Annotated in this window: 51 protein-coding genes (2 of these 51 running past the window's edge); 14 read left to right on the top strand and 37 right to left on the bottom strand. The window is 64.1% G+C overall.

The window, feature by feature from the left end:
- Both lptG and lptF read right to left on the bottom strand, forming a co-directional pair.
- Nucleotides 1–645: the 5' portion of an LPS export ABC transporter permease LptG gene (gene lptG / locus O3299_RS27590; protein WP_289900075.1), read on the bottom strand. 525 nt of this gene lie to the left of the window's left edge; 645 of the gene's 1,170 nt are visible here — the first part of the coding sequence; the start codon lies at nucleotides 643–645; the stop codon falls past the left edge of the window.
- On the bottom strand, nucleotides 642–1,787 hold the full coding sequence (gene lptF, locus O3299_RS27585; protein ID WP_077401100.1) for an LPS export ABC transporter permease LptF: 1,146 nt from the start codon (nucleotides 1,785–1,787) through the stop codon (nucleotides 642–644). The genes lptG and lptF overlap by 4 nt, the downstream gene beginning before the upstream one ends.
- A 67-nt stretch (nucleotides 1,788–1,854) precedes the next feature.
- On the opposite strand from lptF, the gene O3299_RS27580 reads away from it, so the two are divergent.
- Nucleotides 1,855–3,348 (top strand): leucyl aminopeptidase, encoded by a 1,494-nt coding sequence (locus O3299_RS27580; protein ID WP_289906114.1) that lies wholly within the window; start codon nucleotides 1,855–1,857, stop codon nucleotides 3,346–3,348.
- Nucleotides 3,349–3,534: 186 nt separating this feature from the next.
- Here O3299_RS27580 and O3299_RS27575 read toward each other — a convergent pair whose 3' ends face one another.
- The 4 genes from O3299_RS27575 to O3299_RS27560 are packed head-to-tail and all read right to left on the bottom strand — an operon-like array spanning nucleotide 3,535 to nucleotide 5,147.
- Entirely contained in the window at nucleotides 3,535–4,062 is a 528-nt protein-coding gene (locus O3299_RS27575) for a hypothetical protein (RefSeq protein WP_289906115.1), read from the bottom strand.
- A gap of 10 nt (nucleotides 4,063–4,072) precedes the next feature.
- Nucleotides 4,073–4,543: a CreA family protein gene (locus O3299_RS27570; protein ID WP_289900072.1), complete on the bottom strand. Its 471-nt coding sequence runs from the start codon at nucleotides 4,541–4,543 to the stop codon at nucleotides 4,073–4,075.
- Between the two features lie 33 nt (nucleotides 4,544–4,576).
- Nucleotides 4,577–4,765, bottom strand: a complete 189-nt coding sequence (locus O3299_RS27565; protein WP_034782199.1) for a DUF1653 domain-containing protein — start codon at nucleotides 4,763–4,765, stop codon at nucleotides 4,577–4,579.
- Between the two features lie 10 nt (nucleotides 4,766–4,775).
- A complete protein-coding gene (locus O3299_RS27560; RefSeq protein ID WP_034751548.1) occupies nucleotides 4,776–5,147 on the bottom strand; it encodes a hypothetical protein in 372 nt (123 codons plus the stop codon).
- A gap of 569 nt (nucleotides 5,148–5,716) precedes the next feature.
- Here O3299_RS27560 and xth point away from each other — a divergent pair.
- A complete protein-coding gene (xth, locus tag O3299_RS27555; protein WP_251350048.1) occupies nucleotides 5,717–6,481 on the top strand; it encodes an exodeoxyribonuclease III in 765 nt (254 codons plus the stop codon).
- Here xth and O3299_RS27550 read toward each other — a convergent pair.
- Nucleotides 6,478–10,140, bottom strand: a complete 3,663-nt coding sequence (locus O3299_RS27550; protein ID WP_305063648.1) for an EAL domain-containing protein — start codon at nucleotides 10,138–10,140, stop codon at nucleotides 6,478–6,480. The genes xth and O3299_RS27550 overlap by 4 nt on opposite strands.
- A 212-nt stretch (nucleotides 10,141–10,352) precedes the next feature.
- On the opposite strand from O3299_RS27550, the gene prpR reads away from it, so the two are divergent.
- The 5 genes from prpR (at nucleotide 10,353) to O3299_RS27525 (ending at nucleotide 15,677) form a co-directional block, all read left to right on the top strand.
- Complete coding sequence (gene prpR, locus O3299_RS27545; protein WP_289906119.1) at nucleotides 10,353–11,978, top strand: propionate catabolism operon regulatory protein PrpR; 1,626 nt, start codon at nucleotides 10,353–10,355, stop codon at nucleotides 11,976–11,978.
- 25 nt (nucleotides 11,979–12,003) lie between these two features.
- The gene (locus O3299_RS27540; protein ID WP_305063647.1) at nucleotides 12,004–12,930 is read left to right on the top strand and encodes a phytanoyl-CoA dioxygenase family protein; all 927 of its coding nucleotides are present in this window, start codon (nucleotides 12,004–12,006) and stop codon (nucleotides 12,928–12,930) included.
- A gap of 90 nt (nucleotides 12,931–13,020) precedes the next feature.
- Nucleotides 13,021–13,893 carry an alpha/beta fold hydrolase gene (locus O3299_RS27535; RefSeq protein WP_305063646.1) on the top strand — a complete coding sequence of 291 codons (873 nt, stop codon included), beginning with the start codon at nucleotides 13,021–13,023 and terminating at the stop codon, nucleotides 13,891–13,893.
- 3 nt (nucleotides 13,894–13,896) lie between these two features.
- A complete protein-coding gene (locus O3299_RS27530) occupies nucleotides 13,897–14,961 on the top strand; it encodes a sensor histidine kinase (RefSeq protein WP_305063645.1) in 1,065 nt (354 codons plus the stop codon).
- The gene (locus tag O3299_RS27525) at nucleotides 14,958–15,677 is read left to right on the top strand and encodes a LytTR family DNA-binding domain-containing protein (RefSeq protein WP_305054502.1); all 720 of its coding nucleotides are present in this window, start codon (nucleotides 14,958–14,960) and stop codon (nucleotides 15,675–15,677) included. The genes O3299_RS27530 and O3299_RS27525 overlap by 4 nt, the downstream gene beginning before the upstream one ends.
- A gap of 5 nt (nucleotides 15,678–15,682) precedes the next feature.
- On the opposite strand, the gene O3299_RS27520 is transcribed toward O3299_RS27525, so the two are convergent.
- The 3 genes from O3299_RS27520 to clpS all read right to left on the bottom strand — a co-directional run bounded on the left by O3299_RS27520 (nucleotide 15,683) and on the right by clpS (nucleotide 21,843).
- The gene (locus tag O3299_RS27520) at nucleotides 15,683–19,036 is read right to left on the bottom strand and encodes a S41 family peptidase (RefSeq protein WP_305063644.1); all 3,354 of its coding nucleotides are present in this window, start codon (nucleotides 19,034–19,036) and stop codon (nucleotides 15,683–15,685) included.
- A gap of 207 nt (nucleotides 19,037–19,243) precedes the next feature.
- On the bottom strand, nucleotides 19,244–21,544 hold the full coding sequence (gene clpA / locus O3299_RS27515) for an ATP-dependent Clp protease ATP-binding subunit ClpA (protein ID WP_035825884.1): 2,301 nt from the start codon (nucleotides 21,542–21,544) through the stop codon (nucleotides 19,244–19,246).
- Nucleotides 21,541–21,843 carry an ATP-dependent Clp protease adapter ClpS gene (gene clpS / locus O3299_RS27510; RefSeq protein ID WP_034751577.1) on the bottom strand — a complete coding sequence of 101 codons (303 nt, stop codon included), beginning with the start codon at nucleotides 21,841–21,843 and terminating at the stop codon, nucleotides 21,541–21,543. Before clpS ends, clpA begins: the two co-directional genes overlap by 4 nt.
- A gap of 321 nt (nucleotides 21,844–22,164) precedes the next feature.
- Between clpS and O3299_RS27505 the strand changes: the two genes are divergently transcribed.
- Nucleotides 22,165–22,368 carry a cold-shock protein gene (locus tag O3299_RS27505; RefSeq protein ID WP_010395943.1) on the top strand — a complete coding sequence of 68 codons (204 nt, stop codon included), beginning with the start codon at nucleotides 22,165–22,167 and terminating at the stop codon, nucleotides 22,366–22,368.
- 92 nt (nucleotides 22,369–22,460) lie between these two features.
- On the opposite strand, the gene icd is transcribed toward O3299_RS27505, so the two are convergent.
- Nucleotides 22,461–23,714, bottom strand: coding sequence for an NADP-dependent isocitrate dehydrogenase (gene icd, locus O3299_RS27500; RefSeq protein WP_099665050.1), 1,254 nt, complete (start codon nucleotides 23,712–23,714; stop codon nucleotides 22,461–22,463).
- Nucleotides 23,715–24,006: 292 nt separating this feature from the next.
- On the opposite strand from icd, the gene O3299_RS27495 reads away from it, so the two are divergent.
- From O3299_RS27495 to O3299_RS27485, 3 genes are all read left to right on the top strand, one after another.
- Nucleotides 24,007–24,570: a pseudouridine synthase gene (locus O3299_RS27495; protein ID WP_305063643.1), complete on the top strand. Its 564-nt coding sequence runs from the start codon at nucleotides 24,007–24,009 to the stop codon at nucleotides 24,568–24,570.
- Between the two features lie 110 nt (nucleotides 24,571–24,680).
- Complete coding sequence (locus O3299_RS27490; protein ID WP_099665052.1) at nucleotides 24,681–25,004, top strand: hypothetical protein; 324 nt, start codon at nucleotides 24,681–24,683, stop codon at nucleotides 25,002–25,004.
- A gap of 169 nt (nucleotides 25,005–25,173) precedes the next feature.
- Nucleotides 25,174–25,617, top strand: coding sequence for a DUF192 domain-containing protein (locus O3299_RS27485; protein WP_289900062.1), 444 nt, complete (start codon nucleotides 25,174–25,176; stop codon nucleotides 25,615–25,617).
- Between the two features lie 162 nt (nucleotides 25,618–25,779).
- Here O3299_RS27485 and rpsT read toward each other — a convergent pair whose 3' ends face one another.
- Entirely contained in the window at nucleotides 25,780–26,046 is a 267-nt protein-coding gene (gene rpsT / locus O3299_RS27480) for a 30S ribosomal protein S20 (RefSeq protein WP_010395935.1), read from the bottom strand.
- Between the two features lie 308 nt (nucleotides 26,047–26,354).
- Here rpsT and murJ point away from each other — a divergent pair, with 308 nt between their 5' ends.
- Nucleotides 26,355–27,902: a murein biosynthesis integral membrane protein MurJ gene (gene murJ / locus O3299_RS27475; protein ID WP_099665054.1), complete on the top strand. Its 1,548-nt coding sequence runs from the start codon at nucleotides 26,355–26,357 to the stop codon at nucleotides 27,900–27,902.
- A gap of 160 nt (nucleotides 27,903–28,062) precedes the next feature.
- Here murJ and O3299_RS27470 read toward each other — a convergent pair whose 3' ends face one another.
- From O3299_RS27470 to gspG, 12 genes are all read right to left on the bottom strand, one after another.
- The gene (locus O3299_RS27470) at nucleotides 28,063–28,560 is read right to left on the bottom strand and encodes an FxDxF family PEP-CTERM protein (RefSeq protein ID WP_077401053.1); all 498 of its coding nucleotides are present in this window, start codon (nucleotides 28,558–28,560) and stop codon (nucleotides 28,063–28,065) included.
- Between the two features lie 222 nt (nucleotides 28,561–28,782).
- A complete protein-coding gene (locus O3299_RS27465) occupies nucleotides 28,783–29,424 on the bottom strand; it encodes a type II secretion system protein (RefSeq protein ID WP_305063642.1) in 642 nt (213 codons plus the stop codon).
- Between the two features lie 5 nt (nucleotides 29,425–29,429).
- Nucleotides 29,430–29,813 (bottom strand): type II secretion system protein, encoded by a 384-nt coding sequence (locus O3299_RS27460; RefSeq protein WP_099665056.1) that lies wholly within the window; start codon nucleotides 29,811–29,813, stop codon nucleotides 29,430–29,432.
- 3 nt (nucleotides 29,814–29,816) lie between these two features.
- Entirely contained in the window at nucleotides 29,817–30,308 is a 492-nt protein-coding gene (locus O3299_RS27455) for a type II secretion system protein (RefSeq protein WP_305063641.1), read from the bottom strand.
- Nucleotides 30,305–32,320, bottom strand: coding sequence for a secretin N-terminal domain-containing protein (locus tag O3299_RS27450; RefSeq protein WP_305063654.1), 2,016 nt, complete (start codon nucleotides 32,318–32,320; stop codon nucleotides 30,305–30,307). Before O3299_RS27450 ends, O3299_RS27455 begins: the two co-directional genes overlap by 4 nt.
- Nucleotides 32,320–32,841, bottom strand: a complete 522-nt coding sequence (locus O3299_RS27445; protein ID WP_305054495.1) for a hypothetical protein — start codon at nucleotides 32,839–32,841, stop codon at nucleotides 32,320–32,322. Before O3299_RS27445 ends, O3299_RS27450 begins: the two co-directional genes overlap by 1 nt.
- Nucleotides 32,838–33,422, bottom strand: coding sequence for a hypothetical protein (locus O3299_RS27440; protein WP_289900058.1), 585 nt, complete (start codon nucleotides 33,420–33,422; stop codon nucleotides 32,838–32,840). Before O3299_RS27440 ends, O3299_RS27445 begins: the two co-directional genes overlap by 4 nt.
- Nucleotides 33,419–33,967, bottom strand: coding sequence for a hypothetical protein (locus tag O3299_RS27435; protein WP_305054494.1), 549 nt, complete (start codon nucleotides 33,965–33,967; stop codon nucleotides 33,419–33,421). Before O3299_RS27435 ends, O3299_RS27440 begins: the two co-directional genes overlap by 4 nt.
- A complete protein-coding gene (locus O3299_RS27430; protein WP_305054493.1) occupies nucleotides 33,964–34,782 on the bottom strand; it encodes a hypothetical protein in 819 nt (272 codons plus the stop codon). Before O3299_RS27430 ends, O3299_RS27435 begins: the two co-directional genes overlap by 4 nt.
- Nucleotides 34,775–36,481 carry a GspE/PulE family protein gene (locus tag O3299_RS27425; RefSeq protein WP_305063640.1) on the bottom strand — a complete coding sequence of 569 codons (1,707 nt, stop codon included), beginning with the start codon at nucleotides 36,479–36,481 and terminating at the stop codon, nucleotides 34,775–34,777. Before O3299_RS27425 ends, O3299_RS27430 begins: the two co-directional genes overlap by 8 nt.
- Entirely contained in the window at nucleotides 36,478–37,683 is a 1,206-nt protein-coding gene (locus O3299_RS27420; RefSeq protein ID WP_305054491.1) for a type II secretion system F family protein, read from the bottom strand. The genes O3299_RS27425 and O3299_RS27420 overlap by 4 nt, the downstream gene beginning before the upstream one ends.
- 36 nt (nucleotides 37,684–37,719) lie before the next feature.
- Nucleotides 37,720–38,163: a type II secretion system major pseudopilin GspG gene (gspG, locus tag O3299_RS27415; protein WP_034751618.1), complete on the bottom strand. Its 444-nt coding sequence runs from the start codon at nucleotides 38,161–38,163 to the stop codon at nucleotides 37,720–37,722.
- A 262-nt stretch (nucleotides 38,164–38,425) separates the two neighbouring features.
- Between gspG and O3299_RS27410 the strand changes: the two genes are divergently transcribed.
- Nucleotides 38,426–38,791, top strand: coding sequence for a protease inhibitor I9 family protein (locus O3299_RS27410; protein WP_305054490.1), 366 nt, complete (start codon nucleotides 38,426–38,428; stop codon nucleotides 38,789–38,791).
- A 6-nt stretch (nucleotides 38,792–38,797) separates the two neighbouring features.
- On the opposite strand, the gene O3299_RS27405 is transcribed toward O3299_RS27410, so the two are convergent.
- From O3299_RS27405 to O3299_RS27390, 4 genes are all read right to left on the bottom strand, one after another.
- Nucleotides 38,798–39,481: a LuxR C-terminal-related transcriptional regulator gene (locus O3299_RS27405; RefSeq protein WP_305054521.1), complete on the bottom strand. Its 684-nt coding sequence runs from the start codon at nucleotides 39,479–39,481 to the stop codon at nucleotides 38,798–38,800.
- Entirely contained in the window at nucleotides 39,481–40,191 is a 711-nt protein-coding gene (locus O3299_RS27400; RefSeq protein WP_251350029.1) for a winged helix-turn-helix domain-containing protein, read from the bottom strand. Before O3299_RS27400 ends, O3299_RS27405 begins: the two co-directional genes overlap by 1 nt.
- A 193-nt stretch (nucleotides 40,192–40,384) precedes the next feature.
- Nucleotides 40,385–41,023 carry an NF038129 family PEP-CTERM protein gene (locus O3299_RS27395; RefSeq protein WP_251350027.1) on the bottom strand — a complete coding sequence of 213 codons (639 nt, stop codon included), beginning with the start codon at nucleotides 41,021–41,023 and terminating at the stop codon, nucleotides 40,385–40,387.
- 10 nt (nucleotides 41,024–41,033) lie between these two features.
- A complete protein-coding gene (locus O3299_RS27390; RefSeq protein WP_305063639.1) occupies nucleotides 41,034–44,048 on the bottom strand; it encodes an ExeM/NucH family extracellular endonuclease in 3,015 nt (1,004 codons plus the stop codon).
- Between the two features lie 449 nt (nucleotides 44,049–44,497).
- Here O3299_RS27390 and O3299_RS27385 point away from each other — a divergent pair, with 449 nt between their 5' ends.
- The gene (locus O3299_RS27385) at nucleotides 44,498–45,220 is read left to right on the top strand and encodes a PEP-CTERM sorting domain-containing protein (RefSeq protein WP_305063638.1); all 723 of its coding nucleotides are present in this window, start codon (nucleotides 44,498–44,500) and stop codon (nucleotides 45,218–45,220) included.
- Between the two features lie 65 nt (nucleotides 45,221–45,285).
- Here the strand turns inward: O3299_RS27385 and O3299_RS27380 are convergent, their stop codons facing one another.
- The 9 genes from O3299_RS27380 to O3299_RS27340 form a co-directional block, all read right to left on the bottom strand.
- Complete coding sequence (locus O3299_RS27380) at nucleotides 45,286–46,326, bottom strand: TIGR03790 family protein (protein WP_289906139.1); 1,041 nt, start codon at nucleotides 46,324–46,326, stop codon at nucleotides 45,286–45,288.
- Between the two features lie 74 nt (nucleotides 46,327–46,400).
- Nucleotides 46,401–47,855: a mannose-1-phosphate guanylyltransferase/mannose-6-phosphate isomerase gene (locus O3299_RS27375; RefSeq protein ID WP_305054485.1), complete on the bottom strand. Its 1,455-nt coding sequence runs from the start codon at nucleotides 47,853–47,855 to the stop codon at nucleotides 46,401–46,403.
- Between the two features lie 20 nt (nucleotides 47,856–47,875).
- Nucleotides 47,876–49,030: an NDP-sugar synthase gene (locus O3299_RS27370; protein WP_289918400.1), complete on the bottom strand. Its 1,155-nt coding sequence runs from the start codon at nucleotides 49,028–49,030 to the stop codon at nucleotides 47,876–47,878.
- Between the two features lie 49 nt (nucleotides 49,031–49,079).
- Nucleotides 49,080–50,342, bottom strand: coding sequence for a glycosyltransferase family 4 protein (locus O3299_RS27365; RefSeq protein ID WP_305063637.1), 1,263 nt, complete (start codon nucleotides 50,340–50,342; stop codon nucleotides 49,080–49,082).
- Nucleotides 50,323–51,633, bottom strand: coding sequence for a nucleotide sugar dehydrogenase (locus O3299_RS27360; protein WP_077400992.1), 1,311 nt, complete (start codon nucleotides 51,631–51,633; stop codon nucleotides 50,323–50,325). The genes O3299_RS27365 and O3299_RS27360 overlap by 20 nt, the downstream gene beginning before the upstream one ends.
- A complete protein-coding gene (locus tag O3299_RS27355; RefSeq protein ID WP_305063635.1) occupies nucleotides 51,630–53,645 on the bottom strand; it encodes an alginate lyase family protein in 2,016 nt (671 codons plus the stop codon). The genes O3299_RS27360 and O3299_RS27355 overlap by 4 nt, the downstream gene beginning before the upstream one ends.
- Before the next feature lie 7 nt (nucleotides 53,646–53,652).
- Nucleotides 53,653–55,521: an asparagine synthase (glutamine-hydrolyzing) gene (asnB, locus tag O3299_RS27350; RefSeq protein WP_251350020.1), complete on the bottom strand. Its 1,869-nt coding sequence runs from the start codon at nucleotides 55,519–55,521 to the stop codon at nucleotides 53,653–53,655.
- Nucleotides 55,522–55,547: 26 nt separating this feature from the next.
- Nucleotides 55,548–56,582, bottom strand: coding sequence for a glycosyltransferase family 4 protein (locus O3299_RS27345; protein ID WP_305063634.1), 1,035 nt, complete (start codon nucleotides 56,580–56,582; stop codon nucleotides 55,548–55,550).
- 231 nt (nucleotides 56,583–56,813) lie between these two features.
- Nucleotides 56,814–56,848, bottom strand: partial view of a glycosyltransferase gene (locus O3299_RS27340; protein ID WP_305063633.1) — the final stretch only. The gene runs 1,177 nt beyond the window's last position; only the last 35 of its 1,212 coding nucleotides appear in the window; its start codon lies off the right edge, out of view; it ends in the stop codon at nucleotides 56,814–56,816.

The following is a 56,848-nucleotide window of genomic DNA, read 5'->3' as shown; positions in this document are numbered from 1 at the left end:
GGTCAGGCGCCAGATATTATTGCCCTGATACGTAGCTCCCTTGGCCACGGTCAAGGTGCGCAAACGCATATCGGTGTCAAATTCATACAGCTTGACGTTTTTCAGCTGGCCGTCCGGACGCGCTTCGCCGACATTGAAAAAGCGCGAACCGGTGACGGTGCCCGTCAAGCCCTCGCTCTTGACCATGTCCTTGGTCCACAGGCCGGAGCGAAACTCGCTCGACACGGCCGCGCCGCGCGAGGTCAGCTTGAGGCGTTCGGCCAGCGGTTCCGTGCGCGGCGTGATCAACTCGCCGAAGATGAAGGTGATGACGACGAAGACGATACCGATGCGGAACAGGAAACCGGCCGCCATCGCCGTCGACATGCTCGATGCGCGCATGATGGTAAATTCGGAGCTGGCGGCAAACTGCGCCATCGTGTAGATGGTGCCGATCAGCGCCGCGATCGGCATCACCTCGTACACGTGTCCCGGCACCAGCACCAGCACGTACAGGAAGGCATACTGGATGGTGTAACCGTTGCGCCCCACCTTGGGCAGTTCGCCCGTCAGGTCGATGAAGGCTTGCAGTGCCAGGAAGGCCAGCAGCACGAACAGCACCGCCTGGAATATCGAGACCGCAAAATAGCGCTGTAAAATCTTCATTTCGATGCCGCTTTACTTGTGTTGCCGGCGCGGCGCGCGCGCTTGAAAGCCGCCAGCAGGACCAGCGGATGATAGCGGTGGTTCACATTCAGGCGCCACGCGAACAGCCCCACCACGGCCAGCGCCGCCAGCAGGTGCAGCGGCCACCAGGCCAGGCCGAAGGTCAGGCGGCCCTGCTTCACGCTCGCTTCGATGACCTTGATCAGGTTGCTGTACGTAAAGAAAATCAGCAGGGCGATGATCAAATTGGTCGAACTGCCGGCACGCGGATTGACAAAGCCCAGCGGAATGGCCAGCAGGATCAGCATCAGGCCGATCAGGGGCGCACTCACCCGCCACAGCAATTCGGCCATGGTGTAGGGATTCGGCTCGGCGATGAGCGCCATGGTGCTCATGGCGCGCACGCCCAGTTCCGCGCCCAGTTCCTGCTGCTTGCTCTCGATGCGCATGATGTACTGTTCGAATTCCATGGTCTGGAAGTCCGCCTGCGTCGGCACGCCCTGGTAGCGGCGGCCGCTCTTGAGGACCAGGAAGCGTTCGCCCTTGGCGTCGGTGTTGATCACGCCTTCCTTGGCGACGACGACGACGGCGCTGCCTTTTTCATCGACGGTATTGACGAAGACGTTCTGCACCACGGTCTTCTCGCCGCTGACGCCCTCGACGAAGAAGATGCGGTTGCTGCCGGCCGATTCGCGGAACTGGCCAGGCGTGACTTTCTGCAGGTCTTCGCGCTTCTCGAAGCGCGCCACGTATTCATCGCTCTTCTTTTGCGCCCACGGCGTGGCGTACAGGCTCAGGATGCCGGTGGCCAGCACCAGCGGCAAGCCGAAGCTGAGCACGGGCCAGATCCAGCGCGACAGGCTCAGGCCGGACGCGAACCACACCACCATCTCCGACTCCTTGTAGCTGCGGGTGACGACCATCAGCACCGAGATGAAACCGGTGAGGATGAGGATGGTGGGCAGCTGCATCAGGGCGGAAAAAACCATCAGCGACATGACGTCGGACGACGCGATCTTGCCGCCCGCCGCCTTGCCGAGAATACCGATCAGCATCCAGGTGAGCAGGATGCTGAACAAAACTGTGAAGGTGGCCCCGGCGGCACTAGCCAATTCACGTCGAAGGGCGCGTTGAAAGATCATTCGGAGTTTATAATTCGGGTCAGTTAGTTGAGTAACACGTTACTAGTAAATGAAAACGGAGAACCAAATGGACTTTAGCATAAAAGCATTCGATACCAAGAGCACCCTCGGCACGGCCAAAAGCGGATGCATCGCGGTTGCGGTATTCGAAAACAAAAAACTGTCGCCAGCGGCAAAATCGCTGGACAGCAAGGGTGCGATTTCGGCTGCGCTGAAGTCCGGCGACATCAGCGGCAAGCCTGGCAGCACTTTGCTGCTGCGCGCAGTCGATGGCGTCGCCGCCGAACGTGTTCTGCTGGTAGGCATGGGCAGCGATGACGCTGTCAGCGAAAAAAGCTTCACGACCGGCGTACAAGCCGCACTGAAGGCCTTCGGCTCGCTGGGCGCTGCGGACGCCATTATCGCACTACCGCTGACTGAAGTGAAAGAGCGCGACGTAAATTGGGCAATCCGTTGCGTGGTGCAAGCCGCACATGACAGCGAATACCGCTGCGACTCGCAAAAAAGCAAAAAAGATCCGGCACCGGCAGGCGTGCGCAAGATCGTCCTGGCGGCGCCTGCAACGGCAGCCACGCGCGGCGCGCTGGCGCAAGCCATCGCCATCGCCAACGGTTCCGACCTGACGCGCAACCTGGGCGACCTGCCGGCGAACATCGCCAATCCGACCTACCTGGCCAACACGGCCAAACAGCTGGCCAAGGATTACAAGTTCGAAGTCGAAGTGCTGGACCGCAAACAGCTCGAAGCGCTGAAAATGGGCAGCTTCCTGTCCGTCACCAACGGCAGCGAGCAACCGCCGAAGTTCATCGTCCTGAAACACATGGGCGGCAAGGCCAAGGATGCGCCAGTGGTCCTGGTCGGCAAGGGCATCACCTTCGACACGGGCGGCATTTCGATCAAGGCCGGTCCTGGCATGGATGAAATGAAGTACGACATGTGCGGCGCCGCCTCGGTCCTGGGCACCTTCCGCGCCATCGGCGAAATGAACCTGAAGCTGAACGTCATCGGCGTCATCGCCGCGTGCGAAAACATGCCGTCGGGCCGCGCCACCAAGCCGGGCGACATCGTCACCTCCATGAACGGCCTGACCATCGAAGTGCTGAACACGGACGCCGAAGGCCGTCTGGTGCTGTGCGATGCGCTGACCTACGCCGAACGCTTCAAGCCGGCAGCCGTGGTCGACATCGCCACCCTGACGGGCGCTTGCGTCGTCGCCCTGGGCCACCACAACAGCGGCCTGTTTACGCGCAGCGATGCGGCGCATGACCAGCTGGCCAATGAATTGCTGGCAGCGGGCAAGCAGTCGAGCGACACGGCATGGCGCATGCCGATCGAAGAGGCGTACAACGAGCAGCTGAAGTCGAACTTCGCCGACCTGGCCAACATCGGCACGCCAGGCGGCGGTTCGGTGACGGCAGCGGCCTTCCTGGAAAACTTCACCAAGAAGTACACCTGGGCGCATCTGGACATCGCCGGCACGGCGTGGAAGTCGGGCGGCTCGAAGGGCGCGACCGGTCGTCCCGTCCCCCTGCTGACGACGTTCCTGATCAACCGCGTGTAAGAGAACGCCAGACCAAACCTACTGCGCGGGGCTATTGGCGGCCGGCGATGCTCGCTGTACATAAAGTACAGCTGCGCTTCTCGGCCACCACTAGCTCCCGCTCGCTACGGTTTTGTCAGGCGTCGTTACGCAAGAAGACAGCCGCCATGGTCACTGACCCTGGCGGCTTTTTTATGTGCAGTTGAATCAGTAGACGACGGGATTAGGCAGAGGCGATGGCGCCACTTTGGGCTGCACCACCGCTTCCGGCACGGCGGCCGCGGGCGGCGGCGCTGAAATCGGCGCGGGCGGCGGCGCCAGGCGCGCGGGGTCCTGCATGACGATGGTCAAAATGGACGGGTAGTCGAAGCCGGCGCCCGTGTTGCGGTCGACGAAATAGCCGACGCCCAGGGTCAGGATGACATTGCCCCAGACGCTGCCATTGAGCTTGGGATCGATGTGGTCGTCCGTCGCGATGGCGGGCGAACCGTGCTTGCGGCAATCGACCTTCAGCGGTTCCTGGCTCTTGCGGATAGTGATGCGCCCGGGCGTGGTAACGAACCATTTGCCCACGTCGTTGCTGAGGATGCAGCCGGCGCCCGTCAGCTCGCGGTTGTCCTGGATGGTTTGCACCAGCACCATCTGCTCGGTGTTGCCCGTCAGCGTGGCGCAGCCGCCCAGACCCAACAGCAGCAGCGTCCTGGCGGCAAAGGGAGCAGACAGCGGCACGCGCATGGGAGCTCGCTTAACGGACGGGAATCGGCTGGTCGCCAGGCACGGCGACGGCGGTGACGCTGTTTTTCGGACTGCCTTCGATCAGGCGGTCGGAATACACGAGGTAGACCAGCGCATTGCGCTTGCTGTCGACCATGCGCACGACGCGCACGTGCTTGAAGAAGATCGAGGCACGCTCGGTAAACACTTCTTCCTGGCGCGGCAGCTTGCCCTTGAATTGCAGCGGCCCCACCTGGCGGCAGGCGACGGCCGCATCGGCCTTGTCTTCGGCCAGGCCGACGGCGCCCTTGATGCCGCCCGTCTTGGCGCGCGACAGATAGCAGCTGACGCCGGCGACGCGCGGATCGTCATACGCTTCGACGACGATCTTGTGGTCAGGGCCGATCAGTTTGAACACCGTGTCGACCGAACCGATGGTTTCGGCATGCGCCGTGGCGCAGGCAAGGCCCAGCACCAGAGCGGCAGGCAGCAATTTACGCATGAAGAGTATCCCGGGCACGCACGCAGGCGGCCATCAGTTGATGGGAGCGAAACGCTGGACCATGACGCCTTCGACTTCGATCAGTTGAAAGAACACGTCTTTCGGCCGGGTCCAGATGGAACCGTCGGCGGCGCGATACACGATCATCGGCGTCAGATCAGCTTCCAGCGTGGCTTCGCACACCAGTTCATAAATGCCGCCCTTGTAGTGCCGATAACGCATCGCCGTCCCCTCAAGCCGTGGAATCTTCGCTCTTGTCGTCGGCCAGTGCCTTCTGCTTCTGCTTCAGGCCCTGGATCACTTTCAGTATGCCTTCCATGCCGGCCGCGCCATCGGCGCCGCTGAAGGCGTCGAGCACCTCATTGAGCACCTTGTTGCGCACGGTCGCTTCATCGGAAGACATTTCCAGCGCGCGCTGGGCTTTCGCCGCCTTTTCGGCCGCGCTCACGCGCGGCTTGGCAGCCGTCTTACCATGCGTCAGAGCAGCCTGCCAGATAACCCAGCGGCGCTGGGTCTCGAAAATCAGGTACTCATCCGGTTTGTCTTCTCTTCGCCGCACAATGTGGCCGTCACGCTGCGCCCACGCTTCAAATGCAGTTCGCATTTTCTTCCTTTGCAAATGCTACGCGCAAGTCTCACTATTAAAACTGCAACATTTCAAAATAGTACCATCTATTGATGTCGCAAAACAGTCTCATAGATATAGTACTGCAATTTATATAACAAGTCTGGCGGCGCCAAGGACGGAATTGACACTCCGTCCCCGGCACAGTGGTCATGTAATCGGAATAGCAATTACAACTAATTACAACTGCTTCCTGTTCGGTTCTTAACTTGGCTGTAACAAAGCCGTATGACACAGTTGTTACACGGTGCCATTTTAGTAGTTTTTATCGCGTTTTAGCGAGAAACTTTACACCTTTGTCGCGTTAAACGGCCAGACGCATCCTGCCGCGCCAGCCACTTATGCCAAATCAAACATAGGGGTTGATCAATGATACACAAAAACATAATATTCATGCGCCACGATTGGTTAAGTATAAATATTTTATTTGCACTCTTATTCCCGGCAAGTAAATAAAGCCCGCACCGGCCAGGCAGCGCAGGACGCCGGCGACACGCATGCGGTAAGATTCGCGCCTATCGATACCTATTCAAGCAAGGATTTTTCCCATGAAACTCGCCACCTGGAACGTCAATTCGCTCAAAGTGCGCCTGCCGCAAGTGCTGCAATGGCTGACGGACAACCCGGTCGACATACTCTGCCTGCAAGAAACCAAGCTCACGGACGACAAGTTCCCCGTCGCCGAAATCGAGGCGGCCGGCTACCAGGTGGTCTTCAGCGGCCAGAAAACCTACAACGGCGTGGCCATCCTGTCGAAGCTGCCGATCACCGACGTGGTGAAGAACAACCCGCGCTATGAAGATGCGCAGCAGCGCATCCTGGCCGCCACCGTCAAAGGCGTGCGCGTCGTCTGCGCCTACGTGCCGAACGGCCAGAGCATCGATTCGGACAAGTACGAGTACAAGCTGGGCTGGCTGGCCGCCCTGCACGACTGGCTGGCCGAAGAAGCGCAGCAGCACCCGCAACTGGCCGTCGTCGGCGACTACAACATCGCGCCCGACGACCGCGACGTGCACGACCCAGTCGCCTGGGCCGGCCAGGTACTGGTGTCGGACAAGGAACGCGCCGCCCTGCAGCGCCTGTTCGACATCGGCCTGACGGACGCCTTCCGCCTGTTCGAGCAGGCGGACAAATCGTTCAGCTGGTGGGATTACCGCCAACTGGGCTTCCGCCTGAACAAGGGCCTGCGTATCGACCACATCCTGCTCTCGCCCGCCCTCGCCGCCCGCTGCACGGCCTGCGTGATCGACCGCGTGCCCCGCAAATGGGAACAGCCGTCCGACCATGCACCCGTCGTGGCAACGATTGATTAACTAAGGGCTATCCGCTCCAGCAAGGCCTGTGCATTCGCGGCAGGCACGGGAGCGGAAAACAGATAGCCCTGCGCATAGCGGCAGCCGTTCGCCTGCAGCAGGGCGAACTGCTCTTCCGTCTCCACGCCCTCGGCCACGGCCGACAATTGCAGGCTGTCGGCCAGCGCGATGATGGCCGCCACGATGGCGCGGTCCTCTCCGCTGTGTTCGAGGTCCTTGATGAAGGCGCGGTCGATCTTGACCTTCTTCACGGGGAAGCGCTTCAGGTAGGCCAGGCTGGAATAGCCGGTGCCGAAATCGTCGATCGACAGGCGCAAGCCCATGCCATTGATCTGCCGCAAAATCTCCAGCGTATGCTCGCCGTGCTGCATCAGCGCCGTCTCGGTGATCTCGAATTCCAGCAGCGCCGGATCGATGCCCGTTTCCCGCACCACGGTCCCGATGGCCGCCACCAGGCCCTTGTGCATGAACTGGCGCGGCGACAGATTCACCGCCAAGGGCACGGGCTGCAAGCCCTGGCGCTGCCAGGCCATGCTTTGCTCGCACGCCTGGCGCATCACCCACTCGCCCACCGGCACGATCAAGCCGTTTTCCTCCATGATGGGGATGAAGCGGTCCGGCAGCACCAGGCCGTGGCCTGGACGGCGCCAGCGCAGCAGCACTTCCATGCCGTGCAGCCGGCGCGTGGCGATATCGATGACCGGCTGGTAAAACAGCTCGAACTGCTGCAGCGCCAGCGCCGTGCGCAAGCTGCTTTCCAGGTCGAAGTGCAGGGCCGCCGCCTGGTTCATCGTCTGCGTGAAGAACTGGTAGTTGTTGCGGCCATTGCCCTTCGCGTGGTACATGGCCGCATCCGCATGGCGCATCAGCGCGTCGACATCGCCGCCATCGTCCGGATACAGGCAGATGCCGATCGACGGCGTCACGTGCAGCACGTGGCCGTCGAGCGGAAAGGCGGGCGTCAGCGCCTCGATGACCTTCTCGGCCACGTGCGCCGCTTCGTCGCTGCCGCGGATGCCCGGCACCAGAACGACGAATTCATCGCCGCCCAGGCGCGCCACCGTGTCGCTGGCGCGCACGGCGCCGCACAGCCGGGCGGCCACCTCCTTGAGCAGCAGGTCGCCCGTCATGTGGCCCAGCGAATCGTTGATGGTCTTGAAGCGGTCCAGGTCGATGAACATCACGGCCAGCTTGCGCCCGGAACGCTGCGCGGCCAGCATGGCCCGCTCCAGCCGGTCCGACAGCAGCGCGCGGTTCGGCAAGCCCGTCAGGTTGTCGTGGTACGCCATGTGATGCACCCGCGCCTCGGCCTGGCGCCGCTCGACGATTTCGCCCTGCAGCAGCAGGTTGGCGCCGGCCAGTTCGGCCGTGCGCTCCTGCACGCGCAATTCCAGCTCGTCGCGCGCGCGGCGCACCGCCTCGGCCGCCTCGCGGCGCGCCGTCACGTCGTCAACCAGCCACACGGAACGGCCATGCGCATGCGCCAGGTCGAACGGCCGGCCGGACAGGCGCGCCCAGAAGCGGCTGCCATCCTTGCGCACCAGCTGGTATTCGGACATGTGCACCCTGCCCGCGTCGAAATCGCGCGCCGTCTCGCCGCGCGCCGCCTTCCACGCGGCCACGTCGGGATACAGGGCCTGCACCGACAGGCCGTTGATCTCGCCGGGTCCATAGCCGAACAGCTCTTCCATCTTGCTGTTGGCGCGCAAATTGTGGCCGCCCTCCACCACTGAAATGCCCAGCACGGCGCTGTCGAGGATGGCCTGGTTTTCCAGCAGCGCGTTGCGCAGGGATTCTTCGGCGCGCTTGGCTTCCGTGCGGTCCTCGATGATCCAGATGGTGCCGGCGGCGGGATCGTCGGGATTGACGACATAGGCGATCAGCTGCGCCCACAAGGTCGTGCCGTCGCGGCGCATCATTTCCACTTCCGTCTGGAAGGGCTTGGCCAAGGACAGGAAGGGAAAGGCCGCCGCGCCCAGCAATTCGTAGGATTGCTGCGACACGTACAGCGCGCGCCCGGGCAAGCCCAGCGCCTCGTCGCCGCTGTAGCCGAACATGGCGGCAAAGCCCAGGTTATAGCGCGTGATCTGGCGGTTCTTGGTATACAAAATGCTCACCGAGGCATTCGTCATGATGGCCGCCACTTCCATCTGCGTCTGGCGGCTGGCCGTGACGTCTTCCAGGATCCAGATGGCGCCCTGCTCGCTGTGCGCCTGGTCGACGGCCTTGGCGCGGATGCGGCACCAGAACAGGCTGCCGTCGCGGCGGCGGAACAGCGATTCATCCTGCTCGTACGGCAAGCCCTGCCCCAGCAGCGGCGTGGCTTGCACGCCAAACGCCTCGTAGGCGGCGGGGGAAGGAAACAGCTCGGCGGCGGGCAAGCCCGTCATCTCCTCCTGCGCGTAGCCGAACATTTCGGCGAAGCGGGGATTGCAGCGCAGGACCAGGCGCGAACGGGAAAACAGGATGCCGACGGAGGCGTTGTCGAGGATAGCCTGCTGCTCCAGCATCAGCTGGCGCGTCGCCTCCTCGGCCGCCTTCTGCGCGCTGCGGTCGTCGAACAGCCAGATCGTGTCGCGCAAGCCGCGGTCCGTCTGGCTCTCCGGGTTCAGGACATAACCATACGCCAGCGCCCAGAAAGTGGAACCGTCGCGGCGGCGCATCTCCATCTCGCCCTGGAACGGCTGGCCGCGCCGCAGCAGGGGCGACGCCTGCCTGACGACATTTTCATACGCCGCGCGCGACGGATACAGGTCGGCGACGGCCATGCCCACGCCGCTGTCGCCATCGAAGCCGAAGCATTCGGCGAAGCGCCGGTTATAGCGCAGCACGCCCTTGTCGCGCTGAAAACCGATGGCCAGCGGCGCGTTGTCCATCACGGCCTGCATTTCCAGCATGGCGCGGCGCAGCTGGTCTTCATCGCGCCGGTGGTCGCTGATATCCTCGATGATCCAGACCGTGCCGTCATGGGTATTGAGGGGGTCGACGGCGCGCCCGTGCAGGCGGCTCCAGAACAAGCTGCCATCCTGGCGCCGCAATTCCAGTTCGGTGCGGTACGGCTTGCCCTTCGACAGCAGCGGCGCCGCTTCCAGTCCCAGGGCGCGGCAATGCTCGGCGGAGCGGTACAGCACCGCGCCCGGCATGCCCGTCAACTGGTGGCGCGCGTAGCCGAGCATCTCGGCGGCGCGGATATTGCACTCCTCGATGAAGCCGCCCTTGGAAAAGACGATGCCAACGGCCGCGCTTTCCAGGATGGCCTGCTGCTCGAGCAAGGTCTTGCGCAAGGCGTGCTGGTCGCGCTGCTGCACGCGGATGTCGGCAAACACGAGGGTCGCGCCGGGCAAGCCATCGTCCACCAGCAGGGGCCGGGACCAGACCTGCACGGCGATGGCGCCCGCCGCCCCTTCCAGGCTGCTGTCCCAGTGCCGCTCGCGCCCGGCCGCGCCGAGCGCGCCGCGCAGCATGCTGGTGCTCGACGCGCGGTAGGCGTCCGTAAAGCAGTCGGCCAGCAGCCGGCCCGCGATATCCCGGCCCAGCAAGGCCTGCAAGGCGCCATTCGCCGCCACCACCATGCCGCAGGCATCGCAGGCGCAGGCCGGCAAGGCGATCAGTTGCAAGGCATCGGCGATGAAATCGGGACTGGTCGGTACGCGGTTCATGGACACCATGGGACGGTTAAGGACAAGATAAACATGCGCCTGGGAAAAAGATTCTTACAAGCATCATGGTGCTGCTAGATCATAAACCAGTTTCCCACGGTTTTTTCATATTCCTTATTGGCAATATCTGAAACACCACAGACCACCTGCAACACGCCCGTTGCAAGGCCGTTGCATGGCTGGAAAATGAAACAAATCGTTTAGAATAAAGCATGCGCCGCCCTCCCCAACCTCCGCTCGACCACCGCGACAAACCCGTCATCTGGACCGTCTCCGTCTCGCGGCTGTTCGACCTGTTCCGCGACATCACGCTCGAATATGACGACCTGGCGACGATCGAACCGATCAACCTGGGTTTCGACGACGCCGTGCGCCACATCCGCGAGCGCATGGCCACCGAGCGCTGCGACGCCGTCATCGCGGCCGGCTCGAACGGCGCCTACCTGAAGGGACGGCTGTCGGTACCGGTCATCATCGCCAAGGCCAGCGGCTACGACGTGATGCAGGCGCTGGCGCGCGCGCGGCGCATCTCGCCGCACATCGGCGTCGTCACCTACCAGGACCCGATGCCGGAACTGGCCGAATTTGCCGCCACCTTCGGCTTCCAGATCGCGCAGCGCACCTACGCCACAGAGGAAGACGCGCGCGCACAGATCAATGAACTGAAGGCAGCCGGCGTCAAGGCCGTCGTCGGCGCGGGGCTCGTCACCGACCTGGCCGAGGAAGCGGGACTGGCCGCCGTCTTCGTGTATTCGGCCACGGCCATCCGGCGCGCCTTCGACGACGCGCTGGAACTGGCGCGCCTGACCCAGATCGAATCGAACCGCGGACGGCGCGCGGTGGTGGCCGACACCCTGCGCGCGCGCCACGGCCTGCACGATTTGCGCGGCGAATCGGAAGCGATGGAAGCGCTGCGCCAGTCGGTAGTGCTGTATGCCCGCTCGCCGGCGACGGTGCTGATCCAGGGCGAGACGGGCAGCGGCAAGGAACTGGTGGCGCAGGCGATCCACCGCGAAAGCCCGCGCAGCCTGGGCGCGAACAGGCCCTTCATCGCCATCAATTGCGGCGCCATCGCCGAATCCCTGCTGGAATCGGAACTGTTCGGCCACGAAGATGGCGCCTTCACGGGTGCGCGCCGGGGCGGCCATGCTGGCCTGTTCGAGGCGGCCAACCACGGCACCCTGTTCCTCGACGAAATCGGCGAAATGCCGCTGGCCCTGCAAACGCGATTGCTGCGCGTGCTGGAAGAGCGCGAAGTGGTGCGCGTGGGCGGCACGCGGCCCATCGCTATCAACGTTCGCATCATCAGCGCCACCCATTGCGACCTGGAACAGCGCATCCGCGAAGGACGCTTCCGCGCCGACCTGTTCTACCGCCTGGCCGTGCTGCGCCTGCATTTGCCCGCCTTGCGCGAACGCGCCAGCGACGTTCCCGGCCTGGCCGAATGGTCGCTGAAAAACGCGCTGGCGGCGCTGGGCGCCCGTCCGCATCCCAACCTGCACGCGGAAATCCAGGCTTGCGCGCCGCTGCTGCGCCGCTACGACTGGCCCGGCAACGTGCGCGAACTGCGCAATCTGGCCGAACGCCTGGCGCTGTTCCTGGCCGCCGAACCGCTGCAGGCGCTGACGCCCGCCTTCGTGCTGGGCGTGGCGCCGGAACTGGCCAACGCTGCCGGTACGGCGGCGCTGCCGCCGGCGCCGGCCACCGCCGTCGCGCCGCGCCTGGAAGACGAAAGCGCCAGCGCCGTGCTGGCGCGCTTCGGCGGGCGCCGCGACGCCGCCGCCCAGTACCTCGGCATCAGCCGTACCACCTTGTGGCGCCGCCTGCGCGCCGGCTGATTTTTCCAACCAGACAAAAAACACCATGGACGACTGGGCTCACTTGCACGATTTATGGCAGCGCTGCACGGGACAAGGCGCCGCGAGCGGCAACCTGGGACTGGCGCGCGACCACAGCGACATCAAGGCGCTGTACGCACGCGGCATTTCGATGGAAGACGCGCTGCACTTCCTGTATCAGCAACGGCCGACCCTGCAAGCCTACACGGACTGGATCGCCGCGCGCACGCGCCCACGCCCGGCCCATGCCGCCAGCGCGCACGAGGACGTGCTGTCCGCCGCCGAGCTGCGCCATTTCGAGGAACGCGGCTATCTGGTGCTGCGCGGCGCCGTGCCGCGCACGCAGTGCGCCGCTGCCCGGGCGGCCATCTGGGACTATCTGGGCGCCTCCCCGGACGAACCGTCATCGTGGTACCAGCCGCACCCGGGCAAGCGGGGCCTGATGCTGCAGTTTTCCGACCACCCGGCCCTCGAGGAAAACCGCCACGTTGCGCACATCCGCCACGCCTACCAGCAGCTGTACGGCACTGGCGCCGGCATCTACGCCAGCATCGACAAGGTGAGCTTCAATGCTCCGGAAACGCCGCAGCACCGCTTCCTCGGCAGCGCCCTGCACTGGGACGTCAGCCTGCAGCAGCCGATTCCGTTCAAGCTGCAAGGCATGCTGTACCTGAGCGACTGTCCGGCGCAGCACGGCGCCTTCCACTGCGTGCCCGGCTTCCAGCACCGCATGGCCGGCTGGCTGCGGCAAGTGCCGCCAGGACGCCAGCCGCGCGAATGGGCCGTCGACGACTTGCGGCCCGTGCCCGTCGAAGGCATGGCCGGCGATTTCATCATCTGGCACCAGGCCCTGCCCCATTGCGCCACGCCCAACCGCGGCCCGGCGCCGCGCATGGTGCAATACCTGACCTACCATCCGGACCATTGCCAGGACCACGATGGATGGATCTGAACCGCTCATCCCGTCCTGGCGCCGCTCATCCCGCGGCGCTGGCCGCGCGTTCCCGGCGCCGCTAGCATGGTCGTCAAGGAGGAGTACCCCATGAAACGAACACTGCAAACATTGATCTTGCTCAGTACGGCGCTGCTGGCGGGCGCCAGCCAGGCCGCCGCGCCCCAGGCCTTCACGGTCGAGGTCACCGGACAAGGCCGTCCCCTGATCCTGATTCCCGGCCTCGCATCCTCGGGCGAAGTGTGGCAAGCCACGGTGGCGCGCCTGTGCGGCCCGCAAGCCGCGCGCCAATGCCACGTGCTGACATTGGCCGGCTTTGCCGGCGTGGCGCCCATCGAAGGCGACTTGCTGGCGCAGGCGGAACAGCAGCTGGCCGACTACATCGGCACCCACAAACTGGGCCAGCCAACCATCATCGGGCATAGCCTGGGAGGCTTCCTGGCCCTGAAAATGGCCATCGACCATCCGGCGCAAACGGGCAAGCTGGTGATCGTCGATTCGCTGCCGGCGCTGGGCGCGACCCAGCTGCCCTCCATCACGCCGGAGCAGCTGCAAGCCATGTCGCAGCAGATGCAGGCGGCCATGCGGGCCCAGGATGCGGCTGCCGCCAGCGCCAGTCAGCGCCGCACCGTCGCGGCCATGGCCAGCGCGCCGGCCGACGTGGAACGCATCATCGGCTGGGGCCAGCGCTCGGACCGCGAAACGGTGATCAAGGCCATGGGCACCCTGATGGCCAGCGATTTGCGCCAGGACGTGGCGAAAGTGCAGTCGCCCACGCTGGTGCTGGGCACCTGGATCGCCTACAAGGACTACGCGCCGCGCGCCGCCATCGAAGCCACCTTCCAGCAACAGTATGCACAGCTGCCCGGCGTGCAGATCGCGCTGGCCGACACGGCGCGCCACTTCATCATGTACGACCAGCCGGACTGGATGTTCGGCCAGATCGAGCAATTCCTGCATTGAGCCATGACGCCACCCCACCACCCCCCGCTGCTGGCCCGGATCGACTGGTACTGGACCTTCCAGCTGGCCGGCTGGGGCGCGCTGGCCTTGTTCAACAGCGTGTACGGCGGCTCCTCGCAACTGCGCATCGTCGCGACCATCGCCTGCTGGGGATCGCTGGGCGGCTTGCTGCTGTCGCACCTGTGGCATGGCGTGCTGCGCCAGCACGGCTGGGCGGCAAACGGCTTGCGCTGGAAACGCATCGTGCCGTCGCTGATCCTGCTGGCCGCCATCCAGACGGCCAGTGTGACGGCCGCCTTCCACGCCATGTATCCGCCCGACCTCCTGCACGGCATCGCCTGGCTGCCTGGCGCGCTGCTGTTCTGGTTCGGGGTCTTCCTGACCTGGACGGTGTTTTACTTCACCGCGCTGTCGCTGCGCCGCGCCGCTCGCCTGGAAGCGGAAACCCTGCGCCTGCAGCTGCACGGACGGGAGGCCGAACTGCGCGCCCTGCAGGCGCAAGTCAATCCGCATTTTTTCTTCAACAGCCTCAATAGCGTGCGCGCCCTGATCTTCGAAGACCGCGAAGCGGCCGCGCACATGATCGACCAGCTGGCAGGCCTGATGCGCCACGCGCTGCAATCGGGCCAGCACGCCACGGTGCCGCTGGCGGCCGAACTGGACGCCGTGCGCGCCTACCTGGCCATCGAACAGATACGCTTCGAGGAACGCCTGCGCGTCAGCTTCGCGATCGAAATCAGCGCGCCCGACGTGGAACACGTGCGCGTGCCGCCCATGGCCCTGCAGACGCTGGTGGAAAACGCCGTCAAATACGGCGTCGAAGCAAGCGCCGAGGGCGCCGACATCCGCATCGCGGTGCGGCGCGCCAGCCCCGCCGACGGCGCGGCCATGCTGCAGATCGACGTGGCCAACACGGGTGCCTTGCGCGAACCGGGCAACTCTACCTGCGTCGGCCTGCGCAATGCGCGCCAGCGCCTGCAACTGGCTTGCGGCGAGCGCGCCAGCCTGGAATTGCGCGAACAGGCGGGCTGGGTACATGCCACCATCCACCTGCCGGAGCAGGCATGAACGGCCATCCGCTCAAGGTACTGCTGGTCGATGACGAGCGCCTGGCGCGCGCCGAGCTGCGGCGCCTGCTGGCGCCCCACGTGCAGTGCGGCGCCGTCGAAATCGCGGGCGAGGCGGCCAGCGCGGCCGACGCCGTCGCGCAGATCGGCAAGCTGCGGCCCGACCTGCTGCTGCTCGACGTGCAGATGCCGGGCGGCTCCGGCTTCGACCTGCTGGCCGCGCTCGATAATGCGCCCGACGTCATCTTTTGCACGGCCTTCGACCAGTACGCGCTGCAGGCGTTCGAGGTCAGCGCCCTCGACTACCTGCAAAAACCCGTGCAGGCGGCACGCCTGGCCACGGCGCTGGCACGCGCCGGCGCGCGGGCGCAAGCCGTGCCGCCGCCCGCGCCGCGCAAAGTCTTCATCAAGGATGGGGAACGCTGCTGGTTCGTGGCGTTTGACGATATCCGCCTGCTGGAATCGGAAGGCAACTACACGCGCGTGCATTTCGGCGCGCAGCGTCCGCTGATGCTGCGCACCCTGAACCAGCTGGAAGAAAGGCTCGATCCCGCCCTGTTCCTGCGCGCCAACCGGCGCCAGATCGTCAACCTGGCGCAGGTGACGCAAGTGGCGCCGAATGCGGCCGATGGCCTCGACCTGCGCCTGCTGGACGGCAGCGTGGTCGAGGTGTCGCGCCGCCGCGCGCAGCAGTTCAAGGCCGCCTGCGGCCTGTAGCGGGACTACTTCAGCGCGGGGATAGGCTGCGCCTGGAAAGCGGGGCGCGGCTGTTCCCTGAGCTTTTTCGCCAGCATGTCGAGCGCCACTTCCAGCTGGCGGTCGGCGCCATTGAAGGTGGCGTGCGGCGGATTTTCCACCTCCACGTCCGGCACCACGCCCACGCCTTCGATCAGCCACTGGCCGTCGATGCCGAACTGGCCGTTTTCCGCCACGCGCGCCATGCCATTGTCGGCCAGGCGCGTATTGTCGCTGAGCCAGACGCCGGCGCCTGCCGTGCGCTTGCCCACCAGCGGCGCCAGGCCCAGGGCCTTGATGCCGGCGGCGAAGGTCTCGCCATCCGAATACGTCAGTTCGTCGACCAGCACGACCAGGTGGCCGCGGAAGGTATTCTGCATGTTCGACGACGGCTGCACGCCCGGCGGCGCCCAGTAGGCCCAGGCCTTGCGCAGCAGTTTTTCGATGATCCAGCTGTCGATATTGCCGCCGTTATTGCGCCGCACGTCGATGACCAAGCCTTCGCGGTTGACGTTGGCGTAAAAATCGCGCGCGAACGAGGCGATGTCGTTCGGGCCCATGGCGCGCAAATGCAGGTAGCCGATGCGCCCCTGCGAGGCGGCCGCCACCTGCTCGGCGCGGCTCAATTCCCAGTCGCCATAGCGCAGCGCCGTCTGTTTCGCCATGTTGACGGGCGTGACGATGACGGCGCGCGGCGCGCCTTTTCCCCGCCTGACCTGCAGCAGCACCTGCTTGTCGGCCTGGTTCAGCAGCAGGTCGCTGATGTCGCGCGCGCCCAAGACGTCCTTGCCGTTGACGGCCGTGATCACGTCGCCCGCCTGCACCTCCACGTCGGGCCGCGACAGCGGGGCGCGCGCCGAGGGCAGCTCCGCTTCGCTGCGGTAGACATGCTCGACCCGGTAGCCGTCGCTGGTGCGCGCCAGCACGGCGCCCAGGCCCGCCGGCGTACCCTCCTGCTCCGTGCGGCGCAATTCGCCGGGACGTATCTGCGAATGCAGGGCGCCCACTTCGGCCACCATCATGCCGAGCAAGTCATTGAGTTCGGCGCGGTCCGTGACCCGTTCGACCAGCGGCGCATATTTGTCGCGCGCCGCCTTCCAGTCCACGCCGCGCATCTTCGCGTCGTAGAGAAAATCGCGGTGCAAACGCCAGGCGTCGTTGAACATCTGCTTCCATTCCAGGCGCGGATTCGACACGAAAGTCCAGTCGTCGACCTTGACCTTGGCCTTCGACAGGTCGGCCGGCAGCTTGGCGCCCGCCTCGATCACCAGCATCTCGCCCGGCCCCGTGGCCGCCGCCGTGCGGTAGTACAAATGCTTCTTGTCCTGCGCCAGGTCGAATTCGCGCACATTGGCCACCAGCAATTCCGGCTTGGAGCCGGTGTTGCCAATTGCCAAGGTCTTCAGGCTGGACTTGTTTTCGCCGCTGTCCCGCTCGAGGAAATACAGGCGCTTGTCATCGGCGGCCAGCGCGCTGTAATTGCCCGCCGCCAGCGGCACTTCATACAAGCGTTCGGCCAGGCCCTGGCTGACGATGGCCGGCAATGCGGCCGGCGCCTTTTTCACGGTCGTCTTTCCGCCAGCCTTTTCCAGCGCTTTTTCCGCCGCCGATTCGGCGGCCTTTTCATCGTCCGTCTCGGGCGGTTTCACTCCCGGACGGCTCAGTTCATCGTCGGGCTGGAACGGAAAACGGTTGCCCGGCTGCAGCGCCAGCGCATACACGCCGGTGCGCTTGTCAAACACGGGCCCCATGTTGCGGTCGCCCCATGGCGAACCGTTGGCCAGCTGGAAATTGCGCGCCGACAAGAAATACAGCCACTTGCCGTCCGGCGAAAACACGGGCGAACCAGACGTGTAGCGGTCGCTGGTGACGAATTGCAGCTGCTTCGACACGAGGTTGTACAAGCCTATCTGCTCGCGCTGCTCGTTGCTGGCCACGCGCACGATGGCCAGGTTGCGGCTGTCGGGCGACCATTGCACTTCGTCATGCTTGTCCACGCCCGCCTTGCCCGCGTCGTCGATCAGCGCGTTGCCCCTGGTCGCCAGGTCCAGCAGCCAGAAACGGCCCTTTTTATCCGTGTGGGCCAGCCAGCGCCCGTCCGGCGACGGATACAATTTCCAGCGGTGATTATCGCCCTGCGTCGTCAGCTGCTCGCCCTTGCCCGATCCATCGGCGGCGTACTTCCAGATTTCATTCTCGCCGCTCGTGTCGACGATGGCGAAGACGGATTTCTCGTCGCTGGAAAAGACGGCGTCGCGCGCCCGCGCCCCTTCCGGAATGGCGATGTCGACGCGGCGCAGGCTACCCGTGCCGGCGACGCTGACACGGCCCCTTGCAGTAAGAATGATGCGCTCATCCTTGCCCGACACCTGGACATTGCTCAAGGTATCGAGCGGTGAGCGGACCTGGCGCGCGCGCTGCTGGTCGAAATCGGACACGAGGCTGATGGCCAGCGGCTGCGAGGCGCCCGTTGCCGGGACGTTCAGGTCGAGCACGTGCAAATCGGCGCCCAGCTGGTAGACGATCTTGCCGTCGCCCAGGGAAGCATTGCGCACGTCCCACTGCGTGTGGCTCGTCAAGGCGCGGCGGTCGGAGCCGTCGGGCAGCATACTCCACAGATTGTCGCTGCCGCCCGCGTCGCTGATATAGTAGACACGGCCCTGCCACCACATGGGGCGCTTGTTGTTGCCAGCCAACACAGCGGGTTCCGCGTGCATGCGCACGGCCTCGCCCTTGCCATCAAGGTCATAGCGCCACAGGACGGCATGCGCGCCGCCCCGGTAGTTGCGCACATTGTCGTTGGTCATGGCCAGGCCGAAACGCGTAAAGAACAGCGTCTTGCCGGCGTCGTCGAGCACGGCATCGTTGGCGTCGGCCACGGGAAACACGCGGCGCGTCTGTTTCACGGGATCGATGGCGGCAACGATGCGGCGCGACGCGGGACCGTCCGTATTTTGCGTGCTGACCAGCACTTCGCCCTGCGCCGTCCAGCCCAGCACCAGCACGCCGCCATTGTCGTACGAAATACGCCGCGGCAAGCCGCCGGCCAGCGGCATCACATACGCTTCCTGCGCCCCTTCATAGGCGGCCGAAAAGGCGATCCACTGGCCGTCGCGCGAAATCGCCGCATTCGTTTCATAGCCCGGATGCGTGGTCAAACGCTGCGCCGCACCACCGCGCAGATTGCTTTTCCACAAGTCACCTTCGGCCGTGAAGACGACGGTATCGCCGCGCACGGCGGGAAAGCGGAAGTAGCTGCCGGCAGGCGCGGCAGCGGCGGCAGCGCTCCCCAGCAAGCCGGCGGACAACAGGAGGAAGGCGAGAGTACGGGAAATTTTCATGTAGGCAGTCTTTCAACGAGCAGTCAGCGGTCATGGAAACGATGCGGGGCAAGGCCGACACCGGGATCACGATTCTTGCATAGCTGATGCAAAAGCAATACCTTTTTTTAAACAAGGCAATTTGCATAATAGTTTCCATTACTCACTTACGGGCGTAAAAAAACCCGCGCCACTTGCGTGGGCGGGTTTTTGTTGACGGCAGGAAGCTTATTCCACTTCCACCGTTTCCGGCGCAGCCGTCGGCGCCGCATCTGGCGGTTCCGGGAATTCCAGCAAGACCTGGTCCTTGTCGTCGAGGTCGACCGTGACCCGTCCGCCCGTCACCAGGCGACCGAACAGCAGTTCGTCGGCCAGGGCCTTGCGGATCATGTCCTGGATCAGGCGCGCCATCGGCCGCGCGCCCATCAGCGGATCGAAGCCTTTCTTGCCGAGGAAAGCGCGCAGCTTCTCGGTAAACACGGCTTCGACCTTTTTCTCGTGCAACTGCTCTTCCAGCTGCATCAGGAACTTGTCGACCACGCGCAGGATGATTTCCTGGTCCAGCGAACGGAAGCTGATGGTCGCGTCGATGCGGTTGCGGAACTCCGGCGTAAACATGCGCTTGATGTCGGCCATCTCGTCGCCAGCCTGCTTCGAGTTGGTGAAGCCGATCGACGTCTTTTGCAAGCTTTCCGCGCCCGCATTCGTCGTCATGATGATGATTACGTTGCGGAAATCGGCTTTGCGGCCATTGTTGTCCGTCAAGGTGCCGTGATCCATCACTTGCAGCAGGATATTGAAAATGTCCGGATGGGCTTTTTCAATTTCATCGAGCAGCAAGACCGCATGCGGTTTCTTGGTGATCGCTTCCGTCAGCAAGCCGCCCTGGTCGAAACCGACATAGCCCGGTGGCGCGCCGATCAGACGGCTGACGGCGTGGCGTTCCATGTATTCCGACATGTCGAAACGGATCAGCTCGATACCGAGGATGAAGGCCAGCTGTTTCGCCACCTCGGTCTTGCCGACACCCGTCGGACCGGAGAACAGGAAGGAGCCGATCGGCTTGTCCGTCTTGCCCAGGCCGGCACGGGCCATCTTGATGGCCGACGCCAGCGCATCGATGGCGGGATCTTGCCCGAACACAACATTGCGCAAGTCGCGGTCGATCGTCTGCAGCTTGCTGCGGTCGTCCTGGTTGACCGTTTGCGGCGGAATGCGCGCGATCTTGGCGATGATGTCCTCGATCTCGGCCTTGCCGATGGTTTTCTTTTGCTTCGACTTCGGCAAGATGCGCTGCGCCGCGCCCGCTTCATCGATGACGTCGATCGCCTTGTCGGGCAAATGGCGGTCGTTGATGAAGCGCGCCGCCAGTTCGGCCGCCGTCGACAGGGCCGAGGCCGAGTATTTCACGCCATGGTGCTCTTCGAAGCGCGATTTGAGGCCACGCAAGATTTGCACGGTTTGCTCGACGGTTGGCTCGTTGACGTCCACTTTCTGGAAGCGGCGGCTCAAGGCATGATCTTTCTCAAACACGCCGCGGAATTCCGTGTACGTGGTCGCGCCGATGCACTTCAATTGACCGTTGGCCAGTGCCGGTTTCAGCAGGTTCGACGCATCCAGGGTGCCGCCCGACGCCGAGCCCGCACCGATGATGGTGTGGATCTCGTCGATGAACAGGATGCCGTTCGGATTGTCCTTCAGCTGTTTCAGCACGGCTTTCAGGCGCTGTTCGAAGTCGCCGCGGTATTTGGTACCGGCCAGCAAGGCGCCCATGTCCAGCGAATACACGACGGCATTCTGCAGGATTTCCGGCACGTCGCTTTGCGTGATGCGGTAGGCGAGGCCTTCGGCGATGGCCGTCTTGCCCACGCCCGCCTCGCCGACCAGCAGCGGATTGTTCTTGCGGCGGCGGCACAGGATCTGGATCACGCGGTCGACCTCTTCCTCGCGGCCGATCAGCGGGTCGATCTTGCCTTCGGCAGCGGCCTTGTTCAGGTTTTGCGTGAACTGGTCGAGCGGGCTTTCCTTCGGCTGGCCATCGACGGGCGCCTCTTCCACGCCTTCGGAGGCTTTCGCGCTTTCCGTCGACTGGTCCTTGCGCACGCCGTGCGAAATGAAATTGACCACGTCCAGGCGCGTCACGCCCTGCTGGTGCAGGTAGTAGACAGCATGCGAATCCTTTTCGCCGAAGATGGCCACCAGCACATTGGCGCCCGTGACTTCCTTCTTGCCATTCGAGGCGGACTGGACGTGCATGATGGCGCGCTGGATCACGCGCTGGAAACCAAGCGTCGGCTGGGTGTCGACTTCGCCCGTGCCAGGCACGGTCGGCGTGTTATCGCCGATGAAATTGGTGAGGGTCTTGCGCAGGTCTTCAATATTGACCGCGCAGGCACGCAACACCTCGGCAGCGGAGGGATTGTCCAGCAGTGCCAGCAGTAAATGCTCAACCGTGATGAATTCGTGCCGTGCCTGCCGAGCTTCGACAAACGCCATGTGCAAACTTACTTCTAATTCCTGCGCAATCATACTTCCTCCATCACGCACTGCAGGGGGTGCCCCGCCTTGCGCGCATGCGTTAAAACGAACTCCACTTTGGTACACGCTATATCTTTAGAGAACACGCCGCACACTCCTTTGCCGTAGCGATGAACACTGAGCATGATTTGCGTCGCCGTTTCACGGTCCTTGTTGAAATACTCCTGAATGATGGCCACCACAAATTCCATGGGGGTGTAGTCGTCATTGAGCAAGGCTACCTGGTAGAGCGGTGGCGGCTTCAGCACTTGCCGCTCCAGCAGGGTTTCTGTGTCGTGCTTGGTTGCCATACGCTTATTCTAATGCTTTCACAGTGGTTGTCATGCGCAATATCTACGCCTTTCCAATTGTTTTCAATCTTACGCGTTTTCTTAATAGTGCGCAGATGGCGACCTTGCCGTCAAAATCAAGAGTTGCTTTTTTGGTTGCCGTGAAGAATTTGGCAATATCGATGGAAAAGCGCTTGACTTCATTATTTATTCCGCCAACAATGCTGTATCGACTGTTGCAGTAATGTACAGCTTGATAAGAAGTGAGACGTCGAGGAGGGGGCAAGAAGCTTCTTGCTTTTATGGCTCGTGTGATTTGTTTTAATTTTGAAAGTTCTTTTTATGGCAACAGGTACAGTTAAGTGGTTCAATGATTCCAAAGGTTTTGGCTTCATCACTCCAGATGATGGCGGCGAAGATTTGTTTGCTCATTTCTCCGCAATCAACATGAACGGTTTCAAGACCCTCAAAGAAGGTCAAAAAGTTCAATTCGAAGTCACGCAAGGCCCTAAAGGCAAGCAAGCTTCCAACATCCAAGCAGCCTAAGCATCGCCGGCCCTCAGATGTGAAAAACCCCGTTTCCTTGAAGCGGGGTTTTTTTTCGTCCGCAGGGCGCGCAGCACCCTGCCCCGTTTCCTTTACATGTGCTCGACCATCACCTGGCCGAAACCAGAACACGACACTTGCGTGGCGCCTTCCATCAGGCGGGCGAAATCATAGGTGACGCGCTTCGAGGCGATCGACTTTTGCATCGAGGAAATCACCAGGTCGGCCGCTTCCAGCCAGCCCATGTGGCGCAGCATCATTTCCGCGGACAAAATCAGCGAACCGGGGTTCACGTAATCCTTGCCCGCGTACTTAGGCGCCGTGCCGTGCGTCGCTTCGAACATGGCGACGGAGTCGGACAGGTTGGCGCCCGGCGCGATGCCGATGCCGCCCACTTGCGCCGCCAGCGCGTCGGAAATGTAATCGCCGTTCAAATTCAGGGTGGCGATGACGCTGTATTCGGCCGGACGCAGCAAAATCTGTTGCAGGAACGCGTCAGCGATGGAATCCTTGACGATGATGTCGCGGCCCGTCCGTGGGTTCTTGAACTTGCACCACGGGCCGCCATCGATCAGCTCGGCGCCGAATTCCTTTTGCGCCAGCGCATATGCCCAGTCGCGGAAGCCACCTTCCGTGTATTTCATGATGTTGCCTTTGTGCACGATCGTCACGGATGGCTTGTCATTGTCGATCGCATACTGGATGGCCTTGCGCACCAGGCGCTGCGTGCCTTCGATGGAGACGGGCTTGATGCCCAGGCCCGACGTGGCCGGGAAGCGGATCTTGGTCACGCCCATTTCATTGACGAGGAAATCCATCAATTTCTTGGCTTCGGGCGAGCCTTGCTGGTATTCGATGCCGGCGTAGATATCTTCCGAGTTTTCGCGGAAAATCACCATGTCCGTCTTTTCCGGCTCTTTCACGGGCGATGGCACGCCCGTGAAGTAGCGCACGGGACGCAGGCAGACATACAGATCGAGCTGCTGGCGCAGGGCCACGTTCAGCGAGCGGATGCCGCCGCCGACGGGCGTGGTCAGCGGACCCTTGATGGAAACCACGTAATCTTTCAGCACGGCCAAGGTTTCTTCCGGCAGCCACACATCGGGGCCGTACACATTCGTCGCTTTTTCGCCCGCATAGATTTCCATCCAGCTGATCTTGCGCGCGCCGCCGTAGGCCTTGGCCACGGCCGCGTCGATCACCTTGATCATGACGGGGCTGATATCGATGCCCGTGCCATCGCCTTCAATGAAGGGAACGATGGGATTATCTGGTACATTCAGCGAAAAATCGGCGTTGACGGTGATTTTTTGGCCGTCAGCAGGTACAGTGATATGTTGATACATCGTGATCTCCGAAGTGGGACACACCGCTGGCGGGCAACACGGGCCGGCGACGCGCTCTGCGGTTGCAGAGTTTACAAAAACAAGTCCGAACAGGGCGGCAACAACGCACTTTAGCAGGGAAAGAACACCCGGGCCACCCGCGGCGCCAAAGAACCGCATTGCCATACCGCCTCAAGTCTTCTATAAGACATAAGACTAACATTTCACATTATGCACCAGTATCTTACAGGGCGCCACGCTTTTGCGGCGCCGATCAGCAGCCACCATCGCTTACATCAATTCCCTTACCAGCATGCCACTCATCCTCTTCAATAAACCATTCCAGGTCCTGTGCCAGTTTTCGCCGCAGGAGGGCCGCGCCACCCTGGCCGACCACATCACCATCCCCGGCATCTACCCGGCCGGCCGGCTCGATGCCGACAGCGAAGGCTTGCTGCTGCTGACGGACGACGGCCGCCTGCAGCACGAGATCAGCCACCCGGACCGCAAGGAAGCGAAAACCTACCTGGTGCAGGTCGACGGCGTGCCCGATGCGGCCAGCCTGGCGCACCTGCAGGCGCCGCTGGACCTGGGCGACTTCATCACCAAGCCGTGCAAGGCCGTGCGCATCGCCGAGCCGGACTGGCTGTGGCCGCGCAATCCACCGATCCGCGCGCGCGCCGACAAGCCCACCTCGTGGCTGGCGATCACCCTGAAAGAAGGGAAAAACCGGCAAGTGCGGCGCATGACGGCCGCCGTCGGCCTGCCCACGCTGCGCCTGGTGCGCAGCGCCATCGGCCCGTTTTCCCTGGCCAGCCACCCCTTGCTGCCCGGCGAATGGTGCGAAGTGCCGGCCGAAAACATAGGAAAAGCGTGAGCCGGACAAGAAAAAACGCCCCCGTCGCCGAATTTTGCCAAGATGCACTATTTATTTTTAGATAATGCATTAAAATCATCCCACCTTAACATGATAGAAAAGGAAAGATGATGACAAAAGTAATCCTGGCCCTGGCCGCTTCCCTGCTTGCCGGCGCCGCACTGGCGCAATCGGGCGCCAAGGTGCACGCTTCCGCCGCGACCGATGCCGTCAAGCCGCCGCCCGCTTCGGCAGCCAGCCATGCGTCGGCCGCGACTGACGCCGTCAAGCCGGTGCCGCCGGCGTCGGCCACCGTCAACGCTTCGGCCGCGACGGATGCGGCGCGTTCGGGCGCATCGACCAAGGCTTCGGCCGCAACGGATGCCCCACGCCTGGTTCCCCAGGCCCGCAAGGCGAAGCAGCCGGCCGCCGAGGCAGGCAAGCCCGTGAAGTAAGCAGCAAGAAGTAGGAAGTAGGAAGTAGGAAGAAGCAAGGGTAATTCCCGGGGTTACTGCAGCAGCCATGTTGCTGTAACCCCACGCTTTCGGCGCGGACAGGCAGCATGCTTGACCAGGCAGCCGCCAGCATGGCTTAATCGCCGCTTCGCAGCCACCGTCCCGCCCCATGAAAAATTCCCTACGTCATCTCAGCCTGTCCATCGCCCTGCTGGCCGGCGCCAACATTGCTCAAGCTCAAACAAAGAGCGTGCAACTGTCGGCTGGCATGCATTTGATCCAGGCGGAAGTGGCCGCCACGGAAGAGCAGCGCGAACAGGGCTTGATGTACCGTGAAAAGATGCCGGCCAATGCGGGCATGCTGTTCGTCTTTGGCAATCCATCGACGCAATGCATGTGGATGAAAAACACGCCGCTGCCCCTGTCGGTGGCCTTTATCGATGCCGGCGGCAAGATCGTCAACATCGAAGACATGCAGCCGCACACGCTCGACAGCCATTGCTCCACGAAGACCGTGCCCGTGCGCTATGCGCTGGAAATGAACCTGGGCTGGTTCAAGCAAAAGAATATCAAGCCGGGCATGAGCATCGGCAACTTGCCAGGGGCACGCTAGGCCAGCGCGGCCGCAGCCTGCCGCTGGCGGGTGCGGCCGCAAAAAATCCTGAAAAAACGCGAAAAAACCCGCCAGAATGAATCTGCGGGTTTTTGCTTTTCAACCAGTGCCAGCGTACCGGCACAGGCAAGGCCGCCGTGGCGGCTTGCCTGCTGGCGAATATTAAGCGGACAGTGCTTTCAAAGCAGCTGCCAGACGGCTCTTATGGCGAGCTGCCTTGTTTTTGTGGATGATCTTCTTGTCAGCGATACGGTCGATGGTCGACACGGATGCTTGGAAGATTGCAGCAGCAGCTGCCTTGTCGCCGCCCTGGATCGCTTTGCGAGCAGCTTTGATAGCCGTGCGCAAGGTCGAACGTTGGGACGAATTGTGTGCGTTTTGCTTAACTGCTTGACGAGCGCGTTTGCGCGCTTGTGCGGTATTTGCCATGGAATTTCCTAAAACAGGGTCAAAGTGCGTTTGCAAACATTAGTGTTTGCCAACCGGTGCGTTCTGTGCGTCTGCCGAACCATGTGTGCCAAACCAGTGCCTGTCAAACATTAGTGTCTGCGTAACAGAATTCTGTACAGCCTTCGATTATAGCGATATTTTCAAGCGGGGGCAAATCAAAAAACCGTGTGTCACGCCAAAAACACGTGAAAATGGGCCTGGCAAGGGCGAATCGGCCCCGCTTGTTACCCGATTGTTACCATATTTTAACCGTTTGCCGGTACCGCGCCCGGCTATAATCTGCCCCCATGAACTTGCTTAAAACCCTCGCCGCCATTTCCAGCATGACCATGCTGTCCCGTGTAACCGGATTATTGCGCGAAAGCCTGTTCGCGCGCGCCTTTGGCGCCGGAGCCTACACGGACGCCTTCATCGTTGCCTTCCGCATTCCCAACCTCTTGCGCCGCCTGTTTGCCGAGGGGGCCTTCTCGCAAGCCTTCGTGCCGATCTTGTCTGAATACAAGAACCAGCATGGCCAGGAAGCGAGCAAGCAACTGGCCGACCATGTGGCCACCACCCTCGTCTGGGCCACCTTGCTCGTGTCCGCCATCGGCATCGTCGGCGCGCCCTGGTTCGTGTACGCGATCGCCACGGGCCTGTCCAAGGATCCGGGCGCCTTCGACGCGGCCGTATGGATGACGCGCCTGATGTTTCCTTATATTACTTGCATGTCTTTCGTGGCCCTGGCCGGCGGCATCCTGAATACCTGGCGCGAATTCAAGATACCCGCGTTCACGCCAGTGCTGCTGAACCTGTCGTTCATCGCCGCCTCGCTGTTCCTCGCGCCGCACTTGAAACAGCCGATCTACGCCATGGCCATTGCCGTGTTCGCCGGCGGCTTGCTGCAAGTGGCAATCCAGATTCCCGCGCTGATCAAGATCGGCATGCTGCCGCGCCTGTCGATCAATCCCGCCATCGGCCTGTCCGACGGCGGCGTGCGCCGCGTGCTGAAAAAGATGGGACCGGCCGTGTTCGCCGTGTCGGCAGCGCAGATCAGCCTGATGATCAACACGAGCATCGCGTCGCGCCTGGCCGAGGGCAGCATTTCCTGGCTGTCGTATGCGGACCGCCTGATGGAGTTCCCCACCGCCATGCTGGGCGTGGCCCTGGGCACCATCTTGCTGCCCAGCCTGTCGAAGGCGAACGTGGATGGCGACAAGACGGAATACTCGGCCCTGCTGGACTGGGGCTTGCGCCTGACTTTCCTGCTGGCCCTGCCCGCCGCCGTCGGCATGGCGACCCTGGCCACGCCGCTGATCGCGACATTATTTCACTACGGCAAGTTCACGGCCGAATCCGTGACCATGTCGACGCAGCCGCTGGTGGCCTACAGCCTGGGCCTGATCGGCATCATCCTCGTGAAAACCCTCGCGCCCGCCTTCTATGCGCGCCAGGATATCCGCACGCCCGTGAAAATCGCCATCGGCGTGCTGATCGCCACGCAACTGATGAATCTGCTGTTCGTGCCCTACATCGCCGTGGCCGGCCTGGCCCTGTCGATCGGCCTGGGCGCCTGCCTGAACGCCAGCTTCCTGTACTGGGGCTTGCGCAAGCGCGGCATCTACCAGCCGAAACCGGGCTGGGCCAAGTTCTTCCTGCGCCTGCTGCCGGCACTCGTCGTGATGGGCGGCGTGGCGTATGCTGGCGCCATGCGCATCGACTGGATCGCTATGCAAGCCCATCCGCTGTTGCGCGCCGGCGCGCTGGCCCTGGTGGTGGCCCTGTGCGGCGTGGCGTATTTTGCCACCCTCTTTTTGGTTGGCTTCCGCTTCCGCGACTTCAAGCGCCACGCTTGACAGCATGGGCAAGACGTTGTTGCCTGCGTCTCGCCGTACTGGCGTACTGTCTTCGACTGGGCGCCTAGTCCTGCACATGTTGTCGCAATCGCACATGTAGTCATGCAGTAGAAACAAAAAAACCCGCCTCGGCGGGTTTTGTCATTCTTGCCAGCAAAAATCAAACAGCTTTGCGGGCGCGGCGGCGGGCGGCGAAACCGACCAGCGCCAGGCCACCCAACAGCATGCCGTAGGTTTCCGGTTCCGGCACAGGCAAGGCCGAGACCGTGCCCACGTACTGGCCATTCTGCAAACCGGTCAAGCCCGAAACACGCACCTCATAGGTACCCGCCGCCAGGGAACCGGCCCAGCTCAGGCTCTGGATGCCGGCCACCGACGTCAGGGTCAGGTCACCATAGCCCACCAGGGTGGCGGCGAAGTTGCTGATCGCGCCTTCGGCAACGGAAAACGTTTGCAATGCGCCAAACGAGGTCGACGACGGGGTCAGCAGTTTGAAGGTCCACAAATCATCGACCACCGAATTGGCGGCGAAATTGGTGGTGATCGATGCCCGCGTATCGAAGCCGCTTGGATCCAGGATGCCCAGATTGTAGGTGGCCGCCGATGCGCTGAACGATGCTGCAGCCAGAATGCCTGCCGCGATAAATTTCAATTTCATAAATTATCCCTTAAAAGTAATTTATGGCCGCCAGGTGGGCCAGCCATCGCTTTAGTACTGAAAGTACCAGGAAGGATGGTAGCATAAAGACATCAAATTACTTGTAATTATTTTATTGGAATTTCATTTATTGAAAGTATTTCCTCTATGAAATGGTTCCAGGTCAAGATGAATTTCCAGGTGAAAATAGTTATCCCTGTATTCTTCATCGTTGACTTATGGTTACGGCGGATTGCGCGCTGGCGCGCCGGCCTCTTCCTCCGGCTCCGCCGCCTCGGGCGCCGACGGTTCGGGCGCTGGCGCAGCCGGATGCGGCGGCGGGAACAAGGCGGGCGGCGCGGCGGAGGGCGGCGCGGCGGCGTCTGGCGGCGCCAGGACCAGTCCCGCCGGCGGCACGGGCCCGCCGGCGACGAACTGCCACTCGGACAGGTGCGACTTGCCTTCGAAACCGGTGAAGCGGGCGTCGAAATTACCCACTTTTAAGGGCGCGGACGATGACAGGCTATGCACGCCGATGATGCCCTGGCCGCCGGGCTGGTACAGCAAGCCCCATTCGGCGCGTCCCGTGACGGGGTCCACATACAGCTTGCGCAAATGGCGGCGCACCTGCGGAAAGCGCGGGTCGCGCAGCAAGGCGGCCAGGGTCGGCGGATGCTGCGGCTGGCCGGCGGGCGTGGCGCCCGTGTAACTCTGCAGCGCATCGACAAACTCCGCCCCGATGTCGAGCAGCTCCTGCTCGGCCGCCTGGCGCTGCAGCAAGGAGCCCATTTTCAGCCCGGCCGCCCCCACGAGGCCCAGGATGGCGACCAGGATGATCAGGCCCAGATACGTAACACCGCGCTGGCGGCGCGCAGGACGGTGCATGGCCGCTACCAGTCGGCGAACGGCGTGCCGCTGCGGTCCTTGCCGGGCGCGCCGCTTTTCACGTCATACACCTGGCCCGGCGTATCGTCGGGCGGCGGCACGATCAGCCATGTCGATTCGCTGTCCGTGATGGGGTCGATGGGCATGGCGCGCAGGTATTTCTTTTCGACCAGTTGCTCCAAAGTATCGGGATAACGGCCCGTATCGCCGTGGAACTGGTCGATGGTCGTGCGCAGGTTGCGCAAGTTGTCCGCCAACACGGTTTCCTTCGCCTTGTCGAGGCTGGGAAAGTAGCGGGGCACGGCAAGGGTCAGCAACAGCGCCACGATGCCGAGCACCACCAGCAGCTCGATCAGCGTAAAGCCGCGCGCGCGGTCAGGGACAGGCATGGTTCACCATAGACGGTAAGGCACGTTGTTCAGGCCGGTCTTGTTGGAAGTCGAGTACACATCGTACACATCGTCGCCCTCGCGCGGTTCGGTCGCTTCGCTGGCGTAGCTGCGCTTGCCCCACGTTTGCGCATCGCTCAGGCCCGCGTCCGCATTGAACGGGTCGCGCGGCACGCGGCGCAGGAAAAACAGCTTGCTGCGCTTCGGGTTGCGCTGGTCCGGCACGCCCTCGACCAGCAGCTCCAGGCTTTTCGGATAGCCGCTGGCGTCGGGCGTGCGCATGACGCGGCCTTCGTCGCCGGCCCGTTTATAGGCGTCGAGCCCCTGGCGGATCTCGCGCAGCGCGCGCCGCAATTCCTGCTCCTGGCGCCGCTGCACCGTCACCTGCGTAACGGGGATCACCAGGGTGGCCAGCACGCCCAGGATGGCCAGGGTCACCAGCAGCTCGATCAGGGTGAAGCCGCCTGGCCCGCCCTGCGCATGCGCCAGTCTCATTTGGCGGGCGCCACCGGCACCGGCTGGCTCGATGACAGCGGCAAGGGCGACGCCTGCAGCGGCACGGGCTGGCCAGCCGAGATCGGCAAGGGCGAGGCGGCCGGCTCGGGCGACGGCGCCACTTCCGGCGCGGGCACGCTCTGCGGCAAGGCCGGCGGCACCTGGCCCGGCGTCATCAGCTGCTGCGCCGGCGCCGGCTGCATGCCGACGGCCGACGGGCCAGAACGCACGATCACCGTGCCCGGCATCTGCGTGGGCGCTTTGGCCGCCATGTCGGGCCGGCGGCGGAAGCTGCCTTCCGTGCCGGCGGAAAATTCCGACTCCTTCGCTTCCGGACGCTGCACCGTGCGCACCAAGTGCGGCGTGATCGACAGCACGATTTCCGTCTTCTGGCTATCGTCCTTGCTGCTGCCGAACAGGCGGCCCAGCACGGGTATGTCGCCCAGGCCCGGCACCTTGTTACCCGAGCTGCGCTCTTCATTGTTGATCAGGCCCGCCAGCACCTGGTTTTCGCCATCCTTCAGCTGCAGCATGGTCGACGCCTGGCGCGTGCCGATCTGGTACAGGGTCGAGCCGCTCCGGGTGGTGGTGGCCGCGCCCAGGTTGCTCACCTCGAGCGAGATGCGGATGCCCACCTCGTTGTTCAAATAGATGGTCGGCTCGGCGTTCACCGTCAGGCCCACGTCCAGGTAGCTGATCGATTCGGAAGCGAAGCCGCCCGTGCCCGGCGAAATCGTGGTGGTCACCACGGGCACCCTGTCGCCGATGACGAATTTCGCCTTTTCCCGGTTGCGCACGCGGATGCGCGGGTTGGCCAGGATGTTCGCGTCGCCGTCCGTCTTGTTGGCGTTCGCCGTCACGGCCAGGTTGCTCACGCCGAGTGTACGCTGATTCAGATTATTCAAGTCGTTGATGGTCAACCCGATCCCGCCCGAAGTACTGAGCGGCGTCAAGGTCAGGCTCGATGGCCAGGCCACGCCTAGCTCCATCAGGCGGCTGCGCTTGACTTCGAGGATTTCCAGCTCCAGCACCACTTCCGCCTCCGGCACGTCCTGCAGCGCGATCAGGCGCTCGGCCAGGCGGATCGCCTCGGGCGTGTCGCGCACGATGACGAGGTTGAGTTTTTCATCGGCCACCACGTCGCGCGTCTTGAGGATGGTCTTGAGCGTGTTGGCCACCTGCTTGGCGTCCGCGTTCGCCAGGAAGAAGGTTTTCACCAGCACTTCCTGGTATTCCTTCAATTTCGCCGCCACATTGGGATAGATCAAAATGGTGTTCGCATCCATCACCTGCTGTTCCAGCTGGTTCGTCACCAGCAGGAAGTAGACGGCCGATTCCACCGTGCTGTTTTTCAGGAAGATCGACGTTTTCGCGTCCGCCTTGACGTCCTTGTCGAAGACGAAATTGAGGCCGGAACGGCGCGCGATCAGCTCGAACACCTGTTTTAACGGCGCGTCGCGAAACTCGATCGTGATCGGCTGCTTGTACGACCTGGCCAGGCCCGATTCGACGATGGGCGGCGCCGTCTTTTCATCGACCTCGCGCAGCAGCGCGCGCGCGCCCGCGTGATTCGGCTGCTCCGTCAGGATGGCGTTCAGGCGCTGGCGCGCGGGGTCGTATTGTTTTGCCTCAAGCGCCGTGCGTGCATCGGCCAGCAATTTCCCCTGGCGCTGCTCGCGTTCGAGCGCGCGCAAGCCGCTGTTGGCCCGCTCGTTCTGCGCATCGATTTCCAGCACGCTCATGAAGGAGGCGCGCGCCAGTTCGCCCTGCCCCGCCTGCGCCTGGCGCTCGGCCTGCTGCAAGCGGCTGCCGGTGGCCCGCTCGCGCGCCTGCAGATAGGCGCTGCGGTATTGCGCGTTGCCGGGGTCTTGCTGCAGCGCTTCCTGCAGCTTTTGCAGGCCGGCCGGGATGTGATCTTGCGCAATCAGCTCGCGCCCGTCGCGGTAGGCTTGCTGCCCTGCGCAGCCGGACAGCAGCAAGAGCAGCAGCGCCGATGAAAAGGAACGAGACATCACTCGGAAACTCCAATGTTGAGCTGCTGAAGCTGGTTCAACGGCAGATAAGTGAGCGTCATGACGGGCGGCGCGATCGTCACGACCTTGTAGGCGCCATCGACGACGGTATTGGCGCGCACGATATACGTCTTGTCGGCGCGCGATAAAAACACTTCCCAGGCGCCGTCGGCGGCCGCCTTGCCCAGGTAGACGAAGGGCAGCGGCGGCGCCATCGGCGGCGGTGGCGGCGGCGCTGCCGTCACTGCCATTTTCGGCGGCGGCGGATTCCAGTTCTGGCTCTGGAAGACGCCGTCGGCGCCGCCAAAGGTCTCGCCCTCCTCGCCCGCCACTTCGCTGCGCGGCAGCAGGGCCAGGATGGCCGGCTGCGCGGCCGGCGCCTTGACGGCCGCATGGCGCGCGGGCGCGACGGCCCGCTCCACCGCTTCGGCCACGTCGGCCACGGGCTGGCGCTCGCCGAACAGCAGCAAGGCGCCCGCGCCCAGCACGCCGGCCAGCATCAGATAGTGGCGCGGCGTCATGGCGCGCCTCCCGCATCGCCCGGCGCATCGGCCTGCGTTTCGGTCAGATAAAACGTCAGGCGCAGGCGCGCTTCCAGTTGCGTATCGGCGATCTGCTCGCGGCGGAAACTCAGTTCGTCGAGCGAGGCGAAGGGAGCGGCGCGCAGCGCTTGCAGCGCGAACTGCCACACGGCCCCGTAACTGCCCTTCAGCGGCAAGGTCACCTGGTAGGTGGCGACCCTGCTGGCCTTGTCGTAGCCGCTCTTGTATTCGCCCTGCGCCAGCAGCAAGCCATTTTTCGCGGCCAGGTCGAACAGCTGCTTGACCTGCTGCTCCGCGTGGCGCTGCTGCCCCAGGGCGGCATAAAAGCGCGCCAGGTTCTCGCTGGCCGTCGCCGGCGGCGCCGCGATGGCGACGGCCAGCGATGGCACGGGCAAGGGACGCGCTTCCAGCTGCGCCGCCACGGCCCGTTGCTGCCAGGCCCACGCCCAGGCGGCCACGCCCAGTGCGAGCAAGGCCACGGCGATGCAGGCGGGCGCGCCCAAGCGGCGCAGCAGCAGTTGCGCGCGCAGGCGCAGGATATTGATGTCGATGGCCATCATGGCGTGCCCCAGCGCGCTTCGAGCTGGAAGCGCAAGGGTTTGTTCGGGTCGAGCGCATTGATTTCATGGCGCAGCAGCTGCACCCTGGCGCCAAACAGCTCCTGCTGCTTCAGTTGCGCGATGTAGGCCACCATGGCGTCGCTGCCGGTCGTCTCGGCCGTGATCTTCAGCACGCGCTTGCGCGCATCCGGTTCCAGCGCCAGCAGCGCGATGGCGGGCGGCGTGGCGCTGGCCAGCGCATCCTGCAAGTCGCGCCACGGCAGGTTCAATTGCAGGATGGCCGCATTCACGGCCGCCGCCTGCGCGGGCGCGATGGCGATTTGCGGCGCAGGCGCGGGGCCCTGCATGGCGGCCATCACGCGCTGCTGCGCGCGCTGTAACTGCCCCTCGCGCAGCTGCTGGCGCTGCAACGCGGCGCTGCCGCTGCAGGCCGCCGTGACGGCCAGCGCCACGCCCAGCACCCCCGTCATCCACGCCCAGACGGGCACGCGGTGCAGGCTGCGGCGCCAGCCGGGTGGCGCGAAATCGAAATCGAGGCGCGTCATGCCACGCCTCCGCTGCGGGCCAGCCGGGCGGCCGGCGACAAGGCGCCTTCCCCGTCCGGCGCGGAAAAAATCTGGCAGCGGAACGCTGCCGCCGGCGCCAGCCAGAGCGCTGGCGGCGCGCCGCATAGCTGCAGCAGCGCCGGTGCGGGCACGCCTTGCAGCAGCGCCTCGCGCGCCAGCGTGTGTTCCAGCCAATCCTGGCCCGCGCCGGGCGGCACGGGCAGCGCGCGCACGGCGCGCAGGCGGCCATCGTGCCGCACGCCCAGGGTCAAGGCATTCTCCTGCAGCTGGCCGAACCAGGCGCCCGGTTTCAGCGCGTCGTGCCAGCGGTTCCAGTGGCGCGCGAATTGCGGCGTGATGAAAATCAGGGCCAGCTCGCGCGCGGCCGCCACGCGCGTCAGCTGCGCCAGCAGGGCACGGGGCACGGCGCAAAAAAACGGCGCGCGCGCATCCCAGGCGCTGCTGCTATGCCACAGGCCGGGAGGATCGCCATACAGCGACTGGAAGCGCAGCGCGGCGGCCGCCTCGATATCGGCCAGGCGCGCGGCGCCGTGCGGCATGTCCACTTGCCACAGGCGCGCCAAGCCATCGTCGAGCACCACGGACAGGGGCCAGCCCGCGTACTCGCCGGCCGGCAGAATCTGTTCCAACGCCTGCCACAGGGCGGCAAAGTCGCCGTGCAGCGTGTCGCCCGGCACATACGCGGCTTCGCCCAGCGGTGTCCAGGCGGGCGCGCGCCAGCGGCTGCTGCGCCACAGGCTCACCTTGCCCGCCGCCACGCCCAGGCGCAGTCCCAGTCCATAACTTCTACGCATGCAGGGTGACCCTCTTGATTTCCGTGATGGTGGTGGCGCCCCGCTTGACCAGTTCCAGCGCCGCCAGGCGCAGGCTGCGCGTGCCGTTCGCATGCGCGGCCGCCTTGATCTGGCGGATCGGCTTCTTGTCGACGATGAGTTCGCGGATTTCATCGGTCAGCACGAGGATTTCGGCGATCGAACGGCGCCCCTTGTAGCCCGTGCCGCGGCAGTCGCCGCAGCCCTTGCCCTGCTTGAATTGATATGCATCAACGTCGGCGCGCGCCAGGCCCACGCTGGCCAGTTCAGAATCGTCCGGCGTATATTCGGTAGCGCAATGGGGGCAGTTGGTGCGGATCAGCCGCTGCGCCCAGATGCCGTTCAGGGCCGAGACAAACGCATACGGATCGATGCCCATGTGCGTGAAGCGGCCGAACACATCGAAGACGTTATTCGCATGCACGGTGGTGAGCACCAGATGGCCCGTGAGGGCCGACTGCACGGCAATTTCCGCCGTCTCGCGGTCGCGGATCTCGCCCACCATGATCTTGTCGGGGTCGTGGCGCAGGATCGAGCGCAAGCCCTTGGCAAAGGTCAGCCCCTTCTTCTCATTCACGGGAATCTGCAGAATGCCGGGCAGCTGGTATTCGACGGGGTCTTCGATGGTGATGATCTTTTCGCGCCCGTTATGGATTTCCGTCAGCGCCGCGTACAGGGTCGTCGTCTTGCCCGAGCCCGTGGGACCCGTGACGAGCAGCATGCCGTAGGCTTCCTGCGCCAGCGCGCGCAAGGCTTCCAGCGACGGCGCGTCAAAGCCCAGCGCTTCGAGGGTCAGGGCGCCGTACGCCTCGATCATGGCGCGCTTGTCGAGGATGCGGATGACGGCGTCCTCGCCATGGATGCTGGGCATGATGGAGACGCGCAGATCGATTTCGCGCCCGCCCGATTCGACGCGGAAGCTGCCGTCCTGCGGCACGCGGCGCTCGGCGATATCGAGTTCGGCCAGCACTTTCAGGCGCGAGATAATGTGCTCCGCCACTTCGATGCCGTTGACGGACGTGGCGTGATCGAGCACGCCGTCGACGCGATACTTGACGGCCAGGCCGCCGGCCGTGCTTTCCAGGTGGATGTCCGAGGCGCCCGCCTTCAGCGCGTCATACAAGGTCGAGTTGACCAGCTTGACGGCGGGGCTGGCCGCTTCCGACACGCTGGCGAACGACAGCACGGCGGCCGTCTTGCCGTCGCGCCGCGCGTCGGTGGCGGCGCCGGGCAGCAGGCTGTCGACGGCGCGCGCCGACTCTTCCTGCTTCGACAGGTAGGCGCCGATGTCGGCCTGCAGCGCCAGGCGGATGCTCAAGGCGCCCTGCCCCGCGCGCGCGCCGAGCCAGGTTTGCAGGTCCAGGTCGAAGGGGTCGGCGATCACGCCCACCAGCTGGCCGTCGGCGGCGCGCAGCAGCACGCTGTGGCGCGCCAGCGCCTGCGACAGGGGCAGCACGTCGAAGGCGGGAGACAACGCCAGCATGTCGGCCGTTTCCAGCACATCCAGGCCGAACGGGCGCGCCAGCGCGCGCACCACGGCGCGCGCCTCGATGCCGCTCAATTGCTGCAATTCCTCGACCAGGCTGCGCTTCGATTGGCGGCACAGGAGGCGCGCGCGCTGCAGCAGCGCGGGATCGATGGCCACGCCGGCCACGGGGGATTCGGCTACGCTCTGCATCATGAAATATCGCCGGCAAGATCAAAGATGGGCATGTACAGCAGGATCACGATGGCGCCCACGACGAGGCCGATGGCGGCCATCAGCAGCGGCTCGAAGGTGCGCGTAAAACGGTCGATCCAGCGGCTGATTTCGCCGTCATAAAAGGCGGCCGACTGCGTCAGCATGGGGCCCATGTCACCCGTGCGCTCGCCCACGCGCAGCATGCGCAGGGAAATGGGCGTCGTCAGTTGATATTGCTCAAACGCGGACGACAGGGGCTGGCCCGCCTCGATGGCGCCGCGCGCCTGCTGCAACGACACCTGCATGCCGGGCGACACCATCGCCTGCACGGTGGCGATCGCCTGCACGATGGTGATGCCGCCCTCGGCCAGCATGCCCAGCGTCAGGTACAGGCGCGACAATTCATAGATGCGCACGCGCTCGCCGATGCCGGGCAACTTCGCCAGCAGGCGCGCCACGCCGCCATGGCGCAGCACGCGCCGCACGGCCGACCATGCGACGCCGCCCGTGATCAGCAGCCCGAGCAACAGCAGCACGCCATGCTGCGTGACGAACTGGCCCCAGCTGAGCATGACTTGCGACATCCACGGCAAGTTGCGTCCCGCGCCCTGGTACACCTCGGCGAAGCGGGGCACGACATAACTGATCAGGAAGGCGCTGACGCCGCCGCCCACGGCCAGCAAAATGGCGGGGTAGATGGCGGCGCTGACGATCTTGCCGCGCACCGTATCGATGCGCTGCTGGTAATCGATGTAGCGCGACAAGGCGCGCGGCAAGTCGCTCGTGCCTTCGGCCGCCTTGACGATGCCGATATACAAGGGAGGAAACAGTTCCGCCTGCTCCGCCAGGGCGGCGGAAAAGCGCTTACCTTCGCGCAAGCCTTCCAGCAGGCGCGTGAGCACGCTGCGCGTGGCCGGCGACGCTTCCTTTTCCAGCAAGGCTTCCAGCCCTTCGACGATGCCCAGGCCCGCGTTCAGCAGCGCCAGCAACTCCTGGCTGAACAACAGCAGGGGCAAGGCCCGCGCGCGCTGGCGGCCGGCGGCGCTGAACGGCGTGGCCCGCAGCGGGCGGATGGCGCTGACGAACAGGCCGCGCGCCTCGGCCTGGCGGCGCGCGTCGGCTTCGTTGCGGCCGTCGATCACGCACGTCTGCAAGGTTGCTACGGCCTGGTCCGTGGAAAGCGCGCGTACTTCGAACTGCATGATGGCTTGTCCGTAGGAAAAAGAATGGTGCTGGCGTTATTGCGAACTGATGTCGGCGTTCTCGCCGCTGCCGCCCGGCTGGCCATCCTTGCCCATCGAGACGATGTCATATTCGCCCTTGCTGCCCGGGGCGCGGTATTGATAGGCATGGCCCCACGGGTCGAGCGGCACGGCCTTTTTCAGGTAGGGTCCATTCCAGCGCGTGCCGGCGGCGGGCGGCGCGACCAGCAGCGCGGCCAGGCCTTCTTCCGTGGTCGGGTAGCGCCCCACGTCGAGGCGGTAGGTATCGAGCGATTTTTCAAACGCCTCGATCTGCGCCTTGGCCACCGTCACTTCGGATTTGCCCAATTGGGCGAAATATTTGGGGCCGACATACGCCGCCAGCAAGCCGATGATGACGATGACGACCAACAGTTCGAGCAAGGTAAAGCCGCGCGCATGGCGCGTTGCTGCAAGGTTCTGCCTGTGTGCTGCATGCATCCGGTAACTCCTTATTGCCTACCTTCAATACATTGCCGCCATGTGCACCGCTGGTGGCCGCGCACAGGCGGCGCGCGCCTGCCTGATGCCTAGCAGGCTACCATGCCGCTTATGGTTAATACAATCTTTTGTTTGTACTGAAAACAACAAAATCCTAGGGGAAACCATCGCGTTTGCACTAACGCAAGTCGCGCGCCACCTGTCCCGCGGCAGGCGTACAATCGGCGCATGTGCGGCCACGCCGCCTGCCTTGGGAGCTTGCATGTCTGCAATCCGTTTCAGCCTTGCCATCCTGGCCGCCGCCAGCGTACTGCCTGCCAGCGCGTCGGCGACGCCACAGCGGCAGCCATATATTGTTGAAGTGCGCATGCAGTTGACGCCGCCTGACACAATCCAGCGGGAAACCCAACGGGAAGCGGGACGGCGCGCCGTGCTGGCGCTGGTGCCCGATGCCATCGTGCAATATCACTACACGGCCGCGCTGAACGGCTTTGCCGCCCTGCTGACGCCGGCCGAAGTCCAGCGCCTGCGCACCAGCCCCCTCGTCGCGCGGGTGGCGCCCGACACCGAGGATCAGTTCAACAGCGGCGGCATGCACCGGACCGCCGCACCCCGGCCACAGCGCTAAGCAGCATCAGGCGGCCAGCAGGCGCAGCGCGATGCCGCGCGAGACGGCTTGCGTGCGATTGCTCACCCCCAATAATTTATAGATGCGCTGCAAGTGGCTTTTCACGGTCCCCCCGCTGATGCCGAGGATTTGCCCCACCTCTTCATTGCTCTTGCCGATGCTGACCCAGTGCAGCACTTCCAGCTCGCGCGCACTGGCCGCGCGCGCCGCGCCGGCGGGAGCTGCCTGCGCGCCGTCCGGCAGCGCCAGCCAATGCAGATGCAGGCAGGGCAGCAGCAATTCCAGCACGTACGCCTGGCGCGCCGGGTCGGGCCAGGCAGCGCAGGGGGCGCGGAACAGGGCAAAGAAACTGCCGCCGCCAGCGCCCGCGCTGCCATGCACGAGGGTCCCGTCGATGAAGGCGACGCGCCGCCCGCCAGCGCGCCAGGCCTGCGCCAGCCGGGCCACCTGTCCGTGGCGCGGGTCGCTGAAGTCCCGCACCTCGGCTTCGGCCAGCACCGCGCTATGCCAGGCCGCGCTGCGCACCACGCCGCCATCGGCGCCCAGTTGCGCGCAGACGAGGACGGCATGCGGCAGCAGCGCCTGCAGCGGCCCCTGGCTCCACAAAAAGAAATCGCCGGGCGCGGCGATGCCATGCGCGCCGAGTATGGCGTGCAGCAAGTATTCCTGCTCCCGCCCCGTCAGCAACATCAGGCGCACACGGCGGTGTCAAACGCCAGGTAGCGGTAGCCGCTGCCGCGCACGGTTTCGATGCGGTGGCCGCAGCCGCCCGGCAGCAAAGCCTGCCGCAAGCGTCCCACGTGGGCGTCGACCGTGCGTTCGTCCAGATACGCGGCATGGCCCCACACCTGGTCCAGCAGTTGCGCGCGGCTGTGCACCCGGCCCGGATGGTCCATCAAAAAATGCAGCAGCTTGAATTCCACGCGGCCCAGGCTGACGGGCACGCTGCCGGCCGTCACGCGCCGGGTGTGCGGATCGAGCCGCAAGGCGGCGCCGTCCGCGCTTGAGCCTGCGCGCAAGGCCGCTGGCGCGCGCCGGCGCAGTAGCGCATGCACGCGGGCCAGCATTTCACGGGGGCCGACGGGCTTGCACAGATAATCGTCGGCGCCGCTTTCCAGGGCCAGCACCTTGTCCTGTTCGCTGTCGCGCGCGCTGACCATGATGATGGGCAAGTCGCACAGCACGCCATCCTGGCGCACCTGGCGCAGCAGCGCGATGCCGGACGCATCCGGCAGCTCCCATTCCAGCAGCAGCACGTCGGGTGGATCGGCGGCCAGCAAGGCCAGCGCGCCGCGCGCATCCACGGCGCAGCTGACCCGGTAGCCGGCGCCTTGCAGGTTATGCACCAGCAAGGCTTGCGAGGCTGGCGCAGGATCCAGCAGCAGAATATGACGGCGCATCGATGCATCCTCCCGAAAAAAGTGGGCGGCCCTCCCTGAGAAACTAGACGGCACGACAAGTTTTTGACTATGCATCAAGCGTAAAACGGTGACTAATACAATTTAGTTTCCTGATTTATAGCTATTCCGAATAAATAGGCGAAAAAAACACAGCGCACCGAGGCGCGCTGTGTTCAGGCGGGACAACGACTATTTATGCTGGCGTGACGAACTGGCGCCGGCGCAAGGCAAAACCGATCAGCGCCAGGCCGCCCGTGAGCATCATCCATTCCGACGCTTCCGGCACGGCCGAGATCGTCGCGATGCTGGCGTAGGTGCTGCCGGCTATGCTGGCGGGCAAGCCGCCGTTCAGCGGGGTCAGTTCGAATTGCAGCAGGTTGCCATTCGCATTGCCCAGGTAAGCCATACCCGTGTAGTCGAGCAAGCCCACGCCAAACGTCGTGCCCGCGTTGCCGGCCGTGTTCAGGAAGTCGCCGCCGAAGACGACGTTGAAACCGAACTTGCCGCCCAGGGTCACGTTGTGGAACCAGTCGTTGTAGGCGCCGCTATTGCCGAAGGTCAAGGTACCGGGCACGCTGCCGCTGACATTGCCTTCCAGCGATTCCAGCGCGCCGAACGCGCCCGAAAAATTGCTGAGCACGGCGCTGGCGCCCGGCGCGGGGCTGTTGCCGGCGATAAAGGCGAAGTCGAGGAAGCCGGCGCCGGAAAACGCGCTCGTGTCGATTTCCACGCGATAGGCCAGCGGGTCCGCCAGCGCCACGCTGGAGCTGGCGGCCAGCACGGCGGCCAGCACGGCGCGGCGCAGGGCCGGATGGAGTTTTGTTGTCAACATGATGGTGTCCTTAGAAGTTGCCGGCATAGATGCTGGCCGAGTAGGTGATCGTCACTTTCGACGGATTGGTGAAACTGACGGCAAACGAGGCCGTCGCGCCCGGCGCCAGGCTGGCGGCATTCACCGTGACATATGCGGCGCCCGCATGGGTGCCCGTGGCATTGGCCAGGCTGACGCCGGCCGGCAAGCCGCCGAACGCCACCTGGAACGGACCGGCCAGGGCGCTCGTACCCGTGTTGGTGAACGAGAACGTGCCCGTGTATTTTTGCGTCGCGCGGTTGTACGCGAGGCCCGAGCTGGCCGTCGAGACGGCGGCCGTGATGTCGCGGTAGGCAGGCTGCAAATCCAGGCTGATGACGACCGGGTCGTGGTCCGAGGCGCGGTAAGGCAAGGCGTTGTACAAGTCTTGCGGCTTGGCCGAATCGATGTTGTAGTCGATCACTTCCGGCTCGTCCGCATTCACATGCCACTCGGCCACGCCGGCCACTTGCGGGCTCAGCGACGCGCTGGCCAGCGCGTGGTCGAGGTAGCCGCTCTGGCCGCCGAACACGTACGAGTACGGCATGCCGGACGGCCGCACGAAACGCTCGAGTTCGTTGACGAAGCCGGCGCCCGTGATGACCTGGATCGGGTCTTCCGCGCCATAGGAATTGAGGTCGCCGATGACCAGCACGTCAGCGTCGCCGGCAGCGGCCGCCACCTGCGGCACGAAGCTGCCCACCAGACGCTGGGCTTGCTGCACGCGGGTGGCGTTCCAGCAGCTCTGGCTATCGTTCTGGTCCGCGTCCAGCCCGCTCGACGGGCAGCTGCCCTTCGATTTCAGGTGGTTGACGATCAGCGAGAATTTCTCTCCATTGCTCGCAAGAAAAGTTTGCGCCATCGGTGGCCGGTTGTTGATGGCGTTGGCGTCCGACAAGGCGCCGCCCACCAGGCCCAGCTTGCCCGGCTTGTAGATCATCGCCACGCGGATGGCGTCCGTGCCCGTGGCGGCCGGTTTCGGCACCACGGCGTACGTGACGCCGCCGATGGCCGCGTTCAGCTGGTCGACCAGGTAAGTGACGGCGATTTCGCCATTGTTCTGGATTTCCATCAAGCCCACCACGTCCGCATCGATGGCTTTCAGTTCGGCCACGATCTTGTCGCGCTGGCGCTCGAATTCGGCCAGGTTGTCGGCGCCGCGGCAGTTCGACTTGGTGGTCGAGGCGCCCACGGTGCAGCCCTGCCCCGTCTGCCCAAAGATATTGTTGCCATTCGTAAAGGTCGTGAAGAAATTCAGCACATTCGCGCTGGCCACCTTGACGTTGCCGGATGGCAGTTCCGGGCTGCCCGTGCGCGGGTTGTCGCGCGAAAACTGCGGCATCTGCGTCGGCTGCAATTTATATGCGGCCCCGCCACCGCCGATGGCACCGAAATCGACCACGCCCGTCAGGTCGGCCACTGTATCGCCGCTGCGCACGGTGTTGTCCTGGCCGATGTAGGGAATCGTGAGCGGCGTGACGAAAATGCCATCATCGAGCACAATCAGGTTGTTCGCATTGGCGGCGATCAAGGCTTGCGCTTCGGCGGAACCGGCCGGATAGCGGTTGGTCGGCACTTCGCGCCGGCCCGCCGACAGGGTCAGCTCGCCGCGCGCGCCCAGGTAGGCGTTTTGCGACACGGTCAGGGGCTGCGTGAAACGCACCAGCATGCCTTCCACGGCGGCCAGCTTGTCGTTCGGCAAGGTCACATTCGTCGGCACGATGCCGTGGCCCGCGCTTTGCGTGAGGATGGCCGTCACGTCCTTCAATTCCGTGTAGGAATTCTTGGCGCCCGTGGGCGTGTATTCGAACACCGTGCCCGTCACGCGCACCAGTTCGCCCGGCTGCACGGTGGTAGCCGTCGCGCCCGTGTACACGAAGATGCCGTCCGACGTCGATGGATCGCCGTCGCCGGCCGCGTCCTGGATGAAGAAGCCCGTGCCCACTTTCAGGGTCACCACGCCTTCCGTCGTCTGTACGGAATTGGCGTAGGGGCTAGCCGCGCCACTGCCCTGGATTTGCGGAATCGTGTGGCTGACGGCGGCCAGGCCTTGCACGGCGACATCCACCTTGCAGGTGGCCGTCTGCTGCTGGTCATTGCTGAAGCTGACGATCACGGGATAGTTGCCCACCGGCACGCCGGCGGCCACCAGCAGGCTGACCATGGCGCTCTCGCCCGCCACGCCGGCCGCGCTGAAGTTGGCCAGGCTGATGCCGGCCACGGCCGGCGAACTCAAGATAGCGGCGTTCACGACGCCATCCGCGTCGGACGCGCGCAGCACGGCGCTGCCGCCATTGCCCACGGCCAAGGCCAGGCTGGCAGGGCAACTGGTGACGATCTTGTGCACGACGGGGCCGCCGCAGACATTCAGCGGCGAGGCCGTATTGCGCGGCGTCACGCTGCCGGTGGCAAAATCCACGCTGTTATCGTCCGTGTCGCCGCAGCCGCCATTGGCGCGCAGAATCGCCAGGGTATTCGAGGGTGCGGGCGCCACGGCGCCTTCGAAGCCGTTGGCCGTGCCGAAGCCGACCAGGTCGATGACGGCCGCGCCCGTGGGGCTGGCGCCCACCTGGGCTGTCTTGCTATTACTCAACAGTACCTTGCCCGTTGTGCCGGACATGGCCAGGGTGCCCGTCGCGTCCGGCGTCGGCAAGTCCTGCGTGCCGCCCGTGCCCTTGGCTTGCTGGACCAGCAAATACTGGCCAGGTTGCAAATCGATAGCCGGCAAGGCCGTCACGGACCAGCTCGTGTTGGCGGCGGCGCCGTACTGCACGCTCCAGTTGCTCAGGTTGACGGGACTGGCGCCACGGTTGAACAGCTCGATGAAATCGTTGCGGTACACGGCGCCCGTATTGCCACCGCCCCCATACACCTGGCTGATGACGACATCGGACACGGCCAGGGCTGGCAAGGACAGGCTGGCCAGCACGGCGGCCATGACCGTCAGGCGCAACGGTTTACGCAGGGACGAGAGCGGGACGGACGGGACGGCAAGGTGGACATTCATGGTTTTCCTGGTCGGTAAGATGACGCCAACCCGGACAGGCGCTGGCAGGCTGTTCTTGACAAAATGATGACGAACTTATGATTTGCATACTAAACAGTGTGCATGACGAGTTGATGACATTTCATTAAGCTGAACGGAGTAATGCGCAGCACGGATCCAGGCTGGCGGCTGCCTGCCGAAAGTATCCTTTCAACAACGCCAGGCTGTACAAAGCAAGCCAGGTCGTTATGCCGCTGCACAATATGATATAATTCAAACAAATAAGTTTAGTTCCTGATAAGAAATTGAACGGCAACACCAGACCCAGTAGTGCAGGCCCCATCCATGCCTGACCTTGAAACGCACTCCCTGCCTTGCTCGCAACAGTAGCCTGGACGGGAGCGGCAACAATCGCATGCGGACATACGCGCCCAGCGGCGCACCCTTCCATGCTTTTTGAGAGATCGATCATGCCAACACCAATTTTCACGCCAGCCTCTTCCCGTCCCTTGCTGCTGGCCGCGGCCTTGATATTCTTCGGCGCCAGCGCCCAGGCACAAACGGCCGCGCCTGCGCAAAAGAATGAAAAGAATTGCCAGGCCAGCACGCAATCGGCGAATGGCAATACGAAAGACGCCAACCTGGACGGCACCTACAGCGCCTGCAGCCTGGCCAATGGCTTCATCGGCTCCGGCACGCGTACCAACGACGGCTCGAACAAGACGCCGGAATTTGACGGCATCGTGTCCGACCAGGAATTCCGCAATTCGTCATCGGCCGAGAATAATCACCGCCTGACCGCGCGCCAGTTGCCTGACGGTGCCGGTGCCGGCGAACCGCGCAAGGTGCGTGCCAGCGACGACCGCGACTTCAGCTTTATCACGCGCGACTTCGTGGCCGCCGAAGAAAACCGTCCTTTCGATGACGCGGCCGGCTACCGTGGTCCGGGCCGTTCGTATCAGGCCCGCAGCGGCGACACCCAGGCGCCCTTGATCGTTTCGTCGTCGCTGGGTGAAAACTTGCCCACAGGCAGCAACGGTGTCGGCGGCGGCGGTTCGGGTGGCGGCTTCACGGGCGGCAGCATCCTCCCCGTGACGCCGGAAATCCCGGCCGTGCCGGAACCGGAAACCTATGCCATGCTGCTGGCCGGACTGGGCCTCGTCGCCCTGGCGCGCCGCCGCAAAAGCAAGTAACCGTCACGCCGCACCATGAAAAAAGGCCCGCAAGGGCCTTTTTTATTGTCTGGAAGAATCCGGTTTCAGCGCCGGAAACCCGCATACGGCGCCGCCAGCGGATCGCCGATGAACAGGCCCTGGGCCGGCCACAGCACGCTGCCCCAGTACGCTTCCAGCGCCGTGCTGCCGGACAGGTAGCGGCGCAGCAGCACGGTCGGATTGGGAAACTTTTGCCAATAACTGCACGGTTCGCTGACGGTGCCGTAGCTGGCCGTCGCGCCCGCCTCCAGCCAGCGCTGGCTGCTCATCTGGCTACTGCCCTGCAAGTCGCCGCCAAACGAGGTCAGGTGGTCGGCCAGGGCGCCGGGCAGGAAATGCAGGGTCTCCAGCTTGGCCACCTTGGCCTGCCCCGTCTGGTACACCATGATGTCTTGCGCCCCTTCCAGGCTGTCCGCCTTGAGGTTCTTGACGGTCAGCTTGCGCTGGCGCACGACGCCGGCGGGTGGAAAGAAACCGGCCCGGCTGTTGCGCACCGCGTCGCTGGTGGTCAAATAATAGGCGCTGGCGGCCGGCACGGAAAAGCCGCTGACGGCGCCGCGGTCCACCACGGCCTTGGCCTCTTCCACGAAATCGACAGGCAGCAGCATCGACAGGCGCAAGCCCAGCTGCGTGTAGGGCTGCGCCGCCTCGCTGTTGAAATACTTGCTGGGCTTGCCGGGATCGCAGGTCTTCGCGCATTGATCCCCGTCATAACCGAGGGTGAAGGCGGCGGTGATGGCATTGCATTCGACGGCATACGGCGCGCTCCACACCATCAGCACGGCCTGGATCTCGGGTTTCAGCTGTGCATTGATGCGTTCCTTCAACTGCGCGAACTGGTCGATGCTGAGCTTGCGGGGGCGGTTGGGAATATTCACGTGCGCCACATTCGCGGCGGGAATGCCGTGCGCCTTGCGGTAATACTCGCCCACCTCGACACTGTTGGGTTCGGCGTCGTTGATGACGATGGCCAGCTGCGACGCCTGCAAGCCGGGCGGCGCCACGGCTGCGGCAGCGGCGGCTGGCGCGTCGGCATGGGCGGCGCCGGCGGCCAGCGCCAGCGAAAGACAAAGGAAATTGCGCAAGGGTCGGTACACCGGTAAGTGAGGGATCGGAGGCAGCCGGCCAGGGGCGCGGCTGCCCTGTGATGAGAACGCCATCAGGCGCGCTGGTAGACATCCTCCAGGCGCACGATGTCGTCTTCGCCCAGGTAGCTGCCCGACTGCACTTCGATCAGGTGCAAGGGCAGCTTGCCCGGATTTTCCAGGCGGTGCGTCATGCCGATGGGAATATACGTCGATTCGTTTTCCGTCAGCAAGGTCACCTTCTCGCCGCACGTGACTTGCGCCGTGCCGCTGACCACCACCCAGTGTTCGGCGCGGTGATGGTGCATCTGCAGGGACAGCTTGCCGCCCGGATTGACGGTGATGCGCTTGACCTGGAAGCGTTCGCCGATATCGATGCCTTCATAACTGCCCCACGGGCGGTACACCTTGCGGTGCTGCACGTGTTCGCTGCGTCCCGCCTGCTTCAAGTGGTCGACCACCTGCTTCACGCGCTGCACCTGGTCCTTGTGCGCGATCAATACCGCATCGTCCGTTTCCACCACGACCAGGTCCTGCACGCCCAGCACGGCCACCATGCGGCGCTCGGCGCGCACCAGGCAATTGCTCACGCCATCGAGATACACGTCGCCGCGCACCACGTTGCCGTTGGCGTCCCCCTGCTGCACTTCCCACAGGGCCGACCAGGAACCGACATCGCTCCAGCCTATGGCGGCCGGCAACACCACCGCATGCGCCGTATGCTCCATGACGGCATAGTCGATCGAATCGGATGGGCAGGCGGCGAAGGCCTGCTCTTGCAGGCGGCAGAAATCGAGGTCGCGGTAACCGTCGCGCACGGCCGTTTCGCAGGCGGCCAGCATGGCGGGCTGGAATTGCCCCAGCTCGCCCAGATAGCGTTCGGCGCGGAACATGAACATGCCGCTGTTCCAGAAATAATTACCAGCGGCAAGGAACGACTGCGCCGTGGCCAGGTCCGGCTTTTCCACGAAACGCTCGACCTTGCAGCCCGCGGCGCCCGGATTGACGGGCGCGCCGCTGCGGATGTAGCCATAGCCCGTTTCCGGCGCCGTCGGCACGATGCCGAAGGTGGCCAGCGCGCCATCGGCCGCCAGCAGGGCCGCCTCGGCGATCGCCTGGTGAAACGCGGCCACGTCGGTGATGACATGGTCGGCCGGCAAGACCAGCATCAGCGCCTGCGGGTCGATACCCAGCAGGAATTGCGCGGCCACGGCCACGGCGGGCGCCGTATTGCGCCCCACGGGCTCAAGCAAGATGCCCAGCGGCGGCAAGCCGATCTCGCGCAATTGCTCGGCCACCATGAAGCGGTGCTCGTTGCCGCACACCACCAGCGGCGGCATGACGTCGAAACCGGTCAGTCCGCTATCGCCGGCACGGCGGTTGGGCAGGCTGGTCACGCGCAACGCCGTTTCCTGCAACATGGTCTTGTCCGTTACCAGCGGCAACAGTTGCTTAGGTAACACAGCGCGCGACAGCGGCCATAAACGGGTGCCCGAACCGCCGGACAGGATGACTGGATAAATTTTCATGGTTTCACTTCGCAAACAGTTTATTGGGCAGCATACAGGGCCGGCGGCGTTTCGTCGCGGCGCAGGCTGCGCCGGTCGCGCGCATTGCCCCAGGCATCTTTCTCATAGTCGGAGACATGGCGCATCTGGCCGGCACGGTCGACACTATAATCCTTGAAGACGATCATTTCATCCAGCACCACGCCAGGCAGCACGCGCGTGTACTCGAACAGCACGCTGCGCACCACTTCGGCGCCGCCGCAGACGTGGCTGCCATGGCCGATCCAGGCCGGCCCGATGATGGTCGTGCCCGCTTCGATGCGGCAACCCGAGCCGATGTAGACGGGGCCTTCGATGCGCGTGCCGCCGCTCCAGTCGATGCTCGTGTTCAGGCCGGCCCACACGCCATCGGCGATCTGGGTGCCAGGCACGTGCAAGTGGGCCACTTTTCCCATCAGCACGCTTTGCAGCACTTCCCAGTAATCCTTGATACTGCCGATATCGATCCAGTTGTACTGGCGTTTTTGCGCATGGAAGGGCAAGCCTTGCGCGACCAGCAGGGGAAACAGTTCCGAGCCGATATCGAAGGGCTGGCCGGCGGGAATCAGGTCCAGCACGGCCGGCTCGAACAGGTAGATGCCGGTGCTGACGCAATTGGACAGCGCATCGGCCTGCGCCGGCTTTTCCTGGAAGGCGCGCACGCGCCCGTCGGCATCGCTGACCACCACGCCATAGCTCGACACCTTGTCCCACGGCACTTCCAGGGTGATGACGGACGCCAGCGCGCCCTTGCTGCGGTGCTCGCGCAGGGCCGCTGCCAGGTCGAGGTCGATCAAGGCGTCGCCGCACAGCACGATCGTCGTATCGTCGAAAAAGCCGCCGAACTCCTGGATCTTCTTCATGCCGCCAGCTGAGCCGAGCGGTTGCGGCACGACCTCGCCCGCATCGTTCGTATAGCCTTCGAAGGAATAGCCGATGCGCACGCCGAACTGGTGGCCTTCGCCGAAATACTCCTCGATCTTTTCATGCAGGTAACTGACGTTGACCATGATGTCGGTCACGCCATGCTGCGCCAGATGTTCCACCAGGTAAGCCATCACGGGTTTGCCCAGGATGGGGATCATCGGCTTGGGCAAATCATAGGTCAGGGGCTGCACGCGCGTGCCCTTGCCTGCTGCCAATATCATCGCTTTCATCGTCAAACTGCTCCATCAGGGTTGGGGATGGCTGGCCAGGCGGCGCACTTCAGCGGCCATCCTTGCTCAAGGTTACGGGAGCGGCGGGCGCGGCGGCGGGAAACAGGCGCGCATACGCGGCCAGCAGCTTCGGCGCTTCATATTCCCACTCCAGTTCGTTAATCACGCGATGGCGGCCAAACGCCCCCATCTGCTCGCGGCGGGCCGGGTCGTCCAGCAAGTCGACGATCTTGCGCGCCATGTCGATGGGATCGTTCTTCAATGCATACAAGGATGCCTGCTGCGCGGAAACCTTGCCCTCGACCAGATCAAACTGCACGATCGGTTTGCCCAGCGCCATGTATTCCATGATCTTGTTCATGGTCGACTTGTCGTTCATGTCGTTGGCCACGTCCGGATTCACGCACACATCGGACGTATTGAGCATTTCCAGCAATTGCTGGTCCGGCACGCGCCCCGTAAACGTCACGTAGTCGGCAATGCCCAGGTCCTGCGCCATCTGCTTCATCTGTTCCAGCGAGGTGCCGCCGCCCACCAGGCCGAACTGCACATCGTCGCGCTTCAGGGTTTGCACGATGTATTGCGCCGCCTGCAGCAGCAGGTCGATGCCTTCCTGCGCACCCATCACGCCCACGTAGCCGACCAGGTAGGCGCGGCCCTTCTTGAGTTCCGGCACGGGCGGCAGCACGCGCAGGCGGTCCAGCTTGGGTCCGCTGCGCACCACGTAGACATCCTCGGGCTTCATGCCGCCCCGCTCGATGGCGATCTTCTTGTACGACTCGTTGGTGGCGATCGACACGTCGGCGCTCTGGAACGACCAGCGTTCGAACAGCACCATCAGCTTGTAAAAGAAATCGCGCCGGCCGAACTTGGCTTCGTACAGCTCCGGATTGATGTCATGGTGGTCAAACAGGAAACGCTTGCCCATCGTCAACTTGAAGAAGCCGCCGATGAGGAACAGCAGATCGGGCGGATTGCAGGCGTGGATGACGTCGAAACCGCGCGCGAAATGCACTTTCCATGCCAGGCGGAAAGTGTGGAACAGGGCCAGCGAATACTCGACCAGGTAGCCCTTCGCCCCTTCCGCTTCCAGCGGCAGGTGGTAGCGGTAGATATGGATGCCGTCGATGGCTTCGTAGCGCGACTCGTAGCCCTTGCCCGTCGGACAGATGATCGACACTTCATAACCGTTCGCATGCAGGGTGGTCGCTTCCTGCCACACGCGCCGGTCGAACGGCGACGGCAGGTTTTCCACCAGGATCAGCACCCGGCGCGGCTGTCCTGCCACGGTGTTACCAGCAGATGCCGTCATATTGCTCTCCACTTTGTTCTTTGCTGATGCGCACCAGGTCGACAATGTGCTGGTGCGGCTGCAGGCTGGCGGGCACGGTCTTGAATTCGGCCGCGCCATTGCCGATGACGATGGTGTCGGCAAAATCGAGCACGTCCTGCATGTTCGTCACCATCAGCTTGGAAATGTGCGGGATGTGATTGAGGATGTAATCCTGGTTGGCGCCCGTCAAGGCGGCCAGGTTGACATTCTTGTCGTACAGCTTCAGCTCGTAGCCCTTGCCCAGCAGATACTCGATGACATCGACCAGCGGCGATTCGCGCAAGTCATCCGTGCCGGCCTTGAACGAGAAGCCCAGGATGCCCACCTTGCGCGCACCTTTGTCGACGATCATCTTGATGCCCTTTTCCACTTGCCGCTGATTCGACGGCAGGATAGAGTTCAGCAAGGGCAAATCGAGGTCCAGGCTGCGCGCCTTGTAGGTCAGCGCGCGCACGTCTTTCGGCAGGCACGAGCCGCCGAAGGCGAAGCCCGGCTTCATGTAGTACGGCGACAGGTTCAGCTTGGTGTCCTGGCAAAAGATTTCCATCACCTTGTGGCCATCGATGCCGACGGCCTTGCAGATGTTGCCGATTTCATTCGCGAACGCCACTTTCACGGCGTGCCAGGTGTTGTCCGTGTACTTGACCATCTCGGCCGTTTCCACGTCCGTGCGCACCAGCGGCGCATCCATCTTTTCATACAGCTGCACCAGCAGCGCGCCCGCCTTTTCGTCGGATTCGCCGATCACCGTCTTCGGCGGATTGTAGTAATCGTAGACGGCCGTGCCTTCGCGCAAGAATTCCGGGTTGTTGCACACGCCGAAATCGACGCCGGCCACCTTGCCCGACGCCGCTTCCAGGGTCGGGATGACGAGCGAACGCATGGAGCCGGGCAGCATGGTCGAGCGCGCCACGACGACGTGGAAGGTATCCTTTTCACGGATGGCGGCGCCGATTTCCTGGCACACCTTGCGCACGTGGCTCAGGTCCAGGTTGCCATTGAGCTGCGACGGCGTGCCCACGCAGATGAGCGACATGTCCGAACCGAAAACGGCGTCGCGCACGTCGAAGGTGGCGCGCAAATGGCCGCTCTTCACGGTCGCGGCGATCATTTCGCCGATGTCTTTTTCAATGATGGGCGTGGTGCCCTGATTGATCAGCTCCACCTTGGTCCTGTTCGGATCGACGCCGATGACTTCGTGTCCATCCGTTGCCAGGCAGCCAGCCGAGACGGCACCCACATAACCCAAACCAAATATGCTAATTTTCATGTTTTCCTCGTATTTTCTGACAGATCAGGGGTAGCCAAACTCAGGTGAAACTCCGTGCGCAAGGTGGCTGCGCCTTGCAGCCGCCCGCGCCAGACCAACACAGGCGCAGCCTGTTTTTCATCGAAGCGGTGCGAAATCCAGCCCAGCGGCGGATGGTCGCTGCCGCATACCAATTGCACGGAAGCATCCGGCAACGGCGGTAAATGCATCTCCAGCGCGAAAGCGTCGCCCGTCACGCGCAACACCTGGCCGTCCAGTTGCACGCGGCAGCGGGGATCAAAGTGCCAGAACAACTCCACCTCATGCGCGTCCTGGCATTCGAGCACGTCATCGACCACGATCAGCGCGGCGCCGGGCGCGACGCGCACGTCGCGCCGGTGCAGCACGCCATCTTTCAAGCCCAGGTAGCCGTCATGGCTGGCGCTCCAGAATTGCCCATCGGCATCGTCACGCCACGCCAGGCACTCGGCCCTGGCCTTGCGCAGCCACAGGAAGTTGCCGCCCGACTCGGACTGGTCGCGGCCATCGATGCGTACGGTGTTGTGCGCGCTGGTGCCACGGAAATAATCGCGCCACTGCTTTTGCGTATGGTAGGCATAGGTACCCGGATCGACCAGCACCATCTGGCCCGCCACGGACAAGGTCAGCGCCAGCGCATCGGCGTGGCCGTGCGCGGCGATGCCCAGGTAGCCCAGCGGGCCGGCATCGGCAATCAGGCGCACTTCGTCGGGCGTGCCAAAGCCGGCGCCCATCACGTAATAGCCGCCATCGGGGAAGGCGCGCGGCAAGGTATCGGGCGCAGCGTCCGGCAAGGCGTCAAACGCCTGGCTCCCCGCCTCGCCCAGCAGCCAGGCGCTTTTCTCGTCGAACGTGCGCGCCTTGGCCTTGAAGTCCGCGCGGCCGAACAGGGCCGCGCCGCTGGCCAGCAGCGACGTGTAGGGATTGGCGCCCGGCGCCTTGTCCCAGTGCGCCAGCAGCGCATCGTCGGCGTCGCCGAGCATCGGCACCTCGCCCGCCACGTTCGTCATGGCGGCGATAAATTCCAGCATGGCTTCCAGGCGCCGCAAGAAGGCGGCCGAGCGGGGCCGGCCATTGGCGCGGCCCGCCAGCACGCACAGCAGCATTTCATCGGCCACCGTGTGCTGGTAATAAATGGCTTGCTCGCGGTTCACGCCATCGGGGCCATTCTGCTGCAGCGCCTGCGCTTCCAGCTCGCGTTCCGTCTGCGCCAGCCAGCCGGAACTTTCCGGCCAGCAAGGCCACGTGAGCGCGGCGATATGCAAGCCCGTCAATTCGCCAAACAGGTGGTTGTTGGCCGACGAGTGGCGCGAAAAGTGTCCCGCGATGAAGTGGCAATGCTGGTAGATGCTGTCGAGCCAGCGCTGCAGGAAGGCTTGCCCCTGCGCGCCTTCGAACAAGGGACTGTTGATGCCACCGAGCAAGTGCCACGCATGCGACCAGCTGACCAGGCGCAAGGCCAGCTCCAGCGCGCTGCTCCAATTCGGCCCCAGCGGATACGGACATTGCTGCCACCACGATTCAAGCAGGACTTGCACACCTTGCGCATGGCGCAAGTCGCCGCCGAGACGGTAGGCCATCGCCAGGTCGGCCACGGCCAGGTGGCGGTTCGGTTCCCACAGGCATTTGATATCGCCCACCACGGTTTCGTCGCGGTAATTGAGCGTCTTGCCAAAATCCAAAGGCACGACGGTGCCCGTCTTCGGATCGCGGTTCCATTGCGGCGGGAAACCCAGCTCCGCATCGCGCAGGGCGAACACATCGAAACGGCCCGCGAGGATGCGCTCGGCCGCCGCCAGGTGCGGCGCCGTGTCGATGGGCATGCCCAGCCAGGGCGCGCCGAAACGCTGGCGCACGGCGGGCGGCGGCACATGCGCGAGGCCATAGCCGCGCGCCTGCAGCCGTTGCTGCAAGGCATCACGCACGCGATGCGCCACCTCGGGCGCCCCCATGGCCCGCAAGCGGTTCAGTTTCCAGGACAGGTTGCTCAGCATGGACGTCTCACAGATACTGGCGGTGCCAGATTTCCAGGGTGAGCAAGCTCCACAGCAGTTTCTCGTGGTTTTGCCGTCCAGCCACGTGTTCGGCCAGCACCTGCTGCAGGGCTTGTGTATGGTAATAGTGGCGCGTGCGCGACCCGGCGCCCGTCAAGTGCTCGTACAGGTAATCCTTCATGGGGCCGCGGAACCATTCGTTGACGGGCACGCGGAAGCCCACTTTCGGCCGCTCCAGTATGGCTTGCGGCAACAGTTGCTTCATGGCTTCGCGCAATATCCACTTGGTGGTGCGGCCGCGCACGCGGTACTCGTCCGGCAGGCTAGCCACATACGCCGCCAGTTCGTGGTCCATGAAGGGCATGCGCGCTTCCAGCGACGCGGCCATGGTCATGCGGTCGCCCCGCTCGAGCAGGTTGTCGGGCAGCCAGCTCAGCTGGTCGAAGCACAGGATGCGGCGCAAGGCGCTGTTGCCGGCGCTGCCGCAGCCCAGCGAAGGATCGCGCTGGCGCGCTGGCGCCGGCATGGCCACCAGGCGCGCGCGTTCCTGGTCGGACATCATGCCGAACCAGCGCGGCATGCGTTCGTGGAACGCTTCCAGGCCCAGGTTGACGATGGCCGTCTTGGCGCGGCGGAAACGGTATGGCAAGGCGCCGATGGCCGGCTCGATCAAGCCCCGGCGCAGCAGGCCCGGCAGCATCTGGTAGTTGCCCGCATAGCGCTCGTACACGTGCTTGGGGTAGCCGCCGAGGATTTCATCGGAACCTTCGCCCGTCAAGACCATCTTGACCGTCTTGCGCGATTCCTTCGCCAGCAGGTAGATGGGAATGTCGGATGGCTCGGCCACGGGGGCGTCGCGGAAGCGCACGAGGTCGGGCAGCAAGGCGATGACCTGGTCGACGGACACTTCCAGCTCATGGTGTTCCGTGGAAAATTGCCGGGCGATATCGGCCGCATACGCCAGCTCGCTGAAGCCGCCCTCCTTGAAACCGACGGAAAAAGTCTTCACGGGCACGCCCGCATGGCGCGACATCAGCGCCACGACGGCCGACGAATCGATGCCGCCGGACAGGAAGGCGCCGAAGGGCACGTCGGAAATCATGCGGATGCGCACCGATTCATCGAGCTTGTCGAGGAAGGTGGCGACGGGGTCGGCCGGCAACGGGGCCGCCAGGCGGGGCCGGCTGTCGGGCGGCGTGTAATACACGCGCTCGCGCAACACGCCGTTTTCCCACGTGGCCGTGGAACCGGGCGCCAGCTTGCGGATGCCCTGGAACAAGGTGGCCGGGCCCGGCACGTAGCGGTAGGCGAAATAATCCCAGATGGCGGCCTCGTCCGCTTGCGGCGCCACGTCAGGCAAGGCCAGCAGCGCCTTGATTTCCGAACCGAACGCCAGTTTTCCCTCGTGCTGCCACAGGAACAGGGGTTTCTTGCCGAACGGGTCGCGCGCCATGAACAGGCGGTCGTTGCGCGCATCCCAGATGGCAAACGCAAACATGCCGCGGAAGTGCTGCACGCATTCCTCACCCCATTGCACGTAGGCATGCACGATGGTTTCCGTGTCGGATGCCGTGCGGAAATGGTGCCCCAGCGCGATCAATTCGTCGCGCAGGGGCTGGAAATTGTAGATTTCGCCATTGAAGATGATTTGCACATCGCCCGTCTCATTGCCCAGCGGCTGGTGGCCCGTGGCGATGTCGATGATGGACAGGCGGCGGTGCAGCAAGCCCACCTGCCAGGCGCCGTCGGCCGTGGCCGCGTTGAGCACGCCCGTGTCATCGGGACCGCGGTGCGCGATGGCGCGCCCCATGGCGTCGAGCGCCGCGGGCAAGCCGGCGACGGACGAAGGGAAGATCAAACCGGCAATACCGCACATATAGGCTCGCTTAAAAAAGGGTTCGGCTAGACTGCCGGCGGCGCCAGCAAGGCGCGGTAGACGCGGCGAAAATCCTGCGCCAGGCGCTCGACCGTATAGGCGCTTTCGATGCGCTCGCGGCACGCTTGTCCCATGCGCTGCAACAGGGCGCGGTCGCCGTCGAGGCGCGCGATGGCGTCCGCCAGCGCCTGGGGATTGCGCCGCGGCAAAAACACGCCATGCACGCCATCCTGCATCACGTCGGCAATCGCGCCCACGGGGCACACCAGGACGGGCGTGCGCGCGGCCATGCTTTCCAGCAACGCATACGGCAAGCCTTCCTGGTGCAAGGTGGGGAAACCAAACAGGTCGGCCTGGCGCCACACGGCTTCCTTTTCGGCGCCAAAGACGGGGCCGAGAAAGCGCACCGCCTCTTGCAAGCCGAGCCCGGCGACGCGCTCGCGCAGCGACGCTTCCTGGGGGCCGCTGCCGGCCAGCGCCAGCGTGGCTTGCACACCTGCGGCGCGCGCCAGGCGCAGCCCTTCGAGCAAGTCGAACAGGCCCTTGCTTTCCGCCAGGCGCCCCACGTACACGAGTGACAGCGGACGCTGCGGCACGAGCGGCCTGTCGCCGGGGTCGCTGCCCGCATCGATAGCGTTGGGTATCACGTCGAGCGCCAGCGCGGGATCGAAATCGCGATAGCCCTGCAGTTCGCATTGCGCCAGCAGCACCACCACATCGGCCGCGCGCAGCACGCGCCGCAGCAAACCCGTCAGCAATGGCTTGCCGTTGAAAAACACCTGCGGCAAGGCGCCGCCATGCACCTGGTACACGACGCGCTTGCCCATGGCCTTGGCCAGCAGCAGATACACGATGTCGCGCCAATAGCTGCGCCACTCCATGGACGTGTTGATATGCACGATCTGCGGACGCTGCTTGCGCATGGCCTGCACGAACTGCACGGGGCTCCAGGCGAAACGCAGCAGCTTGTGCAGCCGCGACTCGTTGCGGCCCTCGCTGCCGACCTGGAAGTGCACGAGCTTGTAGTCTTGCGACAAAGAACTGTGAAATAGTTGATTCAAATGGGTGGTTACCCCGCTCACCGCATTAAGTGCAGGTCCTAGCAGCATTATCGTAGTCATATTGGTATTATATGTTGTACTTTTGTAATTTAGACGCGAAGACAAATATATTTGCTGCATTGCGCTAACATCTACAACAATTTTCTTCCAGGGAACACCACCCATGGTGCATTCTGAGCGCCGTTTACGTGTTCGGCAACAACTTCTTGCCTGCGCTTCCAGCCACGGGCGTCAACGGCGCGCGCCGGCCAGATCCTGGTAGCGCT

The organism is Janthinobacterium sp. SUN176 (assembly GCF_030587335.1).
Lineage (GTDB): Bacteria > Pseudomonadota > Gammaproteobacteria > Burkholderiales > Burkholderiaceae_D > Janthinobacterium > Janthinobacterium kumbetense.
This window is presented reverse-complemented; position numbering and strand designations above follow the sequence as displayed.

Bases quoted from the DNA above. Each gene is read 5' to 3' on its own strand.
- O3299_RS27560 (WP_034751548.1), bottom strand. From the start codon at position 5,147: ATGCGAACTGCATTTGAAGCGTGGGCGCAGCGTGACGGCCACATTGTG.
- O3299_RS27485 (WP_289900062.1), top strand. From the start codon at position 25,174: ATGAAAAATTCCCTACGTCATCTCAGCCTGTCCATCGCCCTGCTGGCC.
- lptF (WP_077401100.1), bottom strand. From the start codon at position 1,787: ATGATCTTTCAACGCGCCCTTCGACGTGAATTGGCTAGTGCCGCCGGG.
- O3299_RS27375 (WP_305054485.1), bottom strand. From the start codon at position 47,855: ATGAAAATTTATCCAGTCATCCTGTCCGGCGGTTCGGGCACCCGTTTA.
- O3299_RS27525 (WP_305054502.1), top strand. From the start codon at position 14,958: ATGAACGGCCATCCGCTCAAGGTACTGCTGGTCGATGACGAGCGCCTG.
- gspG (WP_034751618.1), bottom strand. From the start codon at position 38,163: ATGCATGCAGCACACAGGCAGAACCTTGCAGCAACGCGCCATGCGCGC.
- clpS (WP_034751577.1), bottom strand. From the start codon at position 21,843: ATGGCAACCAAGCACGACACAGAAACCCTGCTGGAGCGGCAAGTGCTG.
- O3299_RS27360 (WP_077400992.1), bottom strand. From the start codon at position 51,633: ATGAAAATTAGCATATTTGGTTTGGGTTATGTGGGTGCCGTCTCGGCT.
- O3299_RS27410 (WP_305054490.1), top strand. From the start codon at position 38,426: ATGTCTGCAATCCGTTTCAGCCTTGCCATCCTGGCCGCCGCCAGCGTA.
- O3299_RS27575 (WP_289906115.1), bottom strand. From the start codon at position 4,062: ATGCGCGTGCCGCTGTCTGCTCCCTTTGCCGCCAGGACGCTGCTGCTG.
- icd (WP_099665050.1), bottom strand. From the start codon at position 23,714: ATGTATCAACATATCACTGTACCTGCTGACGGCCAAAAAATCACCGTC.
- O3299_RS27495 (WP_305063643.1), top strand. From the start codon at position 24,007: ATGCCACTCATCCTCTTCAATAAACCATTCCAGGTCCTGTGCCAGTTT.
- O3299_RS27405 (WP_305054521.1), bottom strand. From the start codon at position 39,481: ATGTTGCTGACGGGGCGGGAGCAGGAATACTTGCTGCACGCCATACTC.
- O3299_RS27400 (WP_251350029.1), bottom strand. From the start codon at position 40,191: ATGCGCCGTCATATTCTGCTGCTGGATCCTGCGCCAGCCTCGCAAGCC.
- O3299_RS27355 (WP_305063635.1), bottom strand. From the start codon at position 53,645: ATGCTGAGCAACCTGTCCTGGAAACTGAACCGCTTGCGGGCCATGGGG.
- O3299_RS27570 (WP_289900072.1), bottom strand. From the start codon at position 4,543: ATGCGTAAATTGCTGCCTGCCGCTCTGGTGCTGGGCCTTGCCTGCGCC.
- O3299_RS27370 (WP_289918400.1), bottom strand. From the start codon at position 49,030: ATGAAAGCGATGATATTGGCAGCAGGCAAGGGCACGCGCGTGCAGCCC.
- O3299_RS27385 (WP_305063638.1), top strand. From the start codon at position 44,498: ATGCCAACACCAATTTTCACGCCAGCCTCTTCCCGTCCCTTGCTGCTG.
- O3299_RS27580 (WP_289906114.1), top strand. From the start codon at position 1,855: ATGGACTTTAGCATAAAAGCATTCGATACCAAGAGCACCCTCGGCACG.
- O3299_RS27420 (WP_305054491.1), bottom strand. From the start codon at position 37,683: ATGCAGTTCGAAGTACGCGCGCTTTCCACGGACCAGGCCGTAGCAACC.
- prpR (WP_289906119.1), top strand. From the start codon at position 10,353: ATGCGCCGCCCTCCCCAACCTCCGCTCGACCACCGCGACAAACCCGTC.
- O3299_RS27425 (WP_305063640.1), bottom strand. From the start codon at position 36,481: ATGATGCAGAGCGTAGCCGAATCCCCCGTGGCCGGCGTGGCCATCGAT.
- O3299_RS27445 (WP_305054495.1), bottom strand. From the start codon at position 32,841: ATGACGCCGCGCCACTATCTGATGCTGGCCGGCGTGCTGGGCGCGGGC.
- O3299_RS27430 (WP_305054493.1), bottom strand. From the start codon at position 34,782: ATGCGTAGAAGTTATGGACTGGGACTGCGCCTGGGCGTGGCGGCGGGC.
- O3299_RS27535 (WP_305063646.1), top strand. From the start codon at position 13,021: ATGAAACGAACACTGCAAACATTGATCTTGCTCAGTACGGCGCTGCTG.
- O3299_RS27435 (WP_305054494.1), bottom strand. From the start codon at position 33,967: ATGACGCGCCTCGATTTCGATTTCGCGCCACCCGGCTGGCGCCGCAGC.
- O3299_RS27390 (WP_305063639.1), bottom strand. From the start codon at position 44,048: ATGAATGTCCACCTTGCCGTCCCGTCCGTCCCGCTCTCGTCCCTGCGT.
- O3299_RS27365 (WP_305063637.1), bottom strand. From the start codon at position 50,342: ATGACGGCATCTGCTGGTAACACCGTGGCAGGACAGCCGCGCCGGGTG.
- O3299_RS27455 (WP_305063641.1), bottom strand. From the start codon at position 30,308: ATGAGACTGGCGCATGCGCAGGGCGGGCCAGGCGGCTTCACCCTGATC.
- O3299_RS27460 (WP_099665056.1), bottom strand. From the start codon at position 29,813: ATGCCTGTCCCTGACCGCGCGCGCGGCTTTACGCTGATCGAGCTGCTG.
- O3299_RS27440 (WP_289900058.1), bottom strand. From the start codon at position 33,422: ATGATGGCCATCGACATCAATATCCTGCGCCTGCGCGCGCAACTGCTG.
- O3299_RS27465 (WP_305063642.1), bottom strand. From the start codon at position 29,424: ATGCACCGTCCTGCGCGCCGCCAGCGCGGTGTTACGTATCTGGGCCTG.
- O3299_RS27530 (WP_305063645.1), top strand. From the start codon at position 13,897: ATGACGCCACCCCACCACCCCCCGCTGCTGGCCCGGATCGACTGGTAC.
- O3299_RS27550 (WP_305063648.1), bottom strand. From the start codon at position 10,140: ATGAACCGCGTACCGACCAGTCCCGATTTCATCGCCGATGCCTTGCAA.
- clpA (WP_035825884.1), bottom strand. From the start codon at position 21,544: ATGATTGCGCAGGAATTAGAAGTAAGTTTGCACATGGCGTTTGTCGAA.
- O3299_RS27395 (WP_251350027.1), bottom strand. From the start codon at position 41,023: ATGTTGACAACAAAACTCCATCCGGCCCTGCGCCGCGCCGTGCTGGCC.
- O3299_RS27540 (WP_305063647.1), top strand. From the start codon at position 12,004: ATGGACGACTGGGCTCACTTGCACGATTTATGGCAGCGCTGCACGGGA.
- O3299_RS27490 (WP_099665052.1), top strand. From the start codon at position 24,681: ATGACAAAAGTAATCCTGGCCCTGGCCGCTTCCCTGCTTGCCGGCGCC.
- O3299_RS27450 (WP_305063654.1), bottom strand. From the start codon at position 32,320: ATGTCTCGTTCCTTTTCATCGGCGCTGCTGCTCTTGCTGCTGTCCGGC.
- O3299_RS27565 (WP_034782199.1), bottom strand. From the start codon at position 4,765: ATGCGTTATCGGCACTACAAGGGCGGCATTTATGAACTGGTGTGCGAA.
- rpsT (WP_010395935.1), bottom strand. From the start codon at position 26,046: ATGGCAAATACCGCACAAGCGCGCAAACGCGCTCGTCAAGCAGTTAAG.
- asnB (WP_251350020.1), bottom strand. From the start codon at position 55,521: ATGTGCGGTATTGCCGGTTTGATCTTCCCTTCGTCCGTCGCCGGCTTG.
- O3299_RS27470 (WP_077401053.1), bottom strand. From the start codon at position 28,560: ATGAAATTGAAATTTATCGCGGCAGGCATTCTGGCTGCAGCATCGTTC.
- O3299_RS27505 (WP_010395943.1), top strand. From the start codon at position 22,165: ATGGCAACAGGTACAGTTAAGTGGTTCAATGATTCCAAAGGTTTTGGC.
- O3299_RS27520 (WP_305063644.1), bottom strand. From the start codon at position 19,036: ATGAAAATTTCCCGTACTCTCGCCTTCCTCCTGTTGTCCGCCGGCTTG.
- xth (WP_251350048.1), top strand. From the start codon at position 5,717: ATGAAACTCGCCACCTGGAACGTCAATTCGCTCAAAGTGCGCCTGCCG.
- murJ (WP_099665054.1), top strand. From the start codon at position 26,355: ATGAACTTGCTTAAAACCCTCGCCGCCATTTCCAGCATGACCATGCTG.